Here is a 56,551-nt window from a genome sequence, read left to right on the forward strand (position 1 = left end):
GCGTATTGGCTTACTTTTTCTGCTTGGGAATCCGCACCAGCTGCGTGTCCGAATAGATGTCATGCCAGCTGCGTTTGCGCTTATCGAACAGCGACCAGATAAACCCCAGCCCCACGCACAACCACGACGCTATCGACACCACAAAGCGCAGCAGCGCCTGCCACAGGCTGATGCGTGACCCGTCGGCGTTCTGTACGCGCACGCCCCACACCTGCATGCCCAGGGTTTGCCCGGAATGGGTCCAGAACTTGGCGAAGAACCCAAACAGTACAAACAACAGAATGGTCGACAGCAAGGGGTCACCGTCCAGTGCGCCGGACTCGGTGAGGGTGCGCATCCTGGCTTCGCCGATAAATGCGATCCATACCAGCTTGTAGATAAACGCCGTGACGATCAGCAGGGCGGTGCACAGCAGGAAGTCGTAGAACATCGCTGCCAGTCGACGGCCCAAGCCAACGGCGGGGAACTCGCCTTGGGGATTCAGCAAGGGTTTGGACATGGCAGGGCTCTCAAAATAAAAAAGCCATTCTACGAACAAACGCGCATAAAAAAGCCCCTGATGTCACCATCAGGGGCTTTTTGTCGCAGGAAGATCAGGCTTCTGCTTGTACCTTATCGGCTTGCATGCCTTTCTGGCCTTGCACCGCTTCGAAAGTCACCTTTTGGCCTTCCTTCAGGCTCTTGAAGCCGTTCCCCTCGATAGCGCGGAAATGCACGAACAGATCCGGACCGCTTTCTGGAGTGATAAAACCAAACCCTTTCTCGTCGTTAAACCACTTGACGGTACCGCTCTGACGTTCAGCCATTTTCTTCTTTCCTTTGACGCTAAAAATTAATGACAGCCTCTTTCACGCGAAAGAGTACTGGGCTGAGTTGCAGGAAAGTAAGAGACGTCGAACGGGTTGTAGCAAACTTTGGCTACTGCCCAGGTCCAGGTTCCAAGCGACCCATGCAAACACAGTAACTAAACTCTACGCCAACTAATACAGAAAAAACAAGCCCTGCCAAAAGCCCTGGTTTTGCTTGGCCTCATGACACTTTGGTCAACAATGCGCCGCCGGTTATATTCGATAGAAGGGATCACTTGTTATAGGTTTACCCCTAATATATTGACTATCGTCGATGCACTGTTTTATGGCGGTTGCGTTACAGTTTAGTGCACGTTAACGCAACCGCGTTACTTATAGGAACAGTCACTCAGCCGCGATAGTAACGTTGCGGCACAAATGGCATTTTACTTACACGAAGTGGCACCTTTTTCCCACGTACCAATGCAGAGACTTCGGTGTCCAGCGCCGTGTGCGCGCTGTCCAGGTAACCCATGGCCAGCGGGCCGCCCAGGCTTGGACCAAAACCGCCGCTGCAGACGGTGCCGATCACGGTGCCGTGTTCGTCGACGATTTCCGCACCCTCACGGACCGGTGTGCGCTCTTGGGGCAACAGGCCTACGCGCTTGCGGTTCACGCCGGTTTGTTGCTGAGTGAAGATGCGATCTGCGCCGGGGAAACCACCGGCACGTGCGCCGTCGGCCCGACGTGCCTTGGAGATCGCCCACAGCAAGCTGGCTTCGATCGGCGTGGTGCCAGTGTTCATGTCGTGGCCATACAGGCACAGGCCGGCTTCCAGGCGCAGTGAGTCGCGAGCACCCAGGCCGATGGCCTGCACTTCGGTTTCAGCCAGCAGGCTGCGCGCCAGGCTTTCGGCATTGGCGGCGGGCACCGAGATTTCGAAGCCGTCTTCACCGGTGTAGCCGGAGCGGCTGACATAGCAGTCCACGCCCAGCAAGCGCAGGCTGGCGAACTGCATGAAGGTCATCTTGCTGACCTCCGGCGCCAGGCGCGCCAATACCTTGACTGCCGCCGGGCCTTGCAGGGCCAGCAGGGCGCGTTCTTCGAACAGCGGCTCGATGGTGCACTGGTCGCCGATATGCGTGCGCAGGTGCGCCAGGTCCTGATCCTTGCAGGCGGCGTTGACCACCAGAAACAGTTCGTCGTTACCCAGGTTGGCCACCATCAGGTCGTCGAGGATGCCGCCCTGCTCATTAGTGAACATCGCATAGCGTTGCATGCCCACCGGCAGGTCGATGATGTCGACCGGCACCAGGGTTTCCAGGGCTTTGGCGGCATTGGCGCCAGTGAGGCGGATCTGGCCCATGTGGGACACGTCGAACAACCCGGCCTGTTCACGGGTATGCAAGTGTTCCTTCATCACGCCCAACGGATACTGTACCGGCATGTCGTAGCCGGCGAAGGGCACCATGCGCGCGCCGAGTTCGATGTGCAGCGCATGCAATGGAGTTTTCAACAGGGTTTCGGTGGACATATTCAGCTCCTGAAAAACGTGCTGGCGCGCTTTTGGGCATCAGCACTCGATAATGTTGACTGCCAAACCGCCACGGGCGGTTTCCTTGTATTTGCTTTTCATGTCGGCGCCGGTCTGGCGCATGGTGCGGATCACCTTGTCGAGGGACACAAAATGTTGCCCATCGCCGCGCAAGGCCATGCGCACCGCATTGATTGCCTTGACCGAGCCCATGGCGTTGCGCTCGATGCACGGCACCTGCACCAGCCCGCCAATCGGGTCGCAGGTCAGGCCGAGGTTGTGTTCCATACCGATCTCGGCGGCGTTTTCTACTTGGGACACACTGCCACCCAATACTTCGCACAATGCGCCGGCCGCCATGGAACAGGCCACACCTACCTCACCCTGGCAGCCGACTTCGGCGCCGGAGATCGACGCGTTTTCCTTGTACAAAATGCCGATGGCAGCGGCGGTGAGCAGAAAACGCACCACGCCGTCTTCATTCGCTCCCGGGATAAAGCGCATGTAGTAATGCAGCACCGCCGGCACGATACCGGCCGCACCATTGGTGGGCGCCGTGACCACGCGTCCGCCGTTGGCATTTTCTTCGTTGACCGCCAAGGCATAGAGATTGACCCAGTCGAGCACCGACAGAGGGTCACGCAGTGAGGACTCGGGGTTCTTGCACAACTGCCGGTGCAGGGCCGCCGCACGGCGCTTGACCTTCAAGCCGCCGGGCAAAACCCCTTCGTTGCGACAGCCGGCGTCCACGCAGTCCTGCATCACCTGCCAGATCTTCAGCAGGCCGGCGCGGGTTTGCGCCTCAGGCCGCCAGGCACTTTCATTGGTCAGCATCACCTGACTGATAGACAGCCCATAGGTGGTGCAATGGCCCATCAGGTCCTTGGCGTGCTTGAACGGGAAGGTCAGGGGGGTGGCATCTTCGACGATCCGGTCGGCGCCGGCGGCGTCTTCATCCACCACAAAACCGCCACCGACCGAGTAGTACTCGCGGCTGCGGATCTGTATGCCGGCGGCATCGAAGGCGCGAAAAATCATGCCGTTGGGGTGGTAGGCGAGGGGTTTGCGAATCATCGCCAGGTGTTCTTTCTCGTTGAACACAATGCTGTGTTCACCCAGCAGATTCAGGCGGCCGTCCTGACGCATGTGCGCCAAACGGGCTGCCACTGTGTCGGTATTCACGGTGTCCGGGTGTTCGCCTTCCAGGCCCAGCAGCACGGCCTTGTCGCTGCCGTGGCCTTTGCCGGTGGCGCCGAGGGAACCATAGAGTTCCACCTTGACGCAGGTGGTGGCGCTCAGCAGGTTGTCACGCTTGAGCCCCTCGACGAAGCGAGCGGCGGCGCGCATCGGGCCGACGGTGTGGGAACTGGAGGGGCCGATGCCAATCTTGAACAGGTCGAACACGCTAAGGGACATGGTTGTTCTCCGGTTTCTTGTTATGGGGGCAGCGGCAAGTAGCAAGCCACAAGCTGCAAGAAAAAGCCGCTTGGCTTTTAACGTGCAACTTGAAGCTTGCGGCTAATGGCTGCTTTACGCGTAGCTCTCGATCGACGGGCACGCGCACACCAGGTTGCGGTCGCCAAACACGTTGTCGACTCGACCCACGGGCGGCCAGTACTTGCCTTCGATCAGCGAGGCAACCGGATACACAGCCTGTTCGCGGCTGTAGGGGTGGCTCCATTCACCCACCAGTTCCGCCGCGGTGTGCGGCGCGTTCTTGAGCGGGTTGTCGTCCTTGTCCAGGGTGCCGTTTTCCACCGCGCGAATTTCTTCGCGGATGGCGATCATGGCGTTGCAGAAGCGGTCCAGTTCTTCCTTGGACTCACTTTCGGTCGGCTCGATCATCAAGGTCCCTGCGACCGGGAACGACATGGTCGGCGCATGGAAGCCGAAGTCGATCAGGCGCTTGGCTACGTCGTCCACGCTGATACCGCTGCTGTCTTTCAACGGGCGCAGGTCCAGGATGCATTCATGCGCCACCAGGCCGTTGCTGCCGGTGTACAGCACTGGGTAGTGCTCTTCCAGGCGACGGGAAATGTAGTTGGCGTTGAGGATCGCCAATTGCGAGGCGCGCTTGAGGCCCGCGCCGCCCATCATGCTGATGTACATCCAGGTGATCGGCAAAATGCTCGCGCTGCCGAACGGCGCCGCGCACACCGCGCCTTCCTTGCGTGCCATGGCCGCGTGGCCCGGCAGGAATGGCGTCAGGTGGGATTTGACGCCAATCGGGCCGACGCCCGGGCCGCCACCGCCGTGAGGAATGCAGAAGGTTTTATGCAGGTTCAGGTGGGACACGTCGCCGCCGAACTTGCCCGGCGCGCAGAGGCCGACCATGGCATTCATGTTGGCGCCGTCGATGTACACCTGGCCGCCGTTGTCGTGGATGATGCCGCAGATTTCGCGGATACCTTCCTCGAACACACCGTGGGTGGACGGGTAGGTGATCATCAGCGCGGCCAGGTGGTCGCGGTGTTCGATGGCCTTGGCGCGCAGGTCTTCGATATCAACGTTGCCACGGGCGTCGCAGGCAGTGACGACCACGCGCATGCCGGCCATGTTGGCGGTCGCGGGGTTGGTACCGTGGGCCGACGATGGGATCAGGCAGATGTCGCGGCGCTCTTCGCCACGGCTTTGGTGATAAGCACGGATGGCCAGCAGGCCCGCGTATTCACCTTGGGAGCCGGCGTTTGGTTGCAGCGAGATCGCGTCGTAGCCGGTGGCCGCGCAGAGCATGGCTTCAAGCTCAGACGTCAGTTGCAGGTAGCCGGCGCTTTGTTCGGCAGGGGCGAACGGGTGCAGGGCACCGAATTCGGCCCAGGTTACCGGGATCATTTCGCTGGCGGCATTGAGCTTCATGGTGCACGAGCCCAGCGGGATCATGGTGCGGTCCAGCGCCAGGTCCTTGTCGGCCAGCTTGCGCAGGTAGCGCATCAGCTCGGTTTCCGAGTGATAGCGGTTGAACACCGGGTGGCTGAGGATGGACGACTGGCGCAGCAGGGCGGCTGGCAGGGTGCTTTCAACGCCGGCGTTGAAGTCCGGCAGGGCTTTGCCATCGGCGAAGATCGCCCACAGGGTTTCGATATCGGCCTGGGTGGTGGTTTCGTCCACCGAGACGCCAAGGCGCTCGGCGTCCACCACGCGCAGGTTGATGCGCTGGGCGCGGGCCTTGTCGTGCAGGGCCGCGGTATTGGCGCCGGTGTTGAGGGTCAGGGTGTCGAAGAAATTCGCTTGTTCGACCTTCTGGCCCAGGCTGGTCAGGCCCTTGGCCAGGATCGCAGTCAGCTGGTGTACGCGCTGCGCAATCTGGGTCAGGCCTTTTGGACCGTGGTACACCGCGTACATGCTGGCGATGTTGGCCAGCAGTACCTGGGCGGTGCAGATGTTACTGGTGGCTTTCTCGCGGCGGATATGTTGCTCGCGGGTTTGCATGGCCAGACGCAGGGCCGGCTTGCCGAAACGGTCCACGGACACACCGACCAGACGCCCCGGCATGTCGCGCTTGAACGCATCCTTGGTGGAGAAATACGCCGCGTGCGGGCCACCAAAGCCCAGCGGTACGCCGAAGCGCTGCGCACTGCCGATGGCCACGTCGGCGCCGAACTCACCCGGCGGGGCCAGCAGCGTCAGCGCCAGCAGGTCAGCGGCCACGGCCACCAAGGCGTTGGCGGCGTGGAAACGCTCGGTCAGTTCGCGGTAGTCGAACACATCACCGTTGCTGGCCGGGTATTGCAACAAGGCGCCGAAGAACGGGCTGACGTCGGTCAGTTCGCGCTCATCGCCCACCACGACATCGATTCCCAGGGGCTCGGCACGGGTGCGCAGTACGTCGAGGGTCTGTGGATGGCTGTGCACCGAGGCAAAGAAGGCGTTGCTGCCCTTGTTCTTGCTCAGGCGCTTGCAGAAGGTCATGGCTTCGGCGGCGGCGGTGGCTTCGTCGAGCAGGGAAGCGTTGGCGATCGGCAGGCCGGTGAGGTCGCTGATCAGCGTCTGGAAGTTCAGCAGCGCTTCCAGGCGGCCTTGGGAGATTTCCGGCTGGTACGGGGTGTAGGCGGTGTACCAGGCCGGGTTTTCCAGCAGGTTGCGCAGAATCGGCGATGGCGTGTGGCAGTTGTAGTAACCCTGGCCGATGTACGTCTTGAACAGCTGGTTCTTGCCGGCGATGGCCTTGATCTTGGCCAGGGCCTCGGCTTCGCTCAGGCCGTCTTCCAGGCCGAGCACGCTGGTGCCCTTGATGCTTTCCGGGATCACGCTGGCGCTCAGGGCTTCCAGGGAGTCGAAGCCGAGGCTGGCGAGCATCTGCTGCTCGTCTGCCTGGCGCGGGCCGATGTGGCGGGCGATGAATTCGTTGGCGGTGCTGAGATTGATCGTCATGGCGTGCTCCTCAAGCTTCAGCGTTGGCTTTGATCAGGCGGTCGTACGCATCCTGATCCAACAGCTTAGCTACTGCGTCGACATCAGTAGGTTTGAAGCGGAAGAACCAGCCTTCGCCCATTGGGTCTTCGTTGACCAGTTCCGGGCTGCCATCGAGCTTGTCGTTGACTTCAAGGACTTCGCCGTCCAATGGCATGTACACACCGCTGGCGGCTTTTACCGACTCCACGGTGGACGCTTCGGCACCCTTGTCGTAGCGCTGCAACTCCGGCAGTTGCACGAAAACCACGTCACCCAGCGCGTTCTGCGCAAAAGCGGTGATACCCACGGTGACGCTGCCGTCAGCTTCGGCGCGCAGCCATTCGTGATCTTCAGTGAAACGCAACTCGCTCATGGAAACTCCTCAGGGCCAGATTCGTCTGGTGGACGGGATAGGAATAATGAGGAGTTGCTTAGCAAAAACGCGGCCAATGTCATTAAGTTGTTTTAAATCAACAACTTAATAAAATTGGTTATGAAATTATGCCTGTTGGCTGTAGCGATTTCGCTACAGCTGAGCCGCCGAAAAAAAGCCTATGTGGATCAAAGCCTTGCATGGCGCGCAAAAAGCAGGGTTGTAGCGATATCGTTCCACTGTAGCGCTTTCAGTACATCGGATGTCGTTCTCAGACCAAAATCCGGCCGTGCATACCCAAGGTGGGAAAGGGCACTGCTCTCCCACCGGGCCTGTATTGCACAGTTAATCCCGTTCCCGTCGTCGTCAGGGCTTGTTGGGAATGCCGTATTTGCGCAATCGATGGGCGATGGCGGTGTGCGAGGTTTGCAGGCGGCTGGCCAGTTGCCGGGTCGAGGGGTAGCTGGTGTAGAGCGTCTCCAGGAGGTTGCGCTCGAAGTCTTCCACCGCCTGTTCCAGGCTGTCGACTTCGCCGTCGCTTTGGCGGGCGACCGAGGTGCCGGCGATGTCCAGATCACCGATATCGACCAGGCTGCTTTCGCAGATGGCCGCGGCGCGGAAGATCACGTTTTGCAACTGGCGCACATTGCCCGGCCAACGGTTGCCGAGCAGCGCCGGGTAGGTGCCGGGCGCCAGGCGGCACACCGGGCGCTGGATCTGCGCGCAAGCCTGCTGCATGAAATAGCGGGCGAGCAGCAGGATGTCCTGGCCGCGTTCGCGCAATGGCGGCACTTCGACGTTGAGCACATTGAGTCGATAAAACAGGTCTTCGCGAAAGGTGCCTTCGCTGACCATCTTTTCCAGGTCGCGGTGGGTGGCGCTGAGGATGCGCACATTGACCTTCACTTCACGGTCGCCCCCCACGCGACGGAAGCTGCCGTCGTTGAGAAAACGCAGCAGCTTGGCCTGCAGATACGGCGACATTTCGCCGATTTCATCGAGGAACACCGTGCCTTGGTTGGCCAACTCCATCAGCCCCGGCTTGCCGCCGCGTTGGGCACCGGTGAAGGCGCCCGGCGCGTAACCGAACAACTCACTTTCGGCGAGGTTTTCCGGCAGTGCCGCGCAGTTCAGCGCCAAAAACGGCGCACTGTGCCGTGCACTGATCGCATGGCAGGCGCGTGCCACCAACTCTTTACCCGTGCCGGTTTCGCCCTGGATCAACAATGGCGCATCCAATGCCGCCACCCGTTGTGCCCGCGCCTTGAGGGTACGAATCACCGGGGACTCGCCCAGCAGCGCATCAAAACCTTCGGCATGGTCATGGTGCAACGCCGACAGTTGTTCGCCGATACGGTTGGGCGGGTACAGGGTGAGCAGGGCGCCCGCGTCGGTGATCGGCGTGGCGTCCAGCAGCAAGGTCTGGCCGTTGACGCTGATCTCGCGCAGGGGCAGGCGGAAGCCGTGTTCCAGCAGCGTGGCCAGCAGGGCCGGGTCGTTGAACAGCTCGCTGATGCTCTCGCCAGCGGGTTCGCGGCCGTACAGGGCGATCAATGCCGGGTTGGCCAGCAGGATCTTGCCGGCGCTGTCCAGTGCCAATACCGGGTCGGTCATGGCCGCCAGCAGGGCGTCGAGCTGCAGATGGCGGCGCTGGCCGGGAAGGATGTCGACCACCGTCACCGCCTGCACGCCCTGCACGCTGAACAGCGCATCGCGCAGTTCTTCCAGCACCTCGGCGCTGAGCGTCGGCGCATCGATGTAGACGTTGGGCGGCACCATTTCCACCGCATCCAGGTTGAGGTTGCGCCCACCGAGCAGGGCCAGGACTTCCTGGGTGATGCCGACGCGGTCGATGAAGCTGACGTGGATACGCATGGAGACGATTCTGGAGAGCGAGAGGCGGCAAGTATGCCTGACAGCTGGTGGAGATCAAAAATGTGGGAGAGGGCAAGCCCCCACCCACATTTTCCAGGGTTGTATCAGGGAGGGCCGGATTAAGCCAAGTGTTCGGGCTTGACCGGGTCCCCGGATTTCATATCCAACTGATGCCGCACATCTTCAAACATCAGATCGTAGTGCTTGTGGTGCGAACCGATGCTGCTGTGGGTTTTGGGAATGCCGTACGTTTCGACAATCTTGGTCACGTTGCTGGCGAAGTTGTACGCCTTATCCTTGGGCAGGAAGAACGTTTCCTTCAGGTCCTTGCCCTGGACGGTGCCATGCAAGGTGAACTGCATGCCTTTACCTTCGCTTTGATCCGTGACGACTTCGTAGTCCAGGCACAGGTCGTAGCTGACATCGTCCTTGTTCAGCGCATGTCGTTCGATATGCAGGTGACCCGGTTCAAAGGTGGCCATAGGCGTATCTCCTCTACTTCACAGATAGGTGATGCCAGGTTTTGCCGTGCTGATGCGTGTGCCGGCGTGGCCCTGGACGATGGCTTCGATGTCCGAGAGTGAACCGATGACCGCCGTTTTGCCAGTCCGGCGGGCGAACTCGCAGGCCGCCTGTACCTTTGGTCCCATGGAGCCGGCGGCAAAGCCGAGTTTTTCGATTTCGTCCGGATGGGCCTGGGCGATCGCTTTCTGGGTCGGCTTGCCGTAGTCGATGAAGGCCGCGTTGACGTCGGTGGCGATCACCAGCAAGTCAGCCTCCAGTTGCGACGCCAGGAGCGAGGAGCACAAGTCTTTGTCGATCACCGCCTCGATGCCGCGCAGCTTGCCGTCTTCGCCGTACATCGTCGGGATGCCGCCGCCACCGGCGCAGATCACGATGCTGCTTTTTTCCAGCAGCCATTTGATCGGGCGGATTTCAAAGATACGTTTCGGGCGTGGGCTGGCGACCACACGACGATACTTGTCGCCGTCCGGAGCAATGGCCCAGCCTTTTTCGGCGGCCAGCTTTTCGGCCTCCGCCTTGGAGTACACCGGGCCGATAGGCTTGGTCGGGTTCTTGAACGCCGGGTCCTTGGCATCGACTTCCACCTGGGTGAGCAGCGTGGCGAACGGCACTTCGAAGTCCAGCAGGTTGCCCAGTTCCTGTTCGATGATGTAGCCGATCATGCCTTCGGTTTCGGCCCCCAACACGTCCAGCGGGTACGGCGAAACCTGGGTGTAGGCCGCCGCCTGCAACGACAGCAGGCCGACCTGCGGGCCGTTGCCGTGGGCGATCACCAACTCGTTGCCCGGGTGGATCTTGGCGATCTGTTCGGTGGCGATCCGGATATTGGCGCGTTGGTTGTCCGCCGTCATGGGTTCACCACGGCGGAGCAGGGCGTTACCGCCCAGTGCAACGACGATACGCATACAAAAGTCCTTCCGTAATTCTACGTGGCGAACACGGGCAGAATGTGGGAGCAGGTCCGCTCCCACAGTTGCCCGCATTCCTTCAGTTACAAGTCAGCCAGGGTCGAAACCAGGATCGCCTTGATGGTGTGCATGCGGTTTTCCGCCTGCTCGAAGGCGATGCAGGCAGGCGACTCGAACACGTCATCGGTCACTTCGATACCGTTGGCCAAGTGCGGGTACTGTTCGGCTATCTGCTTGCCGACCTTGGTATCGCTGTTATGGAACGCCGGCAGGCAGTGCATGAACTTGGTGCGCGGGTTACCGGTGGCTTTCATCAACTCGCTGTTGACCTGGTACGGCAGCAGTTGCTTGATACGCTCGGCCCAGGCTTCCACTGGCTCGCCCATGGACACCCACACGTCGGTGTGGATGAAGTCCACGCCTTTGACCGCAGCTTTCGGGTCATCGGTGAGGGTGATGCGTGCGCCGCTTTCTTGCGCGTATTGCTTGCAACGGTCCACCAGGTCGTCGTGAGGCCACAAGGCTTTGGGCGCGCAGATGCGCACGTCCATGCCCAGCTTGGCGCCCACCAGCAGCAGGGAGTTGCCCATGTTGTTGCGCGCATCGCCGAGGTAGGCGTAGCTGATCTCGTGGATCGGCTTGTCGGCGTGTTCACGCATGGTCAGCACGTCGGCGATCATCTGGGTGGGGTGATATTCATCGGTCAGGCCATTGAACACCGGCACGCCGGCGAACTTGGCCAGTTCCTCGACGATCTCCTGCTTGAAGCCACGGTATTCGATGGCGTCGTACATGCGACCCAGTACGCGAGCGGTGTCCTTCATGCTCTCTTTGTGGCCGATCTGCGAGGAATTAGGGTCGATGTAGGTGACGTTGGCGCCTTGGTCATAAGCCGCCACTTCGAAGGCGCAGCGGGTGCGTGTCGAGGTTTTTTCGAAGATCAGCGCAATGTTGTTGCCCTTGAGGTGCTGCTGCTCGGTGCCGGTGTACTTGGCGCGCTTGAGGTCGCGGGACAGGTCCAGCAGGTAGCGCAGCTCGCGCGGGGTGTGGTGTTCCAGGCTGAGCAGGTTACGGTTGTGGATGTTGAACGCCATGATGATTCTCCTTGGATTCGGTAATCGGCCCGGTCGGCTTCGGGTGGAAGCCGCCGGGAAGATGGTCGTTTAGTAATCGATAGGGTCGCGGATGATCGGGCAGGTCATGCAGTGGCCGCCGCCACGGCCACGCCCCAGTTCACCGGCGCTGATGGTGATGACTTCCACACCGGCTTTGCGCAGCAGGGTGTTGGTATAGGTGTTGCGGTCGTAACCGATCACTACACCGGGTTCCACGGCCACCACGTTGTTGCCGTCGTCCCATTGTTCGCGCTCGGCGGCGAAGCTGTTGCCGCCGGTCTCCACCACGCGCAGGGCCTTGAGGTTGAGCGCGGCAGCCACGGTCTCGAGGAAGTTGGTTTTCTCACGCTGGATGTCGATGCCGTGCGGCTTGCTTTCGTCAGGACGCAGGGTGAAAGGGACGATTTGGTTGACCACTTCGGGGAAGACGGTGACCAGGTCGCGGTCGCAGAAGCTGAATACGGTATCCAGGTGCATCGCCGCACGGGATTTGGGCAGGCCGGCAACGATCACGCGTTCCACGGCTTTGTTCTTGAACAGGTTGCGCGCCAACTGGCCGATGGCCTGGTGGGACGAGCGCTCGCCCATGCCGATCAACACGACACCGTTGCCGATCGGCATCACGTCACCGCCTTCCAGCGTGGCGGCGCCGTGTTCGCGGTCGGGGTCGCCGTACCAGATCTGGAAGTCCGCGTTGGTGAACTCAGGATGGAATTTATAGATGGCGCTGGTCAGCAGGGTTTCCTGGCGTCGCGCCGGCCAGTACATCGGGTTGAGCGTCACGCCGCCGTAGATCCAGCAGGTGGTGTCGCGGGTGAACTGGGTATTGGGCAGCGGCGGCAGGATGAAACTGGCCTGGCCGAGGAAGCTGCGGAACATCTCGATGGTCTTGCCGCCGAAGCTGCTCGGCAGGTCATCGGCCGACACGCCACCGATCAGGAACTCGGCGACCTTGCGCGGCTCCAGGCTGCGTAGCCAGGAGCTGACTTCGTCGACCAGGCCCAGGCCTACCGTGTCAGGGGTGATCTTGCGCTCCAGAATCCAGTCCAGGGCTTCGGGGATCGCGACGATATCGGTCAGCAGGTTGTGCATTTCCAGCACATCGATGTCGCGCTCGCGCATCTTGGTGACGAAGTCGAAATGATCGCGCTTGGCCTGAGCCACCCACAGCACGTCATCGAACAGCAGTTCATCGCAGTTGTTGGGGGTCAGCCGCTGGTGGGCCAAACCTGGGGAGCACACCATGACTTTGCGCAGTTTGCCGGCTTCGGAATGTACGCCGTACTTCACTTTTTCGGTGGTCATTACAGATCCTCCAATTAACAACAGTTACAAGGTCAGGAAGCCTGCGTAGAGCCCATAGGCCGCCACCAGGGCGCCCATGACCACTGCGGCGAAAATCAGCTTCTCGACGTTGGTGAAAATCGGTTTGCCCAGTTCATGCTTGGCCTTGGCGAACAGGATCGCGCCGGGGGCGTAGAGCAAGGCGGAGAGCAGCAGGTATTTGGTACCGCCGGCGTAGAGCAGCCAGATCGCATAGACCAGGGCGATGGCACCGATGAACAGGTCTTTCCTGCGTTCGCCCAGGGCGTTTTCGTAGGTCTCGCCGCGTACCGCCAGCAACAGGGCGTAGGCTGCCGACCACAGGTACGGCACCAGAATCATCGAGGTGGCGAGGTAGATCAGCGACAGGTAAGTGCTGGCGGAAAACAGTGTGATCACCAGAAACAGCTGAACCATTGCGTTGGTCAACCACAGGGCGTTGACCGGCACGTGGTTGGCGTTTTCGCGGCGCAAAAACTCCGGCATGGTGTGGTCCTTGGCGGCGGCGAACATGATCTCCGCGCACAGCAGCACCCACGACAGCAGCGCTCCCAGCAGCGAGATGATCAGGCCGACGCTGATCAGCACCGCGCCCCAGTGGCCCACCACATGTTCCAGCACGGCGGCCATCGACGGGTTCTGCAACTTGGCCAGTTCCGGCTGGGTCATGATCCCCAGGGACAGCACGTTCACCAGCATCAGAAACAGCAGCACGGTGATAAAACCGATCACGGTGGCCTTGCCCACGTCGCTGCGTTTTTCCGCACGGGAGGAGAAGATGCTCGCGCCTTCGATGCCGATGAACACCCACACGGTGACCAGCATCATGTTGCGCACCTGGTTCAGCACGCTGCCCAGGTCGGGGTTTTTCACACCCCAGATGTCAGCGGTGAAGATGTCCAGCTTGAACGCGAACAGCGCAATCAGAACGAACAGCAGCAGTGGCACCACCTTGGCGACGGTGGTCACCAGGTTGATGAATGCCGCTTCCTTGATGCCACGCAGCACCAGGAAATGCACCGCCCACAGCAGCACCGAGGCGCCGATCACGGCAGCCGGCGTATTGCCTTCGCCGAAGATCGGGAAGAAATAACCGAGGGTGCTGAACAACAGGACGAAGTAGCCGACGTTGCCCAGCCAGGCGCTGATCCAGTAGCCCCAGGCCGATGAAAAGCCCATGTAGTCGCCGAACCCGGCTTTGGCGTAGGCATACACCCCGCCATCGAGGTCGGGCTTGCGGTTGGCCAGGGTCTGGAACACAAAAGCCAGGGTCAGCATGCCGATCGCGGTGATAAACCAGCCAATCAATACGGCGCCTACATCGGCGCTGGCGGCCATGTTCTGCGGCAAAGAAAAGATCCCGCCGCCAATCATCGAACCCACGACAAGTGCAACCAGTGCACCTAACCTGAGTTTTCCAGGAGTGTCAGACATTGCATTACTCCAATGCAGGGGAAGAGAGTCCACAGAATAATTCTGTGGGCTAATCAAACAGCTGACTCAGATCACTTTATTGGTACATTCCATTGTGAATTAATGACTTAGAATGGCGGGTCGCGGGCGAAGAAAGTCCTCGGAAAGCTCTTTCTAGAGCGCTCTCTTCATTCTGTTCAGTCAAATTGGCCGGGGTATGGACGTTTGAAACTAGACTGTATTCTCGAATGTGCAAACTTTTAGCGCTATTTACGATAGGTGCTGGACTGCAGTATTTAAATTCCAAATAAGCCTAAACTTGATTAATTTACATGCCGCTATGTTATGAGCGTTTGAATTTTGTCGCGGTCTCTAATAAACGTTGCATTCACTGAGTTAATTAGATGAGTGCGCAGTTTTCAGCTCAACTTGTTGTTCATTCAGGAGTATTCATGTCCCAACCGGCGCAGAAACTGCGACTCAGTGCCCTGATTGCCTTGGTGGTGGGGTCGATGATTGGTGGCGGGATCTTTTCTTTGCCGCAGAACATGGCCGCCCGCGCCGGGGTGGGGGCCGTGCTGATTGGTTGGGCCATCACCGCCGTCGGCATGCTGACCCTGGCTTTTGTGTTCCAGACCCTGGCCAACCGCAAACCCGAACTGGATTCCGGGGTGTATGCCTACGCCAAGGCCGGGTTCGGCGACTACATGGGGTTTTCGTCGGCGTGGGGCTACTGGATCAGTGCCTGGATGGGCAATGTCGGTTATTTCGTGTTGCTGTTCAGCACCCTCGGCTATTTTTTTCCGGTGTTCGGCCAGGGTAATACGCCGGTCGCCATTGGCTGTGCGTCGCTGTTGCTATGGGCGGTGCATTTCCTGGTAATGCGTGGCATCAAGGAGGCGGCGTTCATCAATCAGATCACCACCGTGGCGAAGATCGTGCCGTTGCTGATGTTTATCGTGATCGCCGTCGTGGCGTTCAAGGCGGATATCTTCACCCGGGATATCTGGGGCCTGGGCAATCCAAAGCTCGGCAGTGTGGTGGATCAGGTGCGCCACATGATGCTGGTCACGGTGTTCGTATTTATCGGCATTGAAGGGGCCAGCGTGTATTCGGCTCGCGCCGAGAAACGCGCGGATGTGGGGCGCGCCACGGTGATCGGCTTTCTCGGCGTGCTGGCGCTGCTGGTGCTGGTGAATGTGTTGTCCCTGGGCATCATGAGCCAGCCGGAGCTGGCGCAACTGCAGAACCCGTCGCTGGCCGGTGTGCTGGAACATATCGTCGGGCCGTGGGGCGCGATGCTGATCAGCCTCGGCCTGGCGGTGTCATTGCTGGGGGCCTTGCTGTCGTGGGCGTTGCTCTGCGCCGAGATCCTCTACGCCACGGCCCAGGACAAGACCATGCCGGCCTTCCTGAAAAAGGAAAACACCAACCAGGTGCCGGTCAACGCCTTGTGGCTGACCAATGTGATGATCCAGGCCTTTCTGGTGATCACGCTGTTTTCCCAAAGCACCTACACCACCTTGATCTACCTCGCGTCCTCGATGATTCTGGTGCCGTACCTGTGGTCGGCAGCCTATGCCGTGTTGCTCAGTGGACGTGGCGAAACCTATGAATATGCCCAACGCCGACGCCTGCAGGATTTATTGATCGGGTTGATCGCCCTCGGTTATGCCCTCTGGCTGCTCTACGCCGGGGGCCTGAAGTACCTGCTGCTGTCCGCATTGCTCTACGCGCCGGGTGTGATCCTGTTCGCCCAGGCCAAGCGCGAGCAGGGCCGACCCTTGTTCACGCTGATCGAAAAAGGCATTTTCAGTGGTGTGGTCGCCGGCGCCGGGTTGGCGGCGTATGGGTTGTACAGCGGGGTGTTGTCGTTGTGAAACTGGTGTATCAACCGCCCTATGATTGGACGGCGATGCTGGGCTTTCTGACGATGCGGGCGATTGCCGGGCTGGAGACAGTGGTCGACGGTAGCTACCGGCGCAGCATCAGTCTGGACGGGCAACTGGGTTGGATCTGTGTGGCGCCCGGCACGGGCGATTGGCTGGAGGTCGACGTGACGTTTCCCGACGCACAGGCCCTGCCCGAGATCGAGCGCCGCTTGAGGAATATGTTTGATCTGGATGCCCAACCCAAACTGATCGGCGCGCAATTGGCCGCCGATCCGCTGATGGCCGCATTGGTTGCCGCTCGCCCCGGGCTTCGTGTTCCAGGCACTTGGGATGGATTGGAACTGGCGATTCGTGCGGTGCTGGGGCAGCAGATCACGGTGGCTGCGGCCATACGCCTGGCGGGCAAGTTGGTGGCGCACTATGGCCAGCCGCTGCAAACCCCCCACCTGGGTATTACCCATGCATTCCCCACGGCCCAGGTGCTGGCCGCGGCGGATCTGGCCACCTTGGGTATGCCCAGGGCGCGCGGGCGTACCTTATCGGGGGTGGCCCAGGCGTTACTGGATGATCCCGGATTGTTCGAGCCCAAGGCCAATCTCAAGGAGGGCGTAGCGCGGCTGGTGGCTTTGCCGGGAATCGGCGACTGGACCGCGCAGTACATCGCCATGCGCCAGATGCGTGAGCCGGATGCGTTTGCCTCGGGGGATATCGGGTTGATCAATGCGTTGGCAGCGTTGGAGGGAGGGCCGGTTTCGGCGCGACAATTATTGGCGCGTGCCGAGGCTTGGCGACCTTGGAGGGCCTATGCGGCGCAGCATTTGTGGACATCGCTGAGCCGGGGGGACTAATGACGCCGGGGCATAAGTCGCCGTCTGTAGGAGCGAGCTTGCTCGCGAAAAACGTCAACGATAACGCGTGCTGCCTGAATGAACGCGGCGCCTATGAGTTTTTCGCAAGCAAGCTCGCTTCTACAAAGAAGCCTTGCCCGATGGTAGCCCGAAGGTCACCACTGCGGCCGGTGCGAACCCAGTTCCCCGGCCGGCAAATCCCACTGCAACGGCGTGCCGCTGATGGTCAGCGGCGCCAGTAACCGATGGGCCTGGCCCCAGGCTGTCTGTTCCACCACCACGCCTTGATCATCCGGTGCTTCAGCGCGTAGCGCCGGTTGCTCGGGCACTTGCCCTGCGTCCACCAGTAACCTCGCCGTGCGCGCCAATGACAACCGCGCCGAACCGCCACGCCCGGTGTTCAAGCGCTCACTCAATGCTTGAATCGCACTGGCCGCCATCAAATACCCGGTGGTGTGATCCAGCGCCTGCAACGGCAGCGGCACGGGTCTGTCCGCGTGTTGCCAGGCCATGCCCGCATCGGCAATCCCGCTGCTCATCTGCACCAGGCTGTCGAAACCACGACGGTTGCGCCACGGCCCGCTCCAGCCGTAAGCGTTGAGACTGGCGTCGATCAAACCGGGGGCGATCCGTTGCCGTTCCTCGGTGCTGTAGCCCAGTTGTTCGAGGGCGTCAGCGCGATAACCGTGGAGCAGGATGTCGGCGTCTTTGAGCAGGCTTTCGAAGATCTGCCGGCCTTCGGGGCTTTTCAGATCAAGGCGGGCGCAACGTTTGCCGAGGGTCATCTCCGGTACGACGCCGGGTTCGTTCCAGTTGGGCGAGTCGATGCGCAGCACATCGGCACCGAGGCCGGCCAAAAAGCGGCTGGCCGCGGGACCGGCCAATACGCGGGTGAGGTCCAGCACTTTGATACCGGCCAACGGGCGTGCGACCGAGCCGAGCCAGGGTTTGTTGCTGAGGGTGTCGAACGTTTGCCGCTGCACCAATTCCTCGGCATTCACCGCCAGCCCTTGGGGATGGATTTGCCAGGCCTGCCAGGTACGCATCTGCGCTGCACAACCGCCTTCATCGACGATCGCCTGTTCCAGTTCGGCGGCAGTCCAGGCAGCCACTTTGCCGGCCATGTCGGTTCGGTCGGCGACTTTGCCCAGTATTCTTTCGGCGGCCGCGCGGTGATGGGGCGCGTTGGTGTGTAAACGGATCCAGCCATCGGCACTGGCGTAGTCGCCGGCTACCGGGTCCCACAGGGGCGGTGTTTGCCAGCCTACCGGGCGAATCGAGGACGAGAACCAGAAGGACGCCAGACGCAGGTCCACCGTGACGCCAGGCGAGCGACCGGTCTGTTGCCGGATAAGTTGCGCGACGGCCTGGCCGGCGGCGCCGATGCTGGCCGCGGCCAGCTCGGTGACGGCGAAGGTCGAGGGCAGGGCGCCGGCCGAGGTTCTGGTCAGCGGGGTGGACGGTAAATCGAGTGCGGCTTGGATGGGTGTCAGCAAGTCAGTCATCAAAGGCCCTCCGTAAGAGAAGGGCCACTATAGAAGATCATCACACTGGAGTGACAACCCCAGGTACCAACGGCAGGTCGATACTGGCGATAAAGCCGCCGTCCGGGTGGTTGGCCAGGAGCAGGCTGCCGCCATGGCGTTCCGCAGCACGGCGCGCAATGGCCAGGCCGAGGCCGTGGCCCTGGGCGGTCTGGCCGGGGGCGCGGTAAAACGGCTCGCCCAACTGGCTCAGGTGCTCGGCATCGACGCCGGGGCCGTGGTCACGCACGCTGATCAGAATGCGCTCACCCTGGCGCAGGGCCTGTAACTCGATAGGCTGCCCTGGGGGGTTGAAGCGTTGGGCATTGCGCAGCAGGTTATCCACGGCTCTTTCGATCATGGTCGGCCAGCCCTTGAGGTGCAGGTCGGTGTCGGCGCTCAGCGCTACTACTTGGTCCGGTGCGCCCAGTTGGGCGTCCTTTTGCAGGGTTTTGAGCAGCGCGGCCAGGTCCACTTCTTCGGCACTGGCGTTGTCGGCATCTACGCGGGCAAGTACCAGGATTTCGCTGATCAGTGCTTCCAGGCGGTCGCATTCGCGGGTCAGACGCGGCCACAGGCGCTCGCGCTCTTCGGAGCTGGCGCGTTCGGCCAGGGCCAGCGCGATGCGCAGGCGGGCCAACGGTGAGCGCAGTTCGTGGGACACATCGCGCAGCAATTGGCGTTGGCTGCCGATCAGGCTTTGCAAGCGTGCGCCCATGCGGTTGAAATCGTTGGCCAGCACGCCGAACTCATCGCGACGGTTGGCCAGTTGGGCCAGGCTGTTTTGTTGGTAGGTGGTCTGGCCGAGATCGTGCACGGCTCCGCGCAGACGGCTGAGCGGGCGGGTGATGGACAGCGTTACCAGCAGGCTGAACAAGGTCAGCACCACCAAGGCAATCGCCAAGGCGCTCAGCGGCCACATCAGGCTGCCTCGATGCCAGGCGTCCAGTTCCGGGTGGGGAATGCGGTAGATCAGCAGGTAGGTGTCACCGGTTTTTTCGCTGGTGTACTCGGCGGTCAGGCGCCGCCACGGCAGATGGCCGTCCTTGCTGTCGTTCTGCCTGGCCTCGAAAGCGGCGGCGCGGCGCGGGAAGGTGCCGCGCACCACCGGATCGCCGCTTTCGTTCAGCACTTGCACGTCTATGTGGTACTGGCGTTTGCGCTGTTGCAGCAATTCCTGCGCAGCGTCCTCGCCCTGGGCCTCGTAGAGCTGGGTCCATTCCTGCGCCAGGTTATTGAGGCCGGGGTGGCGGCTGAGAATCCAGGCATCTTGATTGAGCATGTGCCCAAGCAGGATCGATAACCCGGCAACCAGGGCGATGGCCAGCCAGAAACTGGCCAGAATCCGCCAGAACAATGAGCGCACAGAAAACCCTCAAACAGGAAAAGCCCAGCGGGGGCACCGCTGGGCTGGAGGTAAAGCTAGATCATTATTGCGCTTTTTGCGGCTGTTGGGCTTTCCAGGCCTGGAATTCCTTCCATTCGGCGCGGCGCTCGGCTTGCTTCTTGACGATCTCGTCGAATTTCTTCTGCTGGTCGGGTTTCAACACAGCGCGGATATCGGCCTGGGTTTTCTGCTTGCCCGCTTCGATCTCATCCTGCATGGCTTTCTGGTCGGCGGCCGGGAGTTTGTCCAGGTACTTTTTGACCAGGTCTTTGCGAGCGTGCCATTGCTCACCCATCAATTTACCGATTTGCTGGCGTTGTTCGTGGCTCAGGTCCAGTTGGCTGAATGGGCCGCCTTTGCCGCGTGGACCGTGTTCACCGCCGTGGCCCGGGCCACCCATCATGTGACCTTCAGGGCCGCCCATCGGGCCTGGACCTGGGCCTTCAGGCATGGCGGCCATGGCAACGGTCGGCAGAGCAGCGGCGAACATCAGAGCGATAAGGGTCTTGCGCATGGTGTTTCTCCTGTCTCTATTCCGGTGAGTCCGGATGTGGCTAGATTACGGAGAACAAGGTCAGGCGCCGTCAGGAGAGGGTAAAGGTTTGGTAAGGGAGAGGTGCAGGTGTAAGTTGTCAGCGGCAAGCGGCAAGCGGCAAGTGAAAAGCTCTGACTTGAAGCTTGCAGCTTGCCACTTAGAACTGCCTTACAGGCTGTAATAATAGCCCCGGCTACGCAACGCCACGATCCGTGGCCGGCCATCGGGGTGCGGGCCGATCTTCTTGCGCAGGTTGCTGACGTGCATGTCCAGGCTGCGGTCGTAGAGCGTCAGCTTGCGCCCCAGCGCGATCTGCGCCAGTTCCTGTTTGTCCAGCGGTTCGCCGGGCTGGCGCAGCAAGGCTTCCAGCAGACGGCTTTCGGAGACGGTGAGGGCGAATTCCTGTTCATCGATGCTGACCACGCCGCGTACCGGGCTGAAGCACAGGTCGCCCAGTTCCATCTGCGTTGACACGGCCGCAGGGTGGCTGCGGCGCAGCACGGCGCGCAGGCGAGCGGTGAGTTCCCGAGGGTCGCAGGGCTTGGCCAGGTAATCGTCGGCGCCCAGTTCCAGGCCGAGGATGCGGTCCAGTGGTTCACCACGGGCCGACAGCATCAGTACCGGCAACTCGGGGTGGTCATTGCGCAATTGCTTGAGCAATTCCAGGCCGCTGCCGTCGGGCAGCATCACGTCGAGCACTACCGCCGCCGGGGCGGCGTCGGCCAAGGCTTTGCGGGCGCTCAATCCGTCGTGGCAGGCGCGCACGTGAAAGCCTTCCTGGCTCAGCCAACTGGTCAGCAGCTCGCAGAGCTCCTGGTCATCATCTATCAGTAACAGCTCGCTCATGACTTACTCAATTTAGCCATTGTCGACGGCGACGGTGCCCACCGCTGGCGAAGATCCCGCACAGCAAGGCGATCAGCGCGACGGCTCCACCCGTGACGAACCACTGTTGTTGTTCGGTCAGCCAGCGCGTCAAGGCGCCACCCTGTGCTTCTTTGAGTTGCTGGGCCAGGCGTTGGTTCTCCTGACGCAAGCGATTCAGTTGGGCGCTTTCGCGGGCAGCATCCGCGCTTTGCAGTTGTTTGCCCAGTTCTTCTCGCAGCCGTTCGCTTTCTTTCAAGCGTTGCTGCAACTCGGTGATCTGGCTGCCGGCACTCAAGGACAGGGGCGTGGAACTGCCGGTGCTTGAGGTTTCTTCAGCGTGGGCCGTAGCCCCGATCATTAACACTGCCAACAGACACAACTGACGTAAGCGCATCGGAACTCCTGATTCCACACGAATATTCAGAACGTTGTCGGCAGGTTACCGGGAATAATGAGTCATTAGGAGTACGCCGAACCGATTAGGTTCGGCGCTCCCTGTATTACGGCAGGACTTGCTTGAACGGCTTGATCACGACGTCCGCGTAGACGCCGGCCGCGACATACGGATCGGCCTTCGCCCACGCCTGCGCATCGGCCAGCGAGGCGAATTCGGCAACGATCAGGCTGCCGCTGAAGCCGGCTGCGCCCGGGTCATTGCTGTCGACGGCCGGGTGTGGACCCGCCAGCACAAGGCGGCCTTCGGCTTTCAACACGTGCAGACGCTCCAGATGAGCCGGGCGCACGCTCAGGCGTTTTTCCAGGGAGTTGGCGACGTCGGTGGCAATGATTGCGTAAAGCATGTCAGTCCTCGGTTTTCGGCGTGGTGGGGTCGGCGTCATGCAGGTGGCGGGACAGGTAGATACCCTGGCCGACCAGGAACAGCACCGTCATGGCCAGGCTGCCGAACACCTTGAAGTCAACCCAGTAGTCCTGGAAGGTGAAGGCGACGAACAGGTTGGCGGCGCCGCAGAACAGGAAAAACACGATCCAGGCCACATTCAAGCGGGTCCAGACCGGCTCCGGCAGGGTCAGTGCGTGGCCCATGATCCGCTTGATCAACAGGCGGTCGCCGATGAAGTGGCTGCCGATGAACGCCAGGGCAAACAGCCAGTTCACTACCGGTGCTTTCCATTTGAGGAAGGTTTCGCTGTGGAAGGCCAGGGTCAGGCTGCCGAAGACCAGGCAGGCGACGAGGGTCAGCCATTGGCTTTTTTCCAGTTTGCGCTGGGAGATGAAGATGGCGCCATAGACCACCACGGAGCTGATGATCAGCACCGCAGTGGCGCTGTAGATGCCTCCGACGGTCAGCTCATGGCCGGCAAGATCGACGACCCTGGGGTCGAGTTTGTACACGATGAAAAACAGCAACAGCGGGATGAAGTCGATGAATTGTTTCACAGTAAGAGCCAGAAGCTGGATGTGGCGGCATAATAACAAACATCCTTGGTAGCGAAAGCGCCAGCTGACTTGAGGTTACACACTCCCGTGAATGTTGATTTGCACTGCCACAGCACGGCCTCCGACGGCGCCCTGGCGCCCGCGGTACTGGTTGCGCGAGCGTTTGAAAAAGGCGTGCGAGTCCTGTCGTTGACCGACCATGACACCCTTGAAGGCCTGGATGAAGCCCGTGAAGCCGCCCATGCCCTGGGCATGCAACTGGTCAACGGCGTGGAATTGTCCTGTACCTGGGGCGGCGCCACTATTCATGTGCTGGGCTATGGTTTCGATCAGGCGGCCCCGCCGCTGGTCAAGGCCATCGCCCAATTGCACGATGGCCGCTGGCTGCGGTCCGAGGAAATAAGCCGAAAACTCAGCCTCAAGGGTATGCCCAATGCCCTCGAGGGCGCCCGCGCCATCCAGCAGGAGCTGGGTGACAGCGGCAACGCACCGGCCCGGCCGCACTTTGCCGACTGGATGGTGCGCGAAGGTTTTGTCAAAGACCGTGCCGAAGCCTTCCGTAAATGGCTGGGTGCCGGCAAGTTGGGTGACGTGAAGCTGCATTGGCCGACCCTGGAAGACACTGTCGAGACATTGCGCGCCTCCGGCGCCTGGGTCAGCCTGGCGCACCCCTGGCATTACGATTTCACCCGTAGCAAGCGTCGCAAGCTGATTGGCGACTATATTGGAGCGGGTGGCCACGCAATCGAAGTGGTCAACGGGCATCAACCCGCCGAACAAGTCGGCAGCCTGGCGATCCTTGCCCGCGAATTTGGTCTGCTGGTCAGTGCCGGCAGTGATTTTCATGGCCCAGGCGGCTGGTCCGAGATCGGCGAGTATCGCCAAGTCCCGGAAGACCTGCCGCTCTTGTGGGGGCGATTCAAGCATGACCCCATTATTGCCACCGTCTGAACAGGTAGAACACGTGAGTCAATTCTTCCAGATTCATCCGGAAAACCCGCAAGCGCGCCTGATCAAACAGGCCGTGGAGATCATTCGCGCCGGCGGTGTGGTGATCTACCCAACGGATTCTTCCTACGCCATAGGTTGTCAGATCGGCGACAAGAGCGCGGTCGAGCGGGTCAGGCGTTTGCGTGATCTGGACAAGAACCACAACTTTGCACTGATCTGCAGCGACCTGTCTCAATTGGGGCTGTTTGCCAAGGTCGACACGGGCACCTTCCGCTTGCTCAAGGCGCACACCCCGGGGCCGTACACCTTTATCCTCAATGCCACCCGCGAAGTACCGCGCCTGTTGCTGCACCCGAAAAAGCGCACTATTGGCTTGCGGGTGCCGGAGCATCCGATTGCCCTCGCGCTGTTGGCTGAGCTGGGCGAACCGTTGATGAGCGTGTCGCTGATCCTGCCGGGTGAAGAAGAGCCTTTGTACGACCCTTACGAAATGCGCCGCCTGCTGGAAAAACATGTCGACCTGATCATCGATGGTGGCTATGGCGGCAACAAGGCCTCCACCGTGATCAACCTGGCCGATGGCGAACCCGAAGTGGTGCGCGTGGGCTGCGGTGACCCGACGCCGTTTATGGTCGAGGCCTGAATGTCGGTCGTGGAAACCGTCGATCCCCAGGCCGGCGCCCAGCAGGAACTGCCGTTCGCCATGGTCTATGGCCAGGCGGTCATGGAAATGCCCCTGGATCTGTACATCCCGCCGGATGCCCTGGAAGTCTTCCTTGAAGCGTTCGAAGGCCCGCTGGACCTGTTGCTGTACCTGATCCGCAAACAGAACATCAACATCCTCGACATCCCCGTGGCGGAAATCACCCGCCAATACATGGGTTATGTCGAGCTGATGCAGTCGGTGCGCCTGGAACTGGCCGCCGAGTACCTGGTGATGGCGGCCATGCTCGCCGAGATCAAGTCGCGCATGCTGTTGCCGCGCTCGGAGACGGTCGAAGCCGAGGAGGACGATCCACGCGCCGAACTGATCCGCCGCCTGCAGGAGTACGAGCGCTTCAAGGCTGCCGCCGAAGGCATCGACGGCTTGAGCCGGGTCGGTCGCGATGTGGTGGTGCCCAAGCTGGATGCCCCGCAGGCCCGTGCGCGCAAACTGTTGCCGGACGTGAGTCTGGAAGAGCTATTGATGTCCATGGCCGAAGTGCTGCGCCGTGGTGACATGTTCGAAAGCCACCAGGTCAGTCGCGAAGCGCTGTCGACACGCGAGCGCATGAGCGATGTGCTTGAGCGTCTCAAAGGCGGCGGCTTCGTGCCCTTTGTCGAACTGTTCACCGCTGAAGAGGGGCGCCTGGGGGTGGTGGTGACCTTCATGGCGATCCTCGAGCTGGTCAAGGAGTCTTTGGTCGAGCTGGTCCAGAATGAGCCTTTTGCGGCTATCCACGTGCGGGCGCGAGCCGAATAAAGAGCTGAATCGATGAATCTGACTGAACCCCGCGAACTGGCGCCGTTGCTGGAAGCCTTCCTCCTGGCCTCGGGTAAGCCGCAATCCCTGGAGCGCCTGTTCGAACTGTTTGAAGAAGCCGAGCGCCCTGAGCCGCCAGTGTTCAAGAAGGCACTGGAGATTCTGCGCAAGTCCTGCGAAGGCCGGGCGTTTGAGCTGGTTGAAGTGGCGTCGGGTTATCGCCTGCAGATCCGTGAGAAATTTTCCCCGTGGGTCGGTCGCTTGTGGGAAGAGCGCCCGCAGCGTTATTCGCGGGCGATGCTGGAGACGATGGCGCTGATCGCCTATCGCCAGCCGATCACCCGGGGCGAGATCGAGGATGTGCGGGGCGTGGCGGTCAACAGCCATATCGTCAAGACGTTGCTTGAACGCGAGTGGATTCGCATCGTCGGTTACCGCGACGTGCCCGGCAAACCGGCGATGTTCGCGACCACCAAGGCGTTTCTCGACCACTTCAACCTGAAAAACCTCGACGACTTGCCGCCCTTGGCCGAGTTGCGGGAGATGGAGGCCGAGCCGGTGCTCGACTTCGACGATGCCCCGGTTCCCGCCGGCCTGCAGGAATTGGCGGATGCCACGGCGGAGCCGGAAGAACCGAAGGATGAAACCAGTTTCCACACCTTGCTGCTGGAACTGGACGATATGGAGCAGGGCATCAAGACTGACTTCGACGACTTGCTGCGCGACGGCGAGGCGCAGGCTGAGCCTCAGGGGCGCACTGAGCCCGAGCCCGAGTCTGAACCCGAACCCGAACCCGAGGAAGACATCCTTGGCGTCGCCGAAGCCCGTGAAAAACTCCTGGCCGCCGTCGCTGCCCTCGAACAACCGCCGCTGAGCGACGAAGAAGACGAAGCCCGGGCCCTGGCCGAAGCCATCGAGGCCGAGCGACGCCAATTCGAAGACTGATCCGGCCTGATGATCACCACATTGATCTGCGCTAGCTTCACCGGTCGGCGGAAAAGCCAATGACTTGGTGCTAATCGACTACTCTGTGATGCGCAACGCGCGCCATGCGCGTATGATTCGCGACCCTTTGCCGACCTATTCGGCCAAAGCCCCGCTTTCAATACTCTTCAGGCCACGCCTGAATCGACCCACCGGGAGGTGCTTAAGATGAACGACAAAGACCAGAACGACAGCCAGGAAATCGGCCCAGCAGGCGAAAAACTGCAAAAGGTGCTGGCGCGTATCGGCGTGGGCTCGCGCCGCGACGTCGAAGCCTGGATCACCCAGAAGCGCATCAAGGTCAACGGCGTCGAGGCCACCCTCGGCCAGCGCGTCGACCTGCACGATGCAATCACCATTGATGGCAAGGTCATCAAGCGTGAAGAGGCCGCCGAATCGGTGCGCCGCGTAATCATGTACAACAAGCCCGATGGCGAGATCTGCACCCGTGACGACCCGGAAGGCCGTCCGACCGTGTTCGACAAGATGCCCAAGCCCAAAGAGGGTCGCTGGATCAACATCGGTCGTCTGGACATCAACACCACCGGCTTGCTGATGTTCACCACCGACGGTGAGCTGGCCAACCGCCTGATGCACCCGTCCTACGAGATGGACCGTGAATACGCCGTGCGCGTACGCGGTGAAGTCGATGACGAGATGATCGAACGTCTCAAGGCGGGCGTGGTGCTGGAAGACGGCCCGGCCAAGTTCACCGACATCAAGCAGGCGCCAGGTGGTGAAGGTTTCAACCACTGGTACCACTGCGTGGTGATGGAAGGTCGCAACCGTGAAGTACGTCGCCTGTGGGAATCCCAGGGCCTGGTGGTCAGTCGCCTGAAGCGCGTGCGTTTCGGCCCGGTGTTCTTGAACTCCGACCTGCCGATGGGACGCTGGCGCGAAATGAGCCAGTACGAAGTCGACATCCTCAGCGCCGAAGTCGGCCTGACACCGGTGGCGATGCCACAGATGAACGCCAAGAGCAAAGACAAGCTTGAGCGTATGCAGCGCAAATCGTCGCGCCCTGTGGCCCGTACCGAGCGTGTAGCCCGCACCCTGCGCCCGGCACTGAATGCTCCGGCAACCGGTGGTCGTATTTCGCGCGAGCCGCACATCGAAGGCGAACGTCGCCCAACCGCACCGTCGCGTCAGGAAGGTGAGCGTGCACCGCGTGCTCCGCGTCCTGCTCCGGCCGGTGGTCGCAGCAACCGTGGTGAGGCCGATCGCCCAGCCGACAACGCCAGCACCAAGCGTCCGGCCAAGCCGGCGGCGAACAAGCGCCCCGGCCCGAAACTGGTCGCGGACGAGCCGTCGGGCAAGCGCCGTGGCGCCCCGGCCGGTTCGGGTCAGCGCCCGGGTTTCGGTCGCAAGAAGCCGCAGTGATAGCGTAAGCGCTGCACAAAAACGCCAACCCTAGGGTTGGCGTTTTTTTACTTTAAAACAGGCTCAATAATTTTGGGGGGCGAAATCAAGCATCAGAAGGCGAAAGCGCCATCGAACACCGGCTTGTCATCCAGCGCCAGCACCCCACTGGCAAAGATCAGATCCAGGTGATGGCTGCCTTTTTGCCCGCCACCCAGGCCCAGGTGCAACCCGCAATGGCGTTCTTCAAACCCGGCATTGCGCGCATACAGGTCCTTCACGCCTTCGTTGGTCCCAATCCCCAACTCCTCGACACGCCGGTTCGACGGGTTGGCGTTCAGGTACTTGTTGAAATCATCCGCCAGCCCCGGTACGTCGCTGGCCACGCTGCAGATCGTCGAGTTCTCGATCCACAGTTCCAGAGGTGATTCCAGCACGCCATATTTGCGCGCGAACGGGATGGTGCTCAGAAAGGTGCCGACAAAACGCACTTGGCCATTGATGGCCTCGCTGTGGGTGGCGATTTCGCCGGGGGCCAGGTCGTGGTTGCCCACGCCGTTGATATTGGTCCACTTCTTGATGCTGCTCAGCGGCGCTTCCAGGCGTGAGCCGTGTTTGTCGGTAAAGCTCAGCACGCGCGCTTCGGACATGCGCCGGATCAGCGTGGCGTTGAGGTCGGCGATGCGTTGGGGCTCGACACTGAAGGTGTCGTAGAAGTAGTCGCCATAATCTTTGAACAACAGGGATTTCTTCCAGTGTTCGGCCATTACGCCTTGCAGGGCACGGATAAAGTCCGGGCCTTCGGCGCGTGGGTTGGGCAGGGTCGAAGAATCGTAGAGAAACAGGTAGAGGTCACAGGCCTCGATGGCTTGGGCCAGGGCTTCGCTGGAGGCCAGGTCCAGGCGCTGCACCTGAAAGTTGAACCGGGCGGCGCTGCCTTGGGTGATTGCCTGGGCGATGGCGTCGTAACGTTCGGTATGGCCCAGCAGCACGGTAGGGCGGTTCAGCCCGTTCAGGGCCGGGTGATGGGCGAGGTAGTAGAGAAAATGTTCGACGGCGCGGGCCTTGTCCATGACGTACGTCCTTTGATGCCTTGGGTAAGGGGGGCAGGTGCCGTGCACGGCACCTGCCGGATGCCTGCCGTTTCTTAGAAAGGCCACATCGCGGTGCCGAACGGCACAACGGCATCGGCTTGCATCATTTCAACGGCGGCCTCATGGGTCGGCGCTTCAAACCAATCGTCGAGTTGCAGTTCGGTTTCCAGGTCGTTTTCCAGTGCTTGCATGGTGTATCTCCTAGAGGACGTTGTTTGAGAACGGGCTTGCCAGCGGGCTTCGCTGGGCAAGTCCAAGAACCTAGGCGAGAGCGTTTCAGAATGCAAAAAATTTATTGACACGGTTTCATTTGAATTTTTTGTTCTGTTTTTTTGCTTTGAGCTTTTATCTGAAAAAACAGCAGGCTGGCTGAACCGATTGATCAGATTTTTCCTACCGACAATTTTCCGTTAGATGAGAGATTGAGCTGGCTGTAACGCCGATTTTACGCGATGTAACGACATATTTACGCGTTGCTCCGGGTAATCCGGGCCGCGGCCGGACCGTAAGGAATCTCTGACAGATTGTCGCGGCCGCTTGCCGGGGGCGGCCTCAAGCTGTCGAGCGGTGTACAATGCGCCGCGTTTTACTGTGACCCCCTTGCGTACCCACGCAAAAGGCCAAGACCTCAGGGTTTACCACCCCTGATAACTCCGCCCGGCCACGAGCCGGACGGGTTCGATTTCGTCACAGATAAAAACAAACAGGTGACGCATGACCGTTAGAACGACGCTGTACTCCTGGTGCCTGCGCTGGGGTTTGAGCGGCGCTGCTTGAGTCGAGATTCAAGACAGCAACGTGCATTCAACATCATCAAACCTTGCGTGAGACCCTTTTCATGAGTGGACCCCATTCCTCTTCAGGCGAGCTGAAACGCGGCCTGAAAAATCGGCATATCCAGTTGATCGCCCTCGGGGGCGCCATCGGCACCGGCCTGTTCCTGGGCTCGGCCGGGGTGCTCAAGTCCGCCGGCCCGTCAATGATCCTGGGTTATGCCATCTGCGGCTTCATCGCCTTCATGATCATGCGCCAGCTCGGCGAAATGATTGTTGAAGAGCCCGTCGCCGGCTCCTTCAGCCACTTTGCCCACAAGTACTGGGGCGGTTTCGCCGGCTTCCTGTCGGGCTGGAACTGCTGGATCTTGTACATTCTGGTGGGCATGTCGGAGCTGACCGCTGTCGGCAAATACGTGCACTACTGGTGGCCGGAGATCCCGACCTGGGTCTCGGCGGCGGCGTTTTTCGTGCTGATCAACCTGATCAACCTGGCTAACGTCAAAGTCTTCGGCGAGGCTGAATTCTGGTTCGCCATCATCAAGGTCGTGGCCATTGTCGGCATGATCGCTCTGGGCAGCTACCTGTTGGTCAGCGGCAGCGGCGGCCCGCAAGCATCGGTCAGCAACCTGTGGGATCACGGCGGGTTCTTCCCCAATGGTGTCAGCGGCCTGGTGATGGCCATGGCGATCATCATGTTCTCTTTCGGTGGCCTGGAAATGCTCGGCTTTACCGCGGCCGAAGCCGACAAGCCACGCACGGTGATCCCCAAAGCGATCAATCAAGTGATCTACCGCATCCTGATTTTCTACATCGGTGCTTTGGTGGTGCTGTTGTCGCTGACGCCGTGGGACAGCCTGCTGGCGACCCTCAACGCCTCCGGCGATCCCTACAGCGGCAGCCCCTTCGTGCAAGTGTTCTCGATGCTGGGCAGCAACACTGCCGCGCACATCCTCAACTTCGTGGTGTTGACCGCGGCGCTGTCGGTGTACAACAGCGGCACCTACTGCAACAGCCGCATGTTGTTGGGCATGGCCGAGCAGGGCGATGCGCCACGGGCCCTGGCGCAGATCGACAAGCGCGGCGTGCCGGTGCGTTCGATCCTCGCCTCGGCGGCGGTCACCCTGGTGGCGGTACTGATGAACTACCTGATCCCGCAACATGCGCTGGAACTGCTGATGTCGCTGGTAGTGGCCACCTTGGTAATCAACTGGGCGATGATCAGTTACTCCCACTTCAAGTTCCGCCAGCACATGGACCGCACCGGCCAGGTGCCGTTGTTCAAGGCGCTGTGGTACCCGTACGGTAACTACGTCTGCCTGGCGTTCGTGGCGTTCATCCTGGTGATCATGCTGATGACCCCGGGTATCCGGGTGTCGGTGTATGCGATTCCGTTGTGGGTGGCGTTTATGGCGGTGTGTTACGCCATCAAGCACAAACGCAGTACGCAGCCGGCGTTGGACGCAACAGTGTCAGCGGTGAAGTAAGCGTAAAGCGTGATCAAGCAAACCCGGCCAAGTGCCGGGTTTGTTGCTTAAGGGCCTACGTGAGGGTGCATTCGCGTATCCTTGGGCTTCCCCTTCAGAGGTGCCTGCTGCTCATGCTGGTGATTTCCAACACCGTCCACCTGCCCGACGCCGAGATCGAGCTGACCGCCATTCGCGCCCAAGGCGCCGGCGGGCAGAACGTCAATAAGGTGTCGAGCGCGGTGCACCTGCGTTTTGATATTCCGGCGTCGTCCCTGCCGGACTTCTACAAGGAGCGGTTGCTGGCGCTGCGTGACAGCCGCATCACCAGCGAAGGCGTGCTGGTGCTCAAGGCCCAGCAATATCGGACTCAGGAACAGAACCGCGCGGATGCGCTGGAGCGTCTGGTGGAGCTGATTCTCAGCGCCACCAAGGTCGAGAAGAAACGCCGTCCGACCAAGCCTACGCTGGGCTCCAAGAAGCGCAGGCTGGAATCCAAGACCAAGCGCGGTAGCATCAAGGCCGGGCGCGGCAAGGTCGACTTCTAGGCGTCGCGTGTCTCGCGAGCCTTGGGCGCTTGGCGGTACAGGTACACACTCAGCAGCAAACCACCTGTGGCGGCCAGGGCGGCGAACAGGAAGATCGAGGCGAAGCCGAAGCCTGACGCCACCGCCCCGGCCAACGGACCGGTGATGCCCAGCGACAAGTCGATAAACAGCGAGTAAGCCCCCACCGCCGCCCCGCGGCTGGACGCGGGCACCAGGTTGACGGCCTCCACGCCCAATGCCGGAAACACCAGTGAAAAGCCGAACCCGCTCAACGCCGCACCAGCCAAGGCCAGATGGGCATTCGGTGCCAGCCACAGCAACAGCAGGCCGAGGATTTCCACCGAGAGGCAGGCAATCGCCACGCGAAAACCGCCGATACGGTTGATCAGATTGCCGAACAGCAGGCGCGCGCCGATAAAGCTGGCGCCGAACAGGCTCAAGGCCCACACCGCGTTATCCCAATTCTGAGTGGTGTAATACAGGGTAATAAAGGTGGCGATGGTGCCAAAGCCGATCGAGCCCAATGCGAGTGCGCAGCCGTGTGGCAGTACGCGGCCCAGCACGTTCATGAACGGCAGGCGCACACCGGCCACAATCGGTGCGGCGACCTTGTTCCAAGCCAGCAGCAAGCCCACGATTGCCAGCAGAATGATGCTGACGCCCATGCTCCACAGCCCGAAATTTCTGACCAGCAACACGCCCAGCGGCGCGCCGACGGCCAGGGCTCCGTAGCTGGCAATGCCGTTCCAGGAAATCACCTTGGCGGTGTTCTGCGCACCCACCCGGCCGATGCCCCAGCCGATCGCACCCGACCCCACCAGGCTTTCCGCGCTGCCCAGCACCAACCGGCCGATCAGCAGGCTGCCCAGGCTGACCGCCGGCAGGCTGGAGAACCAGGCGGCAAGCAACATGAACACGCCGCTCAGTCCGCAGCCGACCAGGCCGATCAATACTGCGCGCTTGCTGCCCAGGTTATCGATGATCTTGCTGGCGTACGGGCGGCTCAACAGGGTGGCCAGGTACTGCACGCTGATCACCAAACCTGCGATGACCGCGCCATAGCCCAACTGACTATGGACATAGCCCGGCAATACGGCCAGGGGAATGCCGATATTCAGGTAGCCGATAAAAGTGAACAGCACGATGGAAACGACTTGCAGCGTGACCGCCATGGGGCGCTGGGTATCTGGCATGAGAGGGGTCCACTGTCGCAGCAGGTAAAGATAGGCTGCTAATGATACCGGCGCTTGGGCCGAGTGGGGCGGCTTTAATATCAAAAAGGCTGAATCAAGAACACGTCAGGATTTGGTCGGTGCCAGCAATTGCGTGGTTACCAGGGCAGCCAGGGCGTTTTCCTGGGTACCAAAGCGCTTGAGCAGCATCGCTTGTTTTTCGGCGCTGAGGCGGTTCCAGACTTCGACCATCTGCAAGGCAGCGTCGAGTACAGCGGCGTCGGGCGAAGCGGGGAGGGTATCGGTCATAGAGGGGATCTCGGGTGATTCAGGCCGTGTGGAAAGCGCTTGGAATTGCGCTTTCCATACGGTCTGGTACGGCTTCAGCCCTGGCGTTTGCTGTCGACTGGTTTTGCTTCTTTGGCCTCAGGCTGTTTGTTGCTGGCCTGCTGCGGTGTTGGCTGCTCGGTTGGGTGCAGGCTTGGGAAGGGGAGATTAGGTATCTCGTGCATGTGGGTCGCTCCTCGCAAGGTCTGTTTTTTCAATCGCAGGTGATTCCGCGCTCTCAAAAAGCCTTGGCAGGATACAGCACTGAAAATGACAAAAAGATTTTTATGTCGTCGTATGCATGAACTTTCATCGTGTGAACTGTCGCGTGGTCAGAACGGCACCTTGCCCAGAATCATGTCGCGGTACATCACAAAGTCGCCCAACAAGCTGTAAAACGGGTGTTGAAAAGTGGCCGGGCGGTTCTTTTCGAAGAAGAAGTGGCCGATCCAGGCAAAGCTGTAGCCGGCGACGGGTAAGGCCAACAGCAGCCCGAGCGAACCACGGCCGATGGCGTAGGCCAGGATGCCGATCACCAGGGTCGTGCCGATAAAGTGCAGGCGCCGGCAGGTACTGTTGCCGTGCTCGCTCAGGTAATACGGATAGAACTCGGCGAAGCTATTGAATTGTTTGACGTTTTCCATAGTGGTTGAGTCTCTGACAGTGATGCCGCTCGGCAGATGTTCGGCGGGTAGCGTATTTGAGTCTAGAGTGATCAGTGGTAACAGCCAGTGACAATAGATGCCACTTTAGTATCCTTGGCTCGCTGGTTGCCGGATGAGCCCGCTTTCTACAAGACGACGCCATGAGCGAACGAACAACTTCTGCAAGCTGGGCGATGGGTATAGTCAAGTCGTTGGAAATGGACGGCCTGGATTGCCGTGCGCTGTTCAAGCAGTTGGGCCTGGACTACAGCGCCCTCAGTGACCCTGATGCGCGCTTTCCGCAAGACTCCATGACCCGACTGTGGCAGCGGGCCGTGGAGGTGTCGGGCAACCCGGCGATCGGCCTGAACATGGGCAAGGTGGTGCGCCCCGCGTCGTTTCATGTGGCCGGTTATGCGCTGATGTCCAGCAACACACTGGCCGAAGGCTTTATGCGCCTGGTGCGTTACCAGCGCATCATCGCCGAAAGCGCCGACCTGAGCTTCCGACTGTTGCCCGAAGGTTATGCGCTGATTCTGACTGTACACGGTGACCATCTACCGCCCACCCGGCAGAGTGCCGAAGCCTCGCTGGCCTGTGCTTTGGCGCTGTGCGGCTGGCTCACCGGTCGCACCCTGCAACCGCGTAAAGTGTTGTTGCAAGGCGACCAGCCGATTGATCTGGCGCCCTACAAGCAAGCGTTTCACGCACCCTTGGAGTTCAATGCGCCCTACGACGCGCTGATTTTCGAGCGGGCCGACATGGATGCACCGTTGCCCACGGCCAACGAAGCCATGGCGCTGCTGCACGATCGGTTTGCCGGTGAATACCTGGCGCGGTTTTCCGAGAGCCGCGTGACCCACAAGGCCCGCCAGGTGCTGTGTCGTCTGTTGCCCCAAGGCGAGCCCAAGCGTGACGCGGTGGCCCAGACCCTGCATCTGTCCCAGCGCACCTTGCAGCGGCGTCTGCAGGAGGAGGGCACCAGTTTCCAGACCTTGCTCGACGACACGCGTCGCGAACTCGCCGAGCAATACCTGGCGCAGCCGAGCATGACCCTGTTGGAAATTGCCTACCTGCTGGGGTTTGCCGACCCCAGCAATTTCTTTCGCGCGTTTCGTCGCTGGTTCGACGCCACGCCCGGTGAATACCGTACGCGGCTGCTGCAGGCGTCGAAGGTCAGTGACGCCAGAACGCCGGAATACACAGTACAAACACCGTAATAATCTCCAGCCGCCCCAGCAGCATGCCGAGCGACAGGATCCACTTGGCCGCATCCGGCAGGCTGGCGAAGTTGCCGGCCGGGCCGATGGTTTCGCCCAGGCCCGGGCCGACGCCCGATACCGTGCTGGCCGCGCCGGTCAATGCGGTCATCCAGTCCAGGCCCAGCAGCGACAGGGCCAGGGCGATGGCACAGATGGTGATGGCGAAAAAAAACGAGAACGTCAGGATCGAACGCACGATTTCTTCGTCGAGGCGATGGCCGTTGTACTTTTGCTTGATCACCGCCCGGGGGTGAATCAGCTGGTTCAAGTTGGCCTTGAGCAGGATATAGGCGACCTGGAAGCGGAAGATCTTGATCCCGCCGGCCGTGGAGCCCGAGCAGCCGCCGATAAAGCCCAGGTAGAAGAACAGCATCAGTGAGAAGTTGCCCCAGATGCTGTAGTCCCCCAGCGCAAAGCCGGTGGTGGTGACCACCGAGGTAACGTTTACGGCCACATGGCGCAGCGCATCCAGCCAATGCAAGTCCGTGGTCCACCAGTACCAGGTACCCAGCACCAGCCAGGTCACGATCAGCAGCGCGAGCAAGCCTTGCACCTGCTGGTCTTTGATCAGTGCCCGTCGGTTGCCGCGCAACGTGGCCACATACAGGGTGAACGGCAAGCTGCCGAGGATCATCACCACCACCGCCACCCAATGCACCGCCGGTTGTTTCCAGTGGGCCAGGGATTCGTCGGAGGTGGAGAACCCTCCGGTCGAAATCGCCGACATGGCGTGGTTGATCGCGTCGAACAAGCCCATTCCGGCCCACCAGAACGCCAGGCTGCCAAGGATGGTGATACCGACATAAGTCGCCACGATGAGCCGCGCCACCATGTGCGAGCGCGGCATGACCTTCTCCGAGCGGTCCGAGGATTCGGTCTGGAACAGGCGCATGCCACCAATGCGCAACAGCGGCAGAATCGCCACCGCCATGCCGATGAAGCCGATGCCGCCCAGCCAGTGCAGCAGCGAGCGCCACATCAAGATACCCGGGGACATGCTGTCCAGGCCGCTCAATACGGTGGAACCGGTAGCGGTGATGCCGGACATGCTTTCAAAAAACGAGTCGGTGTAGCTGATGTGCTGGGTCAGCAAAAACGGTAACGCGGCGAAGATACACACCACCAGCCAACTGCTGACCGTCAGCAGATACATGTCCCGCGGGCGCAGATGGACGTGTTCGGGGCGGCCGGGGATAACCAGGGCCAGGCCCGCGAGAAAAGTGATCAGGCTGGCCCACAGGAACGAGGGCAGGTCGCCGGTGCGTTCGAAGATCACCAGTGTCGCCATCGGGACGACCATGGCGATCGCAAGGGTGATCAGGAAGATGCCGATGATGAAACCGATGATGCGTAGGGTCGGCAACGCCATGAAGTTCGCTCGGGTGACAGGGCAGAGGCGCCATTCTACCTAGGGTGCGGGGCATGTAAACCGCACATGAAAAAGGCGACCCGAAGGTCGCCTTGATCAACTCGGCACAGATCAGAACTCGTGATCGGCGTTATCCGGGTTCAGGTCGCTGATGCCCAGCTTGCCCGCGGCGGCTTCGATCGAGCCGGTCTGCTTGACCAGCGCCGCAATCGCGTCGCGCACGATCTGGTTGCCTTTGTCATTGCCCGCGGCGATCAGTTGGTCGTAGTGCTCGCCGTTGTTGGCGTGATCGACCATGACCTGGATCTTCGCTTCAGTGGCGGCAAGGTCTGCCTTCAGCGCTGCGTCGGCCGCCGGGTCAACCTTGGCCACCAGGGACGACAGGCTGGCGCCGGTCATCTTGGTGCCGTCGGTGCGGGTGTATTCACCCAGGTAGACGTTACGGATGCCTTTGGCGTCGTAGAAGTGCGAGTTGTGGGTGTTGTCGCTGAAGCAATCCTGTTCGTCTTCCGGCGAATTGGCTTCCAGGGAAACCTTCATGCGCTCACCGGCCAGCTCGCCCAGGGACAGGCTGCCCATGCCGAACAACATTTTACGCAGGCCGTCGGTCGCAGGTTCCGACTCGAGGGTGGCGCGGTAGTTGTCTTCGACGTTGGGTTTCCAGTTGCCGACCATTTCTTCGAGGTCGCTGACCAGCAATTGGGTGACGGCGCGCAGGTAGGTGCGACGGCGCTCGTTGTGGCCGCCGGTGGCGCCGTCGCCGGTCATGTAGTCCGACGCCGGACGGTTGCCTGCGCCTGGGCCGGTGCCGTTGAGGTCCTGGCCCCAGAGCAGGAATTCGATGGCGTGGTAGCCGGTGGCGACGTTGGCTTCGGAACCGCCCAGTTCATTGAGGCTGGCGAGTTTTTCCGGCGTGATGTCCTTGACGTCAACCTTGTCTTCGCCGACCTGGATCTGGGTGTTGGCGATGATGTTGGCGTTGGCGCCAGGGTTGCCCAGGGCGTGCTCGTAGGATTTATCGACGTAGTCGATCAGGCCTTCATCCAGAGGCCAGGCGTTCACTTGGCCTTCCCAGTCGTCGATGATGGTGTTGCCGAAACGGAACACTTCGCTCTGCAGGTATGGCACACGGGCAGCGATCCACGCGGTGCGGGCCGCTTTCAGGGTTTCGTCGTTCGGGTTGGCGAGGAAGGTGTCGATTGCGGTTTGCAGGGTTTTCGCGGTGGATTCGGCGTCGCTGTACACCGCGAATACCATGTCGGCGTAATGCGCGACCACAGCCTTGGCGGCAGCCTCGTCGACCTGGCCTGCCGGAGCCGCCGCAGGTGCGGTGGTGCTGGCGGCTGCGGGTGCTTGAGGTGCGGCCGCCTTGTCTTTACCTTCGCCGCAACCGGCGAGAGAAATGGCAAGGGCCAGCAGACTGGCGGTGGCCAGGGGCATACGAATCATGGCGAACATCCTGCTTCGGTTATTGATGGGGCACGCGAGGCGCGCAAAACTGCGACATAATGCGAAAGATTTGCATTTTGTGTAAAGGGTTATACGCGGGAAATATTTGGTATCGCTTTGCCCGGTCAGTGAATCGCTGCATTGTTGCGTTCGGACTGTTTCAAATAGGCCACCAACTCACGCGCCGGCAGTGGTTTGCTGTAGTGGTAACCCTGGCCCTCATGGCAACCCTCGGCGATGATGTAGGCCTCTTGCTCGATGGTTTCAACACCCTCGGCAATCACCTGCATGCCCAGGCTTTTACCCAACTGGATGATGGCGCGCACGATGGTGGCATCGTCGTCGTCGTCGAGCAGGTCCTGGACGAAGCTCTTGTCGATCTTGATCTTGTCCAGAGGCAGGCTTTTCAGGTAGCTCAGCGACGAATAGCCGGTACCGAAGTCATCGATGGCGATCAGCGCGCCGGAGCGCCGCAGGCTCAGTAAGTGCTGGGCGGCGGTGCTGATGTCTTCCATCAGGCCGGTCTCGGTGACTTCCAGCTCCAGGCTGCGGGGTGGCAGGCGGTAGATCTGCATCAGGTTGTTGACCACCCGCGGCAGCTCGGTGTGGTGCAACTGCACGGTGGACAGGTTGACCGCCATGCGCAGCGTGGTGAAGCCCAAGTCGTGCCATTCGCGCAACTGCCGGCATGCCTGGTCGAGTACCCATTCGCCAATCGGAATAATCGTACCGTTCTGTTCCGCCAAGGGGATAAACAGGTCTGGTGGCACCAGGCCGTGTTCCGGATGCTGCCAGCGTATCAGCGCCTCTACGCCGACCACGCGATGGTCGAGGTAACTGATCTGTGGCTGATACACCAGGTGGAATTGGTCCCGGCTCAGGGCCTCGCGCAGGTCTTTTTCCAGTTCGCGGCGGCGGCGCATTTCGCTGTCGACGCTGGCGATATAGAACTGATAGCGGTTGCGCGAGCGGCTCTTGGCCAGGGTCATCGTCTGTTCGGCTTTTTGCAGCAGCTTCTCGGTGCTGTCGCCGTCTTCCGGAAACAGCGTGATGCCGATAGTGGCGCGCAGGCGGATCTGATCCTGGTCGAGGGCGAATTCTGCCTCCAGGTCGTCCAGGATGCTTTGTGCCAGCTCGGCAGCCTCGTAAGGCTGGTCGATATCGGCTTGAACCAGCGCGAACTGATCGCCACCCAGGCGGGCCAGGGCGCCGAGGCGGCCGCTGTGGGCACGCAGACGGTCGGCCAGCGCCAGCAGCAATTTATCGCCGGCCTGGTAGGTAAACTGTTCGTTGACGCTCTTGAAGTCGTCCAGCCCGACACACAGCACCGCCACACGGCGTTGGCGGCGGCCGGCGTCGATCAGGATCTTGTCCAACTGCTCCTGCAACTTCTGACGATTCGGCAGGCCGGTGAGGAAGTCGTACTGGGCCATGCGCAGCAGGCTGGATTCGGCTTCGTGACGTAGATGAGTATTGCGCTCGATGGACTCGAGCAACTGGTTGGCCGTGTTGATCCACAACCCCAGCTCATTGCGTTCATGGCCTTTGAGCTGGGGGATTTTGTGTTCGCTGGGCCGGTCCGGGTTGATTGAGGTCAAATGCTCGATAATTCGCGACAGCGGTTTGGTCAGCAGCCAGTGATAAACCAGGTACAACACCAGGCCCATGGCCAGGGCGCGCAGCACGCCGGAAATAAAGATGATCACCGAACTGACAATAAAACCTTTGCCGTAGGTGGCCGTGTCCAGGGTGATGCTCAGGTCGCCGTAATATTCGCTGTAGGGGCCTTTGCCGACCAATGAGGTGGTGAAGGTGCGTTCCCGTCCAAGAATCAGATCGGTCAGCCAACGGGTAGGCGATTGCTGCAAGGCGCGGCTTTTTTCCGCGAGCATGGTTTCGTTGGGGTGGCCAATGGAGGCCATGCGCACGGCGTCGTCCTGGAACAGACCCTCGATGACCTGCATCCCCATCTCGCGGTCCAGGCTGTAGACGGCCTGGGTCGAGGGGTCGCGAAACATGTCGAGAATGCGCTGGGCATCGCCCGCCACGGCCTGGTGTGTCTTGTAGGCGTCGAACACAATCTGCGCCACGCTTAAAGCCACGCCCACGATCAATGCCGACAGCAGCACAACCCGTAGCAACTTCACCGACAAGCTGTTTTTGAGTTCCAGCTTCAAAGGGTCATTCCTTGTTCCGTGCGGGTAGCCTCAATATGCCATGAGTATTGGCAATCTCGGGTTGGCAGTCAAAGGAACATTGGGGCAAAAGCAGGTTTGGAGTGTGCATCGAAGTGGTGCAGGGCGGATTTGCATCCGCCTGCTGGGCGCGCAGTCAATCTCAGAAGGTCAGCGTACGCTTTGCTGTTTCCTGGGTGCTCGAAAAATCCAGGCTTTTGTTTTGAGAGTCCAAGGCGTTGCCCAGTGCTTTGGCCAGCACATCGGCGAACGGCTGGGCGAGCGGGGCGACGGCTTTGGTGACCTCTCCAACGGCTTTGGCGGCATCGCCGATGATGGGCAGCGCTGCGAGTGCTCCAATAGACATAGTTAATTCTCCGACAGGTATGAAAGGCGAATTCCTCTCGATGCCTGGGTGGCGTTGCCTGATCGCTCAGTTCCGTTGCCCACAAAAAAGCCCGGCATTCGCCGGGCTCTTTCTACTGCAAGTGTTGCTTAGGCAGTGAAGGTCTTGCCTTCGAACTGCTCAGCCACGAACTTCCAGTTGACCAGGTTCCAGAACGCTTCCACATACTTTGGACGCACGTTGCGGTAGTCGATGTAGTAAGCGTGTTCCCAGACGTCGCAGGTCAGCAGCGGGGTGTCGCCGCTGGTCAGCGGGTTGCCGGCGCCGATGGTGCTGGCCAGGGCCAGGGAACCGTCAGCCTTTTTCACCAGCCAGCCCCAACCGGAACCGAAGGTACCGACGGAAGTCTTGGTGAACTCTTCCTTGAACTTGTCGAACGAACCGAACGCAGCGTTGATGGCTTCAGCCAGCGCGCCGGTAGGTTGGCCGCCGGCGTTTGGCGCCAGGCAGTTCCAGTAGAAGGTGTGGTTCCAGACCTGAGCGGCGTTGTTGAAGATGCCGCCCGAAGAGGATTTAACGATCTCTTCCAGGGTCTTGCCTTCGAACTCGGTGCCTGGCACCAGGTTGTTCAGGTTCACGACATAGGTGTTGTGGTGCTTGTCGTGGTGGTACTCCAAGGTTTCCTTGGAAATGTGCGGCTGCAGGGCATCGTGTGCGTACGGCAGCGGCGGCAATTCGAAAGCCATGATAATTCTCCTAATCAGGTCAGTTGCGGTGAGCGCAAGGCCGATCACGGGCGGCCAAACAAGCGCCGGGGAGTTTGAACTCTTTGCGGCGCAGGGTCCGGATCATAGCACCGGGGGTGTGGCAAAACCACGCAACAACTGTGTGGGATAGAGGTTCCAGAGCGTTTTGGAATATTCCTCAGGCGCTGATCAATTGATAAGCCACGCTGAACATCATCACGGCGACCAAAAGGTCCAGCAGGCGCCAGGTTGCCGGGCGCGCCAGCCACGGGGCCAGCCACGCCGCGCCCAGTGCCAGAGTGGCGAACCACAGGAACGACGCACTGGCCGCACCGGCCACATACGCACCCGGTTCGGTCTGCTGAGCTCCCAGGGAGCCAATCAACAGCACTGTGTCCAGGTACACATGGGGATTGAGCAACGTCACCGCCAGGGCACTGAGCAAAACGGCGCGCAGCGAGCGCACCTTGAAGGCGTCGCCTTGTTCCAGGCTCTGCTTTGAGCACGCCCGACGTAGCGCCAAGGTGCCATACCACAACAGGAAGGCTGCGCCACCCCAGCGGGCAATCGCCAGCAGCAGCGGGTTCTGCGCCAGCACCGTGGCCAGGCCGAACACCCCGGCGGCGACCAGAATGGCGTCGCACACAATGCACAGTGCCGCCACCGGCAAGTGATGCTCGCGGCGCAAGCTTTGCGCCAATACGAAGGCGTTCTGCGTGCCGATCGCCATGATCAGGCCCAGGGCCACCAGCAGCCCGTTCACATAGCTCTGCCACATAAGGTCTACTCCGCGTCCGCTGCCAATTGCCGCAACACGTGCATGGCACGCTCGGCATCGGCGCGGCCGACAAACAGGTGGTCGTGGTAATAACCGGCAATCACGTTGCAACTGATGCCGGCCTTGCCCAGTGCACTGGCGAAAGCGGCAGTCAGGCCCACGGCTTCCAAGGCCGAGTGCACGTTCAAGGTGATCCAGGCCGCGACGTATTCGAAGACCAGGCCGGCTTGCTGCGCTTGTTGGCGCTCGACGATCAGCGTCAGGCCTTCCTGCTCGCGAAAGCTGCCGATGACCTCGCAGCCTTCGGGAATACGCTGGTCGGGCACGGTGCAGAACACGTAGTCGCCCTCATTCAACTGTGGGCTCATGCTGCGCAGCAGGGTTGCCAGGGCGGTTTCGCCAGCCATGTGAGGGATTCCTTTGAAAAGTTGGGAAGCAATGCTGGTCATTTTCACGGCGCAGGCTGTATAAGAAAAACCAATATTGCTGATCGCTCATTAGGAAAACTGATGTTCGACTATAAATTGCTTTCCGCCCTGGCGGCGGTGGTGGAACAGGCTGGCTTCGAACGCGGTGCACAGGTATTGGGGTTGTCGCAGTCGGCGATGTCCCAGCGCATCAAGTTGCTTGAGGCGCGCATCGGCCAACCGGTGCTGGTGCGGGTTACGCCGCCGACGCCCACGGACATCGGGCGGCGGTTGCTCAACCATGTGCAACAGGTGCGGTTGCTGGAGCGTGACTTGCAAAGCCAGGTGCCCGCGCTGGACGAGGAGGGTATGCCCGAGCGGCTGCGTATCGCTTTGAATGCCGACAGCCTTGCCACTTGGTGGGCGCAGGCGGTCAGCGATTTCTGCGCCGAACAGCATGTGTTGCTGGACTTGGTTGTGGAGGACCAGACCGTGGGCCTCAAGCGCATGCGTGCCGGTGAAGTGGCGGCTTGTATCTGCGCCAGCGAGCGCCCAGTGGCGGGCGCGCGCAGCCTGTTGCTCGGCGCCATGCGTTATCGGGCGCTGGCCAGTCCGGCCTTTATTGCCAGGCACTTTCCCGAGGGCGTGCGCGCCGAGCAACTGGCGCGCACGCCGGCTTTGGTGTTCGGTCCGGATGATTTCCTGCAACACCGTTACCTGGCGTCCCTCGGGGTGGACGGGGGTTTTGAGCACCATCTGTGCCCCTCGTCCGAAGGCTTTATCCGGCTGACAGAGGCTGGCCTGGGCTGGGGCCTGGTGCCCGAATTGCAGGTGCGCGACCAGTTGGAGAAGGGCGTATTGCTCGAGTTATTGCCAGATAAGCCCATCGACGTGCCGTTGTACTGGCATCATTGGCGCAGTGGCGGTCAGCTGTTGGGGCTGTTGACCAACCATCTCGCTCAGGCGTGTGGCCAATGGTTGGTGCCCTATCAGCAGTAACAAGCGTCAAGCTGCAAGCTGCAAGAAAAGCTTGCGGATCGTTTTTAACTTGTAGCTTGAGGCTTGACGCTGACAGCTGCATCCGTAGGAGGCTTCATGAAGATTCTGGTCACCGGCGCAAGCGGCTTCATTGGCGGGCGTTTTGCGCGTTTCGCCCTGGAGCAGGGCCTGGACGTGCGGGTCAACGGGCGACGCGCCGAGGGTGTGGAGCACCTCGTACGGCGCGGTGCCGAGTTTATCCAGGGTGATTTGAATGATGCCGACCTGGTGCGCGAGCTGTGCCGTGACGTTGAAGCCGTGGTGCATTGCGCCGGCGCTGTCGGGCTGTGGGGCAAATACCAGGACTTTCATCAGGGCAATGTGCTGGTGACCGAAAATGTCGTTGAAGCCTGCCTGAAGCAACGGGTCGGGCGGCTGGTCCACTTGTCGTCACCGTCGATCTACTTTGACGGGCGCGATCACCTGGGGTTGACCGAAGAGCAGGTGCCCAAGCGTTTCAAGCACCCCTACGCCGCCACCAAATACCTGGCGGAGCAAAAAGTCTTCGGTGCCCAGGAATTCGGCTTGGAAGTGCTGGCCCTGCGCCCAAGATTCGTGACCGGTGCCGGTGATATGAGCATCTTTCCGCGCTTGCTGAAGATGCAGCGCAAGAATCGCTTGGCCATTGTCGGCGACGGCCTGAACAAGGTCGACTTCACCAGCGTGCACAACCTTAACGAAGCCCTCCTCAGCAGTTTGCTGGCGCCGGGGTCGGCCTTGGGTCGGGCCTACAACATCAGCAACGGCACGCCGGTACCGGTGTGGGATGTGGTGAACTACGTGATGCGCCAGATGGGCCTGCCTCAGGTTACCCGTTATCGGTCCTACGGCTTGTCCTACAGCGTGGCAGCATTGAATGAGGCTTTTTGCGCCATGTGGCCGGGTCGCCCGGAGCCGGCGTTGTCACGCCTGGGGATGCAGGTAATGAACAAAGATTTCACCCTGGACATCAGTCAGGCGCGGCATTATCTCGACTACGAGCCCAAGGTCAGCCTGTGGACCGCGCTCGACGAGTTCTGCGGTTGGTGGAAGGCCCAGGATCCCGGCCTGAAGTAGCCCCACGATCCGTGACACATCGGGAACCGAATTCGTGGTTCCGGGTCGACCAGTGCGCGGGGAACGCGGTTTATAATCCCGGCGCTCGGCCTTCCAGCTAGCCATCTCATTGATTCAAGGTAGATTCATGCGTAACGATGCTAAAGACGATGATTTCGACAACGTTCCCAGCCTGCGGGCTGATCAAGGGGATGACGATGATTTCGCGCCGACTCCCGCCACCTCCGTGCGCTCGCGCAATACCAAGGTGGTGACGGTCAAAAGAGCCAGCACCGGCCCATTGTGGGCATTGGTCGGTGCACTGCTGATCGCCTTTGCCGGTCTTGCCTGGTGGAGCTTCCAGCAGATTTCCCTGATGGGTCAGCAGTTGGTCGCCACCCAGGAGAGTTTCGCGCGCATCAGCGAGGAAGCGGCGGGGCGCCTGCAGGACATTTCCGGCAAGGTCGTGGCCAGCGAGGCCAATGTGAACAACGGCAGCGAAGCGCTGAAGTTGCAGATCAAGCAACTGGAGACCCAGTTGCTGGAGCAGGGCAAGCAACAAGTCGGCGTGGCCGGCCAGGCGAGTGAACTGGACCAGCGTCTTGCGCAGATGACCACCAACACCACCGAGCTGGCCAGCGCCAATGCCAAGTTGCAGGGCCAGGTTCAGGCCTTGACCGACGCAGTCGCCAGCCTCAAGGCGACGCAGGGAGAGATCAAGGAACTGTCGACCGACGTGGCCGCCTTGAAGAAGCAGGGCAACCCGAGCGCCGCCATCGCCCGTCTGGAACAGGACCTGCTGGTACTCAAGAGCGCGCAGGAAAATCAGCCCGCCAACAGCGACGCGCCGACCAATAAAGAGTTCGACGTGTTCCGCATCCAGACCACGCGCAACATCACCACCTTGCAGAGCCAGGTGCAGAACTTGAATCAACGCCTCAATGCACCAGCGGCCGCCACGCCGCTCGGCCAGTAAATGCTGCGGGCAAATGTCACCGCTTGGTGACATTTGCCATCGGCTTCGTTACATGCCCCTTTGCCGCCCTTGGTTAGACTTCGGTCATCCCATAAAAAAAACAAAGGCCACCCATGACCACGCAACCACTGCCTGCCAGCAGTTGGCTGAATGCACCTGCCCATCACGCCTGGCTTGCGAGCGAAGGCCAGCGACTGCTGGCATTTGCCAAAGCCTCTCAGCTGCCTGACGGCTTCGGCAACCTTGATGACAAGGGCCAACTGCCGGCCAATGCCTACGCCGAAACCATGAACACCGCGCGAATGACCCACAGCTTTGCCATGGCCCATGTCATGGGGTTGCCGGGTTACGCCGACCTGGTCGCCCACGGCGTCGCGTCGCTCAGTGGACCACTGCGCGACAGTGAACACGCAGGCTGGTTCGCCACCCCCAATGCCCGCGATGGCAACCATGGCAAAGCGGCTTACCTGCATGCATTTGTCGCCCTGGCCGCCAGCTCGGCGGTGGTGGCCGGCGCACCTGGCGCACAGAACCTGCTGAACGACGCCATCCATATCATCGACCAGTTCTTCTGGAGCGAGGAAGAGGGCGTACTGCTCGAATCCTTTGCCCGGGACTGGACGGGTGTCGAGGCCTATCGCGGTGCCAACAGCAACATGCACGCCACCGAGGCATTCCTGGCGTTGGCCGATGTGACGGGTGATCCACGCTGGCTGGACCGTGCGCTGCGTATCGTCGAGCGGGTTATACACACCCATGCCGCGGCTAACCGATTCATGGTCATCGAGCACTTCGACATCCACTGGCAACCGCTGCTCGGTTACAACGAAGACAACCCGGCCGACGGTTTTCGCCCTTACGGCATCACCCCAGGTCACGGTTTTGAGTGGGCGCGGCTGCTGCTGCACCTGGAGGCCGCACGTCTGCAGGCGGGGTTGGTCACGCCGGACTGGTTGGTGACCGATGCTCAAGGCCTGTTCGCCAGCGCGTGCGAGGGTGCCTGGGCCGTGGATGGCGCTCCCGGCATCGTCTATACCCTGGATTGGAACCACCGTCCGGTGGTGCGCGAACGTCTGCATTGGACCCACGCCGAAGCCAGTGCCGCTGCCCAGGCACTGCTCAAACGCACCGCGGATCCGCATTACGAGGTGTGGTACCGACGCTTCTGGGAATTCTGCGAGACCCACTTTATCGACAGGACCAACGGCAGCTGGCACCACGAACTTGATGCCCACAACGTGCCCAGCAGCACCATCTGGGGCGGCAAACCGGACCTGTACCATGCCTGGCAGGCGGTTGTGCTACCCGTACTGCCCTTGTCACCCAGTATGACCAGTGCTTTAGGTCGGGGCTTATATGTCACAAGGTGGTGACATTTGTGCGTCCCTTTGTTACCTGCGCCCTGAACATCCATGTTTAAACTCCGTGCAGCGCAAGCTCTAGACTTGCATGCATAACAACAAGAAAAGGTACTCAGATGAACGCGATTAATCGCCTCGCCGTCGCTATTTCCATTGCCTCGTTGTTTCCCCTCAGTGCATTTGCCGCCGACTCGAAAGGGACGGTTGAAGTTGTGCATTGGTGGACCTCCGGCGGTGAAAAAGCGGCCGTAGATGTCCTGAAGGCCCAAGTCGAGAAAGACGGCTTCACCTGGAAAGACGGCGCCGTCGCAGGTGGCGGTGGCGCCACCGCCATGACCGTGCTGAAAAGCCGTGCGGTCGCCGGTAACCCACCAGGCGTTGCTCAGATCAAGGGTCCGGACATCCAGGAATGGGCATCCACCGGCCTGCTCGACACCGACGTGCTCAAAGACGTCGCCAAAGAAGAGAAGTGGGACTCCCTGCTCGACAAGAAAGTCTCCGATACCGTGAAGTACGATGGCAACTATGTCGCCGTGCCGGTCAACATCCACCGCGTGAACTGGCTGTGGATCAACCCGGAAGTCTTCAAGAAAGCCGGTATCACCAAGAATCCGACCACCCTCCAGGAATTCTACGCAGCCGGCGACAAGCTCAAGGCCGCGGGCTTCATTCCGCTGGCCCATGGTGGCCAGCCTTGGCAGGACAGCACCGTATTCGAAGCAGTGGTGCTGTCGGTAATGGGGGCTGACGGTTACAAGAAAGCCCTGGTTGACCTGGACAATGCCGCGCTCACTGGCCCGGAAATGGTCAAGGCGCTGACTGAACTGAAGAAAGTCGCGACCTACATGGACGTCGATGGCAAAGGCCAGGACTGGAACCTCGAAGCGGGCAAGGTCATCAACGGCAAGGCCGGCATGCAGATCATGGGTGACTGGGCCAAGTCCGAGTGGACCGCCGCCAAGAAAGTCGCCGGCAAAGATTACGAGTGCGTAGCCTTCCCGGGCACCGATAAAGCCTTCACCTACAACATTGACTCCCTGGCGGTGTTCAAGGTGAAAGACAAGGGTACCCAGGCCGGTCAGCAAGACATCGCCAAAGTCGTGCTGGGTGAAAACTTCCAGAAAGTCTTCAGCATCAACAAAGGTTCGATCCCGGTTCGTAACGACATGCTCCATGAAATGGACAAGCTCGGCTTCGATTCCTGCGCTCAGACCGCGGCCAAGGACTTCCTTGCCGACGCCCAGACCGGCGGCCTGCAGCCAAGCATGGCGCACAACATGGCTACTACCCTGGCCGTGCAAGGTGCGTTCTTCGATGTCGTGACCAACTACATCAACGACCCGAAAGCCGACCCGGCCGACACCGCCAAGAAACTCGGCGCTGCGATCAAGTCGGCTAAATAAAAATAAGCTGCAAGTTGCAAGCTACAAGCTGCAAGTCGTGTGTTGTATGTCTTGACGCTTGGCGCTTGCAACTGCCTTTACTCTTTCAGTGGATTTTCCCATGAGTTCTGTTGCTGTGTTCAGCAAGGCCTCGCCGTTCGATGCATTGCAGCGCTGGCTTCCCAAACTGGTGCTGGCGCCCAGCATGTTCATCGTTCTGGTGGGCTTCTACGGCTACATCCTATGGACGTTCGTTCTGTCGTTCACTACGTCCACGTTCCTGCCGAGCTACAACTGGGCGGGGCTTGCGCAATACGCGCGGTTGTTCGACAACGACCGCTGGTGGGTGGCGAGCAAGAACCTGGCGGTTTTCGGCGGGATGTTTATTGGCATCACCTTGGTGATCGGCGTGACACTGGCGATTTTCCTCGACCAGAAGATCCGTCGTGAAGGCTTTATCCGCACCATTTACCTGTACCCGATGGCGCTGTCGATGATCGTCACCGGTACGGCCTGGAAATGGCTGCTCAACCCGGGCATGGGCCTGGACAAACTCCTGCGTGACTGGGGCTGGGAAGGCTTCCGTCTCGACTGGCTGATCGACCCTGATCGCGTCGTTTACTGCCTGGTGATTGCCGCGGTGTGGCAAGCCTCCGGCTTCATCATGGCGATGTTCCTGGCAGGCCTGCGTGGGGTTGATCAATCGATCATCCGTGCCGCGCAGATCGACGGCGCCAGCCTGCCGCGCATCTACTGGAGCGTGGTGCTGCCCAGCCTGCGCCCGGTGTTCTTCAGTGCGGTGATGATCCTGGCGCACATTGCGATCAAGAGCTTCGACCTGGTCGCAGCCATGACCGCCGGTGGCCCGGGCTACTCGTCCGACCTGCCCGCCATGTTCATGTACTCGTTCACCTTCAGCCGTGGCCAGATGGGTATGGGCTCGGCCAGTGCGATCCTGATGCTCGGCGCGATTCTCGCGATCATCGTGCCTTACCTGTATTCCGAGCTGAGGACCAAGCGTCATGACTAGTCTTGCTGCCAAACCTGCCATCAGCCTGAGCCGCATCGCGATCTATGCGGTGCTGATCCTCGCTGTGCTGCTTTACCTGGTGCCGCTGGTGGTCATGCTGCTCACCAGCTTCAAGACCCCGGAAGACATCAGCACCGGCAACTTGCTGAGCTGGCCGACCGTGGTTTCCGGCATCGGTTGGGTGAAAGCCTGGGCCACCGTGGAGGGCTACTTCTGGAACTCGATCAAGATCACCGTTCCGGCCGTGCTGATTTCCACCGCCATTGGGGCATTGAACGGTTATGTACTGTCGTTCTGGCGCTTCCGTGGCTCGCAGTTGTTCTTCGGCCTGCTGCTGTTTGGCTGCTTCCTGCCGTTCCAGACCGTGCTGCTGCCCGCGTCGTTCACCCTCGGCAAGATGGGCCTGGCCAGCACTACCACCGGCCTGGTGTTTGTGCACGTGGTCTACGGGCTGGCGTTTACTACACTGTTTTTCCGTAACTACTACGTGAGCATTCCTGACGCGCTGATCAAGGCCGCACGGCTGGACGGTGCAGGTTTCTTCACCATCTTCCGTCAGATCATTCTGCCGATGTCGACGCCGATCATCATGGTCTGCCTGATCTGGCAGTTCACGCAGATCTGGAACGACTTCCTGTTCGGCGTTGTGTTCTCCAGCGGCGACTCCCAGCCCATCACGGTGGCGCTGAACAACCTGGTCAACACCAGCACCGGGGCCAAGGAATATAACGTGGATATGGCGGCGGCGATGATCGCCGGGCTGCCGACCCTGCTGGTCTATGTGATCGCAGGCAAGTATTTCGTGCGCGGCCTCACGGCTGGCGCGGTCAAGGGGTAATCATGGCTACGCTTGAACTTCGCAATGTAAACAAGACCTATGGCGCCGGCTTGCCCGACACCTTGAAGAACATCGAGCTGTCGATCAAGGAAGGCGAATTCCTGATCCTGGTCGGCCCCTCGGGTTGCGGTAAATCCACGCTGATGAACTGCATCGCCGGGCTTGAGACCATCACCGGCGGCGCGATCATGATCGGCGATCAGGACGTCAGCGGCATGAGCCCCAAGGACCGTGACATCGCCATGGTGTTCCAGTCCTACGCGCTGTACCCGACCATGAGCGTGCGCGAGAACATCGAGTTCGGTCTCAAGATCCGCAAGATGCCCCAGGCCGATATCGACGCCGAAGTGGCGCGCGTGGCCAAGCTGTTGCAGATCGAACATCTGCTCAACCGCAAGCCGGGCCAGCTCTCCGGCGGTCAGCAACAGCGCGTGGCCATGGGCCGTGCACTGGCGCGTCGACCGAAGATCTACCTGTTCGACGAACCGCTGTCCAACCTCGACGCCAAGCTGCGGGTCGAGATGCGCACTGAAATGAAACTGATGCACCAGCGTCTGAAAACCACCACGGTCTACGTGACCCACGACCAGATCGAAGCGATGACCCTGGGCGACAAAGTGGCGGTGATGAAGGACGGCATCATTCAGCAGTTCGGTACGCCGAAAGAGATCTACAACGACCCGGCCAACCAATTCGTGGCGAGCTTCATCGGTTCGCCGCCGATGAACTTCGTGCCGCTGCGGTTGCAGCGCAAGGACGGACGCCTGGTGGCGCTGCTCGACAGCGGCCAGGCCCGTTGCGAATTGGCGCTCAATGTGTCGGACGCCGGCCTTGAAGACCGTGACGTGATCCTGGGTTTGCGCCCGGAGCAGATCATGTTGGCGAATGGCGAGGGCGACAGTGCGTCGAGCATTCGTGCCGAAGTCCAGGTCACCGAACCGACCGGCCCGGACACCTTGGTGTTTGTGCAACTCAACGACACCAAAGTCTGCTGCCGCCTGGCGCCCGATGTGGCACCCCAGGTCGGTGAGACCCTGACCCTGCAATTCGATCCGGCCAAGGTCCTGCTGTTCGACGCCAACTCCGGTGAGCGTCTGGGCACTGCCGCCGCATCGCCTGCACACGGGCATACCGGCAACGTGGCCCAATTCAAAGGTCGTTGAGTCTATAACTTGTTGTTTTAGATAAAAAATGTAACCCGCGTTAGATAAAAACAGTTTAATAACAATAAAGACGAGGATGTAGGGATGAAAAAGCAACACAACAACACTCGGCTGATCTGCCAACTGTCAGCAGCAGCCGCTCTGGTATTGTCCGCCAATGCGATGGCGGCCGATGCGTTCAGCGCCGATTCCAAGTGGATGACCGGCGATTGGGGCGGCGAGCGGACCAAGCTGATCGAGCAAGGTATCGATATCAAGGCTGACTACGTCGGGGAGATGGGCTACAACGCCCACGGCGGTTATAACGATGACAAGACCGGTCGCTACTCTGACCAGTTCGGTCTTGGCGTGGCACTGGACCTGCAAAAACTGTGGGGCTGGGACAACACCCAGGCCAAGATCCAGTTGACCAACCGTAATGGCCAGAATATCTCCAACGACCGTATTGGCGACCCGCGTGCCGGCACGCTGAGTTCGTCCATGGAAGTCTACGGCCGTGGCCACATGGTGCGTCTGACCCAGTTCTGGATCCAGCACCAGATGTTCGACAACAAGCTGGACGTCAAACTCGGTTACTTCGGCGAAGGCGAAGACTTCAACACCTTCCCGTGCGACTTCCAGAACCTGTCGTTCTGCGGCTCGCAAGTGGGTAACTACGTCAACACCTGGTACAACTGGCCGGTGGCGCAGGCCGCTATCCGCGTGAAGTACAACATCACGCCTGAGCTGTTTGCGCAAATCGGTGCATACAACCAGAACCCGTCGCAGCTGGAGCACGGCAACGGCTTCAAACTCAGCGGCAGCGGCACCAAGGGCACCGTGATTCCGGTGGAATTGGTCTGGTCGCCGAAGGTCAATAACCTGCCGGGCGAATACCGTGTGGGTTACTACAAGAGCGCCGCGGATGCCAGCGATGTACGTGAAGACGTCAATGGTAACGATGCGGCCACCACGCGCGCAGGCTACCGTGTGCGCAGCAGCAAAACCGGTTATTGGTTCGTTGCCCAACAGCAGCTCACCACCCATAACGGTGATGCTTCGCGCGGCCTGAACATTGCCGCCAACGCCACCTTCCACGATAAAGACACCAACCTGGTCGACAACTACCAGTCGCTGATGCTGGTCTACAAAGGGCCATTTGACGCACGTGCCAAAGATGACGTCGGTATCGGTATTTCCCGTATCCACGCCAACAGTGACGTGAAGAAAAACGCTGAGTTGCTGAATGAGGCTGGCGGTTTCACCGACTACAGCCAAGCGGGTTACGCGCCTCTGCGTAACACCGAGTACAACCTTGAGCTCAACTACGGTTTCCACGTCACCAACTGGCTGACCGTGCGTCCTAACCTGCAATACATCAAGAACCCAGGTGGCGTTGACCAAGTCGACAACGCGTTGGTAGCGGGCCTGAAAATTCAGTCTACGTTCTAACGCTGTTGCGATAAGCTCCTTCTCTCTGTGCGCATTTTGCGGATAGCCATGGCTATCCGCTTTTTTTTGGGCTGCACTGTGATGATATTCAGGACCGTGGCACATGCATGAGCATCCGCTGCAACGCTTTTTCAAATCCCTGCGCGAGCGTCCGGTGTTCGCCTGGGAGCGCTTTCAGATGCGCGACGTGTTGGTGATTGACCATCCGCTGTGCCAGGCGGTGTTCAGTCGCCAGGGCGCGCAATTGCTGCATTTCCAGCCGCGTGGCCAGAAGCCCTGGTTGTGGTGTGCGGCCAAGTGGCTGCAGGTCGGAGCCATCCGTGGTGGCGTGCCGGTGTGCTGGCCTTGGTATGGTCGTCACCCGAGTGAGAACGCGTGGCCGTCCCATGGCTGGGCGCGGCTGATCGACTGGAAGCTGCTCGACAGCAACACCGACGACGATGGCGTGCGTCTGCACTGGCAATTACGGCTGTGCGACTGGCAGGTCGACCTGCATGCGCACTTGGGTGAAACCCTGGAGTTGCGCCTGAGCACCGAGCATCAGGACGAACTTCCTTGCCAATTGAGCCATGCTTTGCACGCTTACTGGCGTATTGGTCACGTTGATGAGATAGCGCTGTCTGGGCTCGACGGAGCGCAGGGTTATGACCAGCTCAGTCGCCAGGTCTGCCAGCAGGAAGGCGAGTTACGAGTGGACGGTGGCTGCCAGCGGGTATTCCAGCATGAGGGCGAATTGCACCTCAAGGATCATGCCTGGCAGCGCGAATTGTGCATCGACACCGGTGACAGCGCGGATACCGTGGTGTGGCACCCGGGCAGCCGGCCGTTGTTGGGCGTGAGCTTCAACGAGGCGTCGGGGTTTGTATGCGTGGAGTCGGCGATGGCCGGGGCCAGTCTGGCACCGGGGGAGAGGGCGCATCTGAGTCTGCAGGCGCGAGCCGGGGTTTGACGGTGTGGCTGATGGCGCCACAGGGAGCAAGCCCCTTCCTGCATTCGACTGCTTTCCCATATTGGAGCTCGGTCAAGTGCAGGAGGGGGGCTTGCTCCCGATCAGGCCAGTACAAATCCTGGCTTAGTTGAACTCATCCCCGACCGGATACCGGCTGTCATTCAAGCTCTCTTTGATCTTGCGCAAATGTGGCTGGAAATCCACGCCTCTGCGCAAGGTCATGCCGGTCGCCAGCACGTCCAGTACCGTCAGCTGGATGATCCGCGAGGTCATCGGCATGTAGATGTCGGTGTCTTCCGGCAGCGGAATGTTCAGGCTCACCGTGCTGGCTTTGGCCAGCGGTGAGTTCTCGGCAGTCACGCCCAGCACCGAGGCACCATTGCTGCGTGCGATACGCGCCACTTCCACCAACTCGCGGGTACGCCCGGTGTAGGAAATGATCACGAACAGCTCGCCGGTATGGGCCACCGAGGCGATCATGCGCTGCATCAGCACGTCGGCGTGGGCGGTCACCGCCAGGTTGAAGCGGAAAAACTTGTGCAGCGCATCCATGGCCACCGGGGCCGAGGCACCCAGGCCGAAGAAGTGGATCTGCCGTGCCTGGATCAGCAAGTCTACGGCCTTGCTGATCAGGGCCGGGTCCAGCGCTTGGCAGGCGCTGTCCAGGGAGGCAATGGCGCTGCCGAAGATCTTCTGGGTATACGCTTCGGGGTTATCATCGGCTTCCACTGCGCGGCTGACATAGGCCGCGCCGCTGGCCAGGCTTTGCGCCAACTGCAATTTCAGTTCAGGGTAACCGCTGACACCGAACGAACGGCAGAAACGGTTGACCGTCGGCTCACTGACCGAGGCGGCCTGGGCGAGAGCGGCGATCGAGAAGCGTGTGGCCTGCTGCGGGTTGAGCAGGATGACTTCAGCGACTTTGCGCTCGGCCTTGTTCAATTCTTCGAGGCGGTTCTGGATCTGTTCCAGAAGATTTCGCACGCGGTCCATTCAGTCTTTCCTTCGGGCGACGATGCAAATTAAGGGCGGCAACCAATCGACGAGCGGCCCTTCGAGGTGGCCTATCCTACTGAGGGTAGCTGAACACCACCACTCGCAATGCGTATTTTGGGAAAATGTTGTGGTTATTACTACATTTTTCCTTGAGTGATGCCTTGAAAAAAGGTATTTGTAGCTTAACTTGATAAAAGAACAAACATCATGCCTTCGATAACCGTGGAACCCTGCACCTTTGCCCTGTTTGGCGCCTTGGGTGATCTGGCGCTGCGCAAGTTATTTCCTGCCCTCTATCATCTCGATGGCGCCGGGCTCTTGCACGACGACACCCGCATCATGGCACTGGCCCGTGAAGCCGGCACCGAGCAACAGCACTTGGCCCACATCGAAAAAGAACTGCGCAACTACGTCGGCAAGGAAATGGATGAGGCCGTGGCCCAGCGCTTCCTGGCCCGTCTGGTCTATGTGCATGTCGATTTCATGAAGGCTGACGACTACGTCGCGCTGGCTGAAAAAGTCGGTGGCGAGCAACGTCTGATCGCCTACTTCGCCACCCCGGCTGCGGTGTATGGCGCGATCTGCGAAAACCTGGCCAAAGTCGGCCTGGCTGAAAACACCCGCGTGGTATTGGAAAAGCCGATCGGCTCCGACCTGGAGTCGTCGCGCAAGGTCAACGACGCCGTGGCGCAGTTTTTCCCGGAAAACCGCACGTATCGCATCGACCACTACCTGGGCAAGGAAACCGTCCAGAACCTGATCGCACTGCGGTTCGCCAACAGCCTGTTCGAAACGCAGTGGAACCAGAACTACATTTCCCATGTGGAAATCACCGTGGCCGAGCAGGTCGGTATCGAAGGCCGCTGGGGTTACTTCGACAAGGCCGGCCAACTGCGGGACATGATCCAGAATCACCTGCTGCAACTGCTTTGCCTGATCGCCATGGACCCACCGGCCGACCTGTCCGCCGACAGCATTCGAGACGAGAAGGTCAAGGTGCTCAAGGCCCTGGCACCGATCAGCCCGGACGGCCTGACTACTCAGGTGGTACGTGGCCAGTACATCGCCGGCTACAGCGCCGGCAAGCCTGTGCCGGGTTACCTGGAAGAAGAGAATTCCAACACCCAGAGCGATACTGAGACGTTCGTCGCCCTGCGTGCCGATATCCGTAACTGGCGCTGGGCCGGGGTGCCGTTCTACCTGCGTACCGGCAAGCGCATGCCGCAAAAGCTGTCGCAGATCGTCATCCACTTCAAGGAACCGTCGCACTACATCTTCGCCCCCGAGCAGCGCTTGCAGATCAGCAACAAACTGATCATCCGCCTGCAGCCGGACGAGGGTATTTCCTTGCGCGTGATGACCAAGGAACAGGGCCTGGACAAGGGCATGCAGCTGCGCAGCGGTCCGCTGCAATTGAATTTTTCCGACACCTACCGCAGTGCACGGATTCCCGATGCCTACGAGCGGTTGTTGCTGGAAGTGATGCACGGCAATCAGAACCTGTTTGTCCGTAAAGATGAAATCGAAGCCGCGTGGAAGTGGTGTGACCAGTTGATCGCCGGGTGGAAGAAATCCGGTGACGCGCCCAAGCCGTATGCGGCGGGGTCCTGGGGGCCGATGAGCTCGATTGCACTGATCACGCGGGATGGGAGGTCGTGGTATGGCGATATCTGAACTGAAACTGCCTCAGGGCGTGACAGCCCATGAGTACCGTACCGCCGCCTTGCTGGCGGACGGTCTGGCCAATGACGTGGCCGAACAGCTGCGCGCGGCTATCAGCGCCCGTGGTGACGCGACCCTGGTCGTGTCCGGCGGCCGCAGCCCGGTGGCCTTCTTCCAGAGCCTGGCCAAGCAGGGCCTGGACTGGTCAAAGGTTACTATCACTCTGGCCGATGAGCGCTGGGTGCCGGTGGAACATGCCGACAGCAACGCCGGCCTGTTGAAGCAGCACTTGCTGCAAGGTCCGGCGGCCAAAGCCAGGTTCCTGAGCTTGTACAGTCCCGCAGCCAATCTTGAAGACGCAGCCTTGCAGGCCGATCGCCTGCTGGGCGAATTGCCAGCCATTGATGTGCTGGTGCTGGGCATGGGGGATGACGGCCACACCGCCTCGCTGTTTCCCAACAGCCCGAACCTCAGCGATGCCCTGCAACCCAACGGTACCCGCCGTTGCTGGCCGATGTTGGCGCCGACTGTGCCGCATCAACGCCTGACCATGAGTCGCGCGTTGCTGAGCACGGCGAACTACACCGTACTGTCGATTGCCGGCAGTTCGAAATTGACCACCTTGAGCGCCGCGCTGGCCAGTGATGACGTTGCTGCCATGCCGATTCGCGCGTTTTTGCAAC

General features: G+C 60.6%; 55 protein-coding genes (1 of these 55 cut by a window edge). 23 read left to right on the top strand and 32 right to left on the bottom strand.

Translation table 11 applies throughout. The annotated features are described in order from the left end of the window. Positions 1-10: 10 nt before the first annotated feature. From M5B97_RS24485 to arcD (M5B97_RS24540), 12 genes are all read right to left on the bottom strand, one after another. Positions 11-499, bottom strand: a complete 489-nt coding sequence (locus M5B97_RS24485) for an RDD family protein (protein ID WP_134660113.1) — start codon at positions 497-499, stop codon at positions 11-13. Between the two features lie 94 nt (positions 500-593). After that, positions 594-806, bottom strand: coding sequence for a cold-shock protein (locus tag M5B97_RS24490; RefSeq protein WP_248732934.1), 213 nt, complete (start codon positions 804-806; stop codon positions 594-596). Positions 807-1,197: 391 nt separating this feature from the next. Then, positions 1,198-2,322, bottom strand: coding sequence for a glycine cleavage system aminomethyltransferase GcvT (gene gcvT, locus M5B97_RS24495; RefSeq protein WP_248732935.1), 1,125 nt, complete (start codon positions 2,320-2,322; stop codon positions 1,198-1,200). Between the two features lie 39 nt (positions 2,323-2,361). Next, positions 2,362-3,738, bottom strand: a complete 1,377-nt coding sequence (locus M5B97_RS24500; RefSeq protein WP_123715703.1) for an L-serine ammonia-lyase — start codon at positions 3,736-3,738, stop codon at positions 2,362-2,364. Between the two features lie 114 nt (positions 3,739-3,852). After that, positions 3,853-6,693: an aminomethyl-transferring glycine dehydrogenase gene (gene gcvP, locus M5B97_RS24505; protein ID WP_248732936.1), complete on the bottom strand. Its 2,841-nt coding sequence runs from the start codon at positions 6,691-6,693 to the stop codon at positions 3,853-3,855. A gap of 10 nt (positions 6,694-6,703) precedes the next feature. Further along, positions 6,704-7,087, bottom strand: a complete 384-nt coding sequence (gene gcvH / locus M5B97_RS24510) for a glycine cleavage system protein GcvH (protein WP_248732937.1) — start codon at positions 7,085-7,087, stop codon at positions 6,704-6,706. A 366-nt stretch (positions 7,088-7,453) separates the two neighbouring features. After that, on the bottom strand, positions 7,454-8,962 hold the full coding sequence (locus tag M5B97_RS24515) for a sigma-54-dependent transcriptional regulator (RefSeq protein WP_123715700.1): 1,509 nt from the start codon (positions 8,960-8,962) through the stop codon (positions 7,454-7,456). A gap of 119 nt (positions 8,963-9,081) precedes the next feature. Further along, the gene (locus M5B97_RS24520) at positions 9,082-9,444 is read right to left on the bottom strand and encodes a DUF5064 family protein (RefSeq protein ID WP_123715699.1); all 363 of its coding nucleotides are present in this window, start codon (positions 9,442-9,444) and stop codon (positions 9,082-9,084) included. A gap of 18 nt (positions 9,445-9,462) precedes the next feature. Then, complete coding sequence (gene arcC, locus M5B97_RS24525; RefSeq protein ID WP_123715698.1) at positions 9,463-10,392, bottom strand: carbamate kinase; 930 nt, start codon at positions 10,390-10,392, stop codon at positions 9,463-9,465. Positions 10,393-10,478: 86 nt separating this feature from the next. After that, the gene (locus M5B97_RS24530; RefSeq protein WP_134660108.1) at positions 10,479-11,489 is read right to left on the bottom strand and encodes an ornithine carbamoyltransferase; all 1,011 of its coding nucleotides are present in this window, start codon (positions 11,487-11,489) and stop codon (positions 10,479-10,481) included. A gap of 69 nt (positions 11,490-11,558) precedes the next feature. Then, positions 11,559-12,815, bottom strand: a complete 1,257-nt coding sequence (gene arcA, locus M5B97_RS24535) for an arginine deiminase (RefSeq protein WP_134660107.1) — start codon at positions 12,813-12,815, stop codon at positions 11,559-11,561. Positions 12,816-12,839: 24 nt separating this feature from the next. Beyond that, positions 12,840-14,267 (bottom strand): arginine-ornithine antiporter, encoded by a 1,428-nt coding sequence (gene arcD, locus M5B97_RS24540; RefSeq protein WP_248732938.1) that lies wholly within the window; start codon positions 14,265-14,267, stop codon positions 12,840-12,842. 431 nt (positions 14,268-14,698) lie between these two features. Here arcD (M5B97_RS24540) and arcD (M5B97_RS24545) point away from each other — a divergent pair, with 431 nt between their 5' ends. Next, positions 14,699-16,126 carry an arginine-ornithine antiporter gene (gene arcD / locus M5B97_RS24545; protein ID WP_248732939.1) on the top strand — a complete coding sequence of 476 codons (1,428 nt, stop codon included), beginning with the start codon at positions 14,699-14,701 and terminating at the stop codon, positions 16,124-16,126. Next, positions 16,123-16,986 (top strand): DNA-3-methyladenine glycosylase, encoded by an 864-nt coding sequence (locus M5B97_RS24550; protein WP_248732940.1) that lies wholly within the window; start codon positions 16,123-16,125, stop codon positions 16,984-16,986. The genes arcD (M5B97_RS24545) and M5B97_RS24550 overlap by 4 nt, the downstream gene beginning before the upstream one ends. Positions 16,987-17,141: 155 nt before the next feature. On the opposite strand, the gene M5B97_RS24555 is transcribed toward M5B97_RS24550, so the two are convergent. The 7 genes from M5B97_RS24555 to M5B97_RS24585 all read right to left on the bottom strand — a co-directional run bounded on the left by M5B97_RS24555 (position 17,142) and on the right by M5B97_RS24585 (position 22,696). Next, positions 17,142-18,491 carry a CoA transferase gene (locus M5B97_RS24555; protein ID WP_248732941.1) on the bottom strand — a complete coding sequence of 450 codons (1,350 nt, stop codon included), beginning with the start codon at positions 18,489-18,491 and terminating at the stop codon, positions 17,142-17,144. A gap of 40 nt (positions 18,492-18,531) precedes the next feature. Next, positions 18,532-19,875, bottom strand: a complete 1,344-nt coding sequence (locus tag M5B97_RS24560; RefSeq protein WP_248732942.1) for a HAMP domain-containing sensor histidine kinase — start codon at positions 19,873-19,875, stop codon at positions 18,532-18,534. 64 nt (positions 19,876-19,939) lie between these two features. After that, positions 19,940-20,410, bottom strand: a complete 471-nt coding sequence (locus M5B97_RS24565) for an LTXXQ domain protein (protein ID WP_248732943.1) — start codon at positions 20,408-20,410, stop codon at positions 19,940-19,942. A 189-nt stretch (positions 20,411-20,599) separates the two neighbouring features. Then, positions 20,600-21,277 carry a response regulator transcription factor gene (locus M5B97_RS24570; protein WP_123715690.1) on the bottom strand — a complete coding sequence of 226 codons (678 nt, stop codon included), beginning with the start codon at positions 21,275-21,277 and terminating at the stop codon, positions 20,600-20,602. A 7-nt stretch (positions 21,278-21,284) separates the two neighbouring features. Further along, entirely contained in the window at positions 21,285-21,692 is a 408-nt protein-coding gene (locus tag M5B97_RS24575) for a translation initiation factor 2 (protein WP_134660100.1), read from the bottom strand. 106 nt (positions 21,693-21,798) lie between these two features. Beyond that, positions 21,799-22,098 carry a YciI family protein gene (locus M5B97_RS24580; RefSeq protein WP_123715688.1) on the bottom strand — a complete coding sequence of 100 codons (300 nt, stop codon included), beginning with the start codon at positions 22,096-22,098 and terminating at the stop codon, positions 21,799-21,801. 1 nt (position 22,099) lies between these two features. Next, complete coding sequence (locus M5B97_RS24585; RefSeq protein ID WP_123715687.1) at positions 22,100-22,696, bottom strand: septation protein A; 597 nt, start codon at positions 22,694-22,696, stop codon at positions 22,100-22,102. Between the two features lie 87 nt (positions 22,697-22,783). Between M5B97_RS24585 and M5B97_RS24590 the strand changes: the two genes are divergently transcribed. From M5B97_RS24590 to rluB, 5 genes are all read left to right on the top strand, one after another. Then, on the top strand, positions 22,784-23,647 hold the full coding sequence (locus M5B97_RS24590) for a PHP domain-containing protein (protein WP_123715686.1): 864 nt from the start codon (positions 22,784-22,786) through the stop codon (positions 23,645-23,647). A 13-nt stretch (positions 23,648-23,660) separates the two neighbouring features. Beyond that, entirely contained in the window at positions 23,661-24,290 is a 630-nt protein-coding gene (locus tag M5B97_RS24595; protein ID WP_017139161.1) for an L-threonylcarbamoyladenylate synthase, read from the top strand. A gap of 120 nt (positions 24,291-24,410) precedes the next feature. After that, positions 24,411-25,109: a ScpA family protein gene (locus M5B97_RS24600; RefSeq protein WP_174554055.1), complete on the top strand. Its 699-nt coding sequence runs from the start codon at positions 24,411-24,413 to the stop codon at positions 25,107-25,109. A 12-nt stretch (positions 25,110-25,121) separates the two neighbouring features. Next, positions 25,122-26,054 (top strand): SMC-Scp complex subunit ScpB, encoded by a 933-nt coding sequence (scpB, locus tag M5B97_RS24605; protein ID WP_248732944.1) that lies wholly within the window; start codon positions 25,122-25,124, stop codon positions 26,052-26,054. A 207-nt stretch (positions 26,055-26,261) separates the two neighbouring features. After that, positions 26,262-27,473, top strand: coding sequence for a 23S rRNA pseudouridine(2605) synthase RluB (rluB, locus tag M5B97_RS24610; protein ID WP_105523988.1), 1,212 nt, complete (start codon positions 26,262-26,264; stop codon positions 27,471-27,473). A gap of 92 nt (positions 27,474-27,565) precedes the next feature. On the opposite strand, the gene M5B97_RS24615 is transcribed toward rluB, so the two are convergent. Continuing rightward, the gene (locus M5B97_RS24615) at positions 27,566-28,525 is read right to left on the bottom strand and encodes a leucyl aminopeptidase (RefSeq protein WP_248732945.1); all 960 of its coding nucleotides are present in this window, start codon (positions 28,523-28,525) and stop codon (positions 27,566-27,568) included. Positions 28,526-28,599: 74 nt separating this feature from the next. Continuing rightward, positions 28,600-28,737, bottom strand: a complete 138-nt coding sequence (locus M5B97_RS24620; RefSeq protein WP_003175756.1) for a hypothetical protein — start codon at positions 28,735-28,737, stop codon at positions 28,600-28,602. A gap of 647 nt (positions 28,738-29,384) precedes the next feature. Between M5B97_RS24620 and M5B97_RS24625 the strand changes: the two genes are divergently transcribed. Next, positions 29,385-30,806, top strand: coding sequence for an amino acid permease (locus M5B97_RS24625; RefSeq protein ID WP_123715682.1), 1,422 nt, complete (start codon positions 29,385-29,387; stop codon positions 30,804-30,806). Positions 30,807-30,919: 113 nt separating this feature from the next. Next, complete coding sequence (gene arfB, locus M5B97_RS24630; protein ID WP_123715681.1) at positions 30,920-31,333, top strand: alternative ribosome rescue aminoacyl-tRNA hydrolase ArfB; 414 nt, start codon at positions 30,920-30,922, stop codon at positions 31,331-31,333. Here arfB and M5B97_RS24635 read toward each other — a convergent pair. Further along, positions 31,330-32,526 (bottom strand): MFS transporter, encoded by a 1,197-nt coding sequence (locus tag M5B97_RS24635; protein WP_248732946.1) that lies wholly within the window; start codon positions 32,524-32,526, stop codon positions 31,330-31,332. The genes arfB and M5B97_RS24635 overlap by 4 nt on opposite strands. 105 nt (positions 32,527-32,631) lie before the next feature. Then, positions 32,632-32,814, bottom strand: a complete 183-nt coding sequence (locus tag M5B97_RS24640; RefSeq protein WP_123715679.1) for a hypothetical protein — start codon at positions 32,812-32,814, stop codon at positions 32,632-32,634. A 14-nt stretch (positions 32,815-32,828) separates the two neighbouring features. Here M5B97_RS24640 and M5B97_RS24645 point away from each other — a divergent pair, with 14 nt between their 5' ends. After that, on the top strand, positions 32,829-33,137 hold the full coding sequence (locus M5B97_RS24645) for a hypothetical protein (protein ID WP_167659659.1): 309 nt from the start codon (positions 32,829-32,831) through the stop codon (positions 33,135-33,137). A 27-nt stretch (positions 33,138-33,164) separates the two neighbouring features. Here M5B97_RS24645 and M5B97_RS24650 read toward each other — a convergent pair whose 3' ends face one another. Next, positions 33,165-33,476: a DUF962 domain-containing protein gene (locus tag M5B97_RS24650; RefSeq protein ID WP_123715678.1), complete on the bottom strand. Its 312-nt coding sequence runs from the start codon at positions 33,474-33,476 to the stop codon at positions 33,165-33,167. Positions 33,477-33,637: 161 nt separating this feature from the next. Here M5B97_RS24650 and M5B97_RS24655 point away from each other — a divergent pair, with 161 nt between their 5' ends. Further along, positions 33,638-34,696, top strand: a complete 1,059-nt coding sequence (locus M5B97_RS24655; RefSeq protein ID WP_248732947.1) for an AraC family transcriptional regulator — start codon at positions 33,638-33,640, stop codon at positions 34,694-34,696. On the opposite strand, the gene M5B97_RS24660 is transcribed toward M5B97_RS24655, so the two are convergent. The 7 genes from M5B97_RS24660 to M5B97_RS24690 form a co-directional block, all read right to left on the bottom strand. After that, positions 34,653-36,107, bottom strand: coding sequence for a TrkH family potassium uptake protein (locus M5B97_RS24660; protein WP_123715676.1), 1,455 nt, complete (start codon positions 36,105-36,107; stop codon positions 34,653-34,655). The two genes, M5B97_RS24655 and M5B97_RS24660, sit on opposite strands and share 44 nt — an antisense overlap. 111 nt (positions 36,108-36,218) lie before the next feature. Beyond that, positions 36,219-37,556, bottom strand: a complete 1,338-nt coding sequence (locus M5B97_RS24665; protein ID WP_248732948.1) for an imelysin family protein — start codon at positions 37,554-37,556, stop codon at positions 36,219-36,221. 125 nt (positions 37,557-37,681) lie between these two features. Next, positions 37,682-39,733, bottom strand: coding sequence for a GGDEF domain-containing phosphodiesterase (locus M5B97_RS24670; RefSeq protein WP_248732949.1), 2,052 nt, complete (start codon positions 39,731-39,733; stop codon positions 37,682-37,684). A gap of 160 nt (positions 39,734-39,893) precedes the next feature. Beyond that, the gene (locus M5B97_RS24675; protein ID WP_134660090.1) at positions 39,894-40,097 is read right to left on the bottom strand and encodes a hypothetical protein; all 204 of its coding nucleotides are present in this window, start codon (positions 40,095-40,097) and stop codon (positions 39,894-39,896) included. Positions 40,098-40,225: 128 nt separating this feature from the next. Continuing rightward, positions 40,226-40,822 (bottom strand): Fe-Mn family superoxide dismutase, encoded by a 597-nt coding sequence (locus M5B97_RS24680; protein ID WP_003212997.1) that lies wholly within the window; start codon positions 40,820-40,822, stop codon positions 40,226-40,228. Between the two features lie 178 nt (positions 40,823-41,000). Continuing rightward, complete coding sequence (locus M5B97_RS24685; RefSeq protein ID WP_134660089.1) at positions 41,001-41,600, bottom strand: LysE/ArgO family amino acid transporter; 600 nt, start codon at positions 41,598-41,600, stop codon at positions 41,001-41,003. 5 nt (positions 41,601-41,605) lie between these two features. Beyond that, positions 41,606-42,007: an ACT domain-containing protein gene (locus M5B97_RS24690; protein WP_123715671.1), complete on the bottom strand. Its 402-nt coding sequence runs from the start codon at positions 42,005-42,007 to the stop codon at positions 41,606-41,608. A gap of 102 nt (positions 42,008-42,109) precedes the next feature. Here M5B97_RS24690 and M5B97_RS24695 point away from each other — a divergent pair, with 102 nt between their 5' ends. The 10 genes from M5B97_RS24695 (at position 42,110) to M5B97_RS24740 (ending at position 53,210) form a co-directional block, all read left to right on the top strand. Further along, positions 42,110-43,006: a LysR family transcriptional regulator ArgP gene (locus M5B97_RS24695; RefSeq protein WP_134660087.1), complete on the top strand. Its 897-nt coding sequence runs from the start codon at positions 42,110-42,112 to the stop codon at positions 43,004-43,006. A gap of 96 nt (positions 43,007-43,102) precedes the next feature. After that, positions 43,103-44,101: an NAD-dependent epimerase/dehydratase family protein gene (locus tag M5B97_RS24700; RefSeq protein WP_123715669.1), complete on the top strand. Its 999-nt coding sequence runs from the start codon at positions 43,103-43,105 to the stop codon at positions 44,099-44,101. A 127-nt stretch (positions 44,102-44,228) separates the two neighbouring features. Continuing rightward, positions 44,229-45,056: an ATPase gene (locus tag M5B97_RS24705; RefSeq protein WP_123715668.1), complete on the top strand. Its 828-nt coding sequence runs from the start codon at positions 44,229-44,231 to the stop codon at positions 45,054-45,056. Between the two features lie 113 nt (positions 45,057-45,169). Beyond that, positions 45,170-46,429, top strand: a complete 1,260-nt coding sequence (locus M5B97_RS24710; RefSeq protein ID WP_248732950.1) for an AGE family epimerase/isomerase — start codon at positions 45,170-45,172, stop codon at positions 46,427-46,429. A 104-nt stretch (positions 46,430-46,533) separates the two neighbouring features. After that, entirely contained in the window at positions 46,534-47,820 is a 1,287-nt protein-coding gene (locus tag M5B97_RS24715; protein WP_123715666.1) for an ABC transporter substrate-binding protein, read from the top strand. A gap of 100 nt (positions 47,821-47,920) precedes the next feature. Then, positions 47,921-48,829 (top strand): sugar ABC transporter permease, encoded by a 909-nt coding sequence (locus tag M5B97_RS24720; RefSeq protein WP_123715665.1) that lies wholly within the window; start codon positions 47,921-47,923, stop codon positions 48,827-48,829. Continuing rightward, positions 48,822-49,667, top strand: coding sequence for a carbohydrate ABC transporter permease (locus M5B97_RS24725; protein ID WP_134660084.1), 846 nt, complete (start codon positions 48,822-48,824; stop codon positions 49,665-49,667). The genes M5B97_RS24720 and M5B97_RS24725 overlap by 8 nt, the downstream gene beginning before the upstream one ends. A 2-nt stretch (positions 49,668-49,669) precedes the next feature. Then, a complete protein-coding gene (ugpC, locus tag M5B97_RS24730; RefSeq protein WP_123715663.1) occupies positions 49,670-50,830 on the top strand; it encodes a sn-glycerol-3-phosphate ABC transporter ATP-binding protein UgpC in 1,161 nt (386 codons plus the stop codon). 84 nt (positions 50,831-50,914) lie between these two features. After that, entirely contained in the window at positions 50,915-52,261 is a 1,347-nt protein-coding gene (locus M5B97_RS24735; protein ID WP_123715662.1) for a carbohydrate porin, read from the top strand. A gap of 103 nt (positions 52,262-52,364) precedes the next feature. Beyond that, a complete protein-coding gene (locus tag M5B97_RS24740; protein WP_248732951.1) occupies positions 52,365-53,210 on the top strand; it encodes a D-hexose-6-phosphate mutarotase in 846 nt (281 codons plus the stop codon). Positions 53,211-53,333: 123 nt separating this feature from the next. Here the strand turns inward: M5B97_RS24740 and M5B97_RS24745 are convergent, their stop codons facing one another. After that, on the bottom strand, positions 53,334-54,194 hold the full coding sequence (locus M5B97_RS24745; RefSeq protein ID WP_174554056.1) for a MurR/RpiR family transcriptional regulator: 861 nt from the start codon (positions 54,192-54,194) through the stop codon (positions 53,334-53,336). A gap of 219 nt (positions 54,195-54,413) precedes the next feature. Here M5B97_RS24745 and zwf point away from each other — a divergent pair, with 219 nt between their 5' ends. Then, positions 54,414-55,880, top strand: a complete 1,467-nt coding sequence (gene zwf, locus M5B97_RS24750) for a glucose-6-phosphate dehydrogenase (RefSeq protein WP_248732952.1) — start codon at positions 54,414-54,416, stop codon at positions 55,878-55,880. After that, on the top strand, positions 55,867-56,551 hold the 5' portion of the coding sequence (gene pgl, locus M5B97_RS24755; protein ID WP_248732953.1) for a 6-phosphogluconolactonase. The gene runs 29 nt beyond the window's last position; 685 of the gene's 714 nt are visible here — the first part of the coding sequence; the start codon lies at positions 55,867-55,869; its stop codon lies off the right edge, out of view. Before zwf ends, pgl begins: the two co-directional genes overlap by 14 nt.

The organism is Pseudomonas sp. MWU13-2517 (assembly GCF_023242545.1).
Classification (GTDB): Bacteria; Pseudomonadota; Gammaproteobacteria; order Pseudomonadales; family Pseudomonadaceae; genus Aquipseudomonas.

Bases quoted from the DNA above. Each gene is read 5' to 3' on its own strand.
- M5B97_RS24575 (WP_134660100.1), bottom strand. From the start codon at position 21,692: ATGCGCTTACGTCAGTTGTGTCTGTTGGCAGTGTTAATGATCGGGGCT.
- M5B97_RS24710 (WP_248732950.1), top strand. From the start codon at position 45,170: ATGACCACGCAACCACTGCCTGCCAGCAGTTGGCTGAATGCACCTGCC.
- M5B97_RS24580 (WP_123715688.1), bottom strand. From the start codon at position 22,098: ATGCTTTACGCAATCATTGCCACCGACGTCGCCAACTCCCTGGAAAAA.
- M5B97_RS24620 (WP_003175756.1), bottom strand. From the start codon at position 28,737: ATGCAAGCACTGGAAAACGACCTGGAAACCGAACTGCAACTCGACGAT.
- M5B97_RS24720 (WP_123715665.1), top strand. From the start codon at position 47,921: ATGAGTTCTGTTGCTGTGTTCAGCAAGGCCTCGCCGTTCGATGCATTG.
- M5B97_RS24500 (WP_123715703.1), bottom strand. From the start codon at position 3,738: ATGTCCCTTAGCGTGTTCGACCTGTTCAAGATTGGCATCGGCCCCTCC.
- M5B97_RS24685 (WP_134660089.1), bottom strand. From the start codon at position 41,600: ATGTGGCAGAGCTATGTGAACGGGCTGCTGGTGGCCCTGGGCCTGATC.
- gcvH (WP_248732937.1), bottom strand. From the start codon at position 7,087: ATGAGCGAGTTGCGTTTCACTGAAGATCACGAATGGCTGCGCGCCGAA.
- M5B97_RS24530 (WP_134660108.1), bottom strand. From the start codon at position 11,489: ATGGCGTTCAACATCCACAACCGTAACCTGCTCAGCCTGGAACACCAC.
- scpB (WP_248732944.1), top strand. From the start codon at position 25,122: ATGAATCTGACTGAACCCCGCGAACTGGCGCCGTTGCTGGAAGCCTTC.
- M5B97_RS24520 (WP_123715699.1), bottom strand. From the start codon at position 9,444: ATGGCCACCTTTGAACCGGGTCACCTGCATATCGAACGACATGCGCTG.
- M5B97_RS24625 (WP_123715682.1), top strand. From the start codon at position 29,385: ATGAGTGGACCCCATTCCTCTTCAGGCGAGCTGAAACGCGGCCTGAAA.
- arcC (WP_123715698.1), bottom strand. From the start codon at position 10,392: ATGCGTATCGTCGTTGCACTGGGCGGTAACGCCCTGCTCCGCCGTGGT.
- M5B97_RS24695 (WP_134660087.1), top strand. From the start codon at position 42,110: ATGTTCGACTATAAATTGCTTTCCGCCCTGGCGGCGGTGGTGGAACAG.
- M5B97_RS24570 (WP_123715690.1), bottom strand. From the start codon at position 21,277: ATGAGCGAGCTGTTACTGATAGATGATGACCAGGAGCTCTGCGAGCTG.
- M5B97_RS24490 (WP_248732934.1), bottom strand. From the start codon at position 806: ATGGCTGAACGTCAGAGCGGTACCGTCAAGTGGTTTAACGACGAGAAA.
- M5B97_RS24725 (WP_134660084.1), top strand. From the start codon at position 48,822: ATGACTAGTCTTGCTGCCAAACCTGCCATCAGCCTGAGCCGCATCGCG.
- M5B97_RS24515 (WP_123715700.1), bottom strand. From the start codon at position 8,962: ATGCGTATCCACGTCAGCTTCATCGACCGCGTCGGCATCACCCAGGAA.
- M5B97_RS24565 (WP_248732943.1), bottom strand. From the start codon at position 20,410: ATGCGCAAGACCCTTATCGCTCTGATGTTCGCCGCTGCTCTGCCGACC.
- arcA (WP_134660107.1), bottom strand. From the start codon at position 12,815: ATGACCACCGAAAAAGTGAAGTACGGCGTACATTCCGAAGCCGGCAAA.
- M5B97_RS24660 (WP_123715676.1), bottom strand. From the start codon at position 36,107: ATGGCGTTGCCGACCCTACGCATCATCGGTTTCATCATCGGCATCTTC.
- M5B97_RS24680 (WP_003212997.1), bottom strand. From the start codon at position 40,822: ATGGCTTTCGAATTGCCGCCGCTGCCGTACGCACACGATGCCCTGCAG.
- M5B97_RS24485 (WP_134660113.1), bottom strand. From the start codon at position 499: ATGTCCAAACCCTTGCTGAATCCCCAAGGCGAGTTCCCCGCCGTTGGC.
- zwf (WP_248732952.1), top strand. From the start codon at position 54,414: ATGCCTTCGATAACCGTGGAACCCTGCACCTTTGCCCTGTTTGGCGCC.
- M5B97_RS24715 (WP_123715666.1), top strand. From the start codon at position 46,534: ATGAACGCGATTAATCGCCTCGCCGTCGCTATTTCCATTGCCTCGTTG.
- M5B97_RS24690 (WP_123715671.1), bottom strand. From the start codon at position 42,007: ATGGCTGGCGAAACCGCCCTGGCAACCCTGCTGCGCAGCATGAGCCCA.
- arcD (WP_248732938.1), bottom strand. From the start codon at position 14,267: ATGTCTGACACTCCTGGAAAACTCAGGTTAGGTGCACTGGTTGCACTT.
- rluB (WP_105523988.1), top strand. From the start codon at position 26,262: ATGAACGACAAAGACCAGAACGACAGCCAGGAAATCGGCCCAGCAGGC.
- gcvP (WP_248732936.1), bottom strand. From the start codon at position 6,693: ATGACGATCAATCTCAGCACCGCCAACGAATTCATCGCCCGCCACATC.
- gcvT (WP_248732935.1), bottom strand. From the start codon at position 2,322: ATGTCCACCGAAACCCTGTTGAAAACTCCATTGCATGCGCTGCACATC.
- M5B97_RS24705 (WP_123715668.1), top strand. From the start codon at position 44,229: ATGCGTAACGATGCTAAAGACGATGATTTCGACAACGTTCCCAGCCTG.
- arcD (WP_248732939.1), top strand. From the start codon at position 14,699: ATGTCCCAACCGGCGCAGAAACTGCGACTCAGTGCCCTGATTGCCTTG.
- M5B97_RS24665 (WP_248732948.1), bottom strand. From the start codon at position 37,556: ATGATTCGTATGCCCCTGGCCACCGCCAGTCTGCTGGCCCTTGCCATT.
- M5B97_RS24635 (WP_248732946.1), bottom strand. From the start codon at position 32,526: ATGCCAGATACCCAGCGCCCCATGGCGGTCACGCTGCAAGTCGTTTCC.
- M5B97_RS24615 (WP_248732945.1), bottom strand. From the start codon at position 28,525: ATGGACAAGGCCCGCGCCGTCGAACATTTTCTCTACTACCTCGCCCAT.
- M5B97_RS24735 (WP_123715662.1), top strand. From the start codon at position 50,915: ATGAAAAAGCAACACAACAACACTCGGCTGATCTGCCAACTGTCAGCA.
- ugpC (WP_123715663.1), top strand. From the start codon at position 49,670: ATGGCTACGCTTGAACTTCGCAATGTAAACAAGACCTATGGCGCCGGC.
- M5B97_RS24655 (WP_248732947.1), top strand. From the start codon at position 33,638: ATGAGCGAACGAACAACTTCTGCAAGCTGGGCGATGGGTATAGTCAAG.
- M5B97_RS24555 (WP_248732941.1), bottom strand. From the start codon at position 18,491: ATGACTGACTTGCTGACACCCATCCAAGCCGCACTCGATTTACCGTCC.
- M5B97_RS24640 (WP_123715679.1), bottom strand. From the start codon at position 32,814: ATGACCGATACCCTCCCCGCTTCGCCCGACGCCGCTGTACTCGACGCT.
- M5B97_RS24650 (WP_123715678.1), bottom strand. From the start codon at position 33,476: ATGGAAAACGTCAAACAATTCAATAGCTTCGCCGAGTTCTATCCGTAT.
- arfB (WP_123715681.1), top strand. From the start codon at position 30,920: ATGCTGGTGATTTCCAACACCGTCCACCTGCCCGACGCCGAGATCGAG.
- M5B97_RS24740 (WP_248732951.1), top strand. From the start codon at position 52,365: ATGCATGAGCATCCGCTGCAACGCTTTTTCAAATCCCTGCGCGAGCGT.
- M5B97_RS24700 (WP_123715669.1), top strand. From the start codon at position 43,103: ATGAAGATTCTGGTCACCGGCGCAAGCGGCTTCATTGGCGGGCGTTTT.
- M5B97_RS24675 (WP_134660090.1), bottom strand. From the start codon at position 40,097: ATGTCTATTGGAGCACTCGCAGCGCTGCCCATCATCGGCGATGCCGCC.